General features: G+C 68.7%; 50 protein-coding genes and 1 pseudogene (2 of these 51 cut by a window edge). 27 read left to right on the top strand and 24 right to left on the bottom strand.

Going from position 1 to position 56,971, the window contains the following annotated elements; translation table 11 throughout:
- The 3 genes from DFR50_RS00545 to paaI all read right to left on the bottom strand — a co-directional run.
- Positions 1–872, bottom strand: partial view of a tyrosine-type recombinase/integrase gene (locus tag DFR50_RS00545; RefSeq protein WP_113887237.1) — the 5' portion only. 337 nt of this gene lie to the left of the window's left edge; the window shows 872 of its 1,209 coding nt (coding positions 1–872); its start codon is at positions 870–872; its stop codon lies beyond the left edge, outside the window.
- Positions 873–1,462: 590 nt separating this feature from the next.
- A complete protein-coding gene (locus tag DFR50_RS00550; protein WP_113887238.1) occupies positions 1,463–2,824 on the bottom strand; it encodes a phenylacetate--CoA ligase family protein in 1,362 nt (453 codons plus the stop codon).
- Positions 2,825–2,850: 26 nt separating this feature from the next.
- Positions 2,851–3,333: a hydroxyphenylacetyl-CoA thioesterase PaaI gene (gene paaI / locus DFR50_RS00555; protein WP_113887239.1), complete on the bottom strand. Its 483-nt coding sequence runs from the start codon at positions 3,331–3,333 to the stop codon at positions 2,851–2,853.
- Between the two features lie 114 nt (positions 3,334–3,447).
- Here paaI and DFR50_RS00560 point away from each other — a divergent pair, with 114 nt between their 5' ends.
- The 9 genes from DFR50_RS00560 to DFR50_RS00600 all read left to right on the top strand — a co-directional run bounded on the left by DFR50_RS00560 (position 3,448) and on the right by DFR50_RS00600 (position 14,258).
- Complete coding sequence (locus tag DFR50_RS00560; protein WP_170152980.1) at positions 3,448–4,026, top strand: TetR/AcrR family transcriptional regulator; 579 nt, start codon at positions 3,448–3,450, stop codon at positions 4,024–4,026.
- Positions 4,026–4,478, top strand: coding sequence for a cobalamin B12-binding domain-containing protein (locus DFR50_RS00565; RefSeq protein WP_113887457.1), 453 nt, complete (start codon positions 4,026–4,028; stop codon positions 4,476–4,478). The genes DFR50_RS00560 and DFR50_RS00565 overlap by 1 nt, the downstream gene beginning before the upstream one ends.
- Positions 4,475–6,157 carry an acyl-CoA mutase large subunit family protein gene (locus DFR50_RS00570; RefSeq protein WP_113887241.1) on the top strand — a complete coding sequence of 561 codons (1,683 nt, stop codon included), beginning with the start codon at positions 4,475–4,477 and terminating at the stop codon, positions 6,155–6,157. Before DFR50_RS00565 ends, DFR50_RS00570 begins: the two co-directional genes overlap by 4 nt.
- Positions 6,132–7,211 (top strand): methylmalonyl Co-A mutase-associated GTPase MeaB, encoded by a 1,080-nt coding sequence (gene meaB, locus DFR50_RS00575; protein WP_245427222.1) that lies wholly within the window; start codon positions 6,132–6,134, stop codon positions 7,209–7,211. Before DFR50_RS00570 ends, meaB begins: the two co-directional genes overlap by 26 nt.
- Before the next feature lie 60 nt (positions 7,212–7,271).
- Entirely contained in the window at positions 7,272–8,774 is a 1,503-nt protein-coding gene (locus DFR50_RS00580) for an aldehyde dehydrogenase (protein ID WP_113887459.1), read from the top strand.
- A 162-nt stretch (positions 8,775–8,936) separates the two neighbouring features.
- Positions 8,937–9,926 carry a LysR substrate-binding domain-containing protein gene (locus DFR50_RS00585; protein ID WP_170152981.1) on the top strand — a complete coding sequence of 330 codons (990 nt, stop codon included), beginning with the start codon at positions 8,937–8,939 and terminating at the stop codon, positions 9,924–9,926.
- 108 nt (positions 9,927–10,034) lie between these two features.
- Positions 10,035–11,582 carry a trimethylamine methyltransferase family protein gene (locus DFR50_RS00590; protein ID WP_113887243.1) on the top strand — a complete coding sequence of 516 codons (1,548 nt, stop codon included), beginning with the start codon at positions 10,035–10,037 and terminating at the stop codon, positions 11,580–11,582.
- Between the two features lie 11 nt (positions 11,583–11,593).
- Complete coding sequence (locus DFR50_RS00595; RefSeq protein WP_113887244.1) at positions 11,594–12,760, top strand: MFS transporter; 1,167 nt, start codon at positions 11,594–11,596, stop codon at positions 12,758–12,760.
- A gap of 82 nt (positions 12,761–12,842) precedes the next feature.
- Positions 12,843–14,258: a mannose-1-phosphate guanylyltransferase/mannose-6-phosphate isomerase gene (locus DFR50_RS00600; protein ID WP_113887245.1), complete on the top strand. Its 1,416-nt coding sequence runs from the start codon at positions 12,843–12,845 to the stop codon at positions 14,256–14,258.
- A gap of 60 nt (positions 14,259–14,318) precedes the next feature.
- Here DFR50_RS00600 and DFR50_RS00605 read toward each other — a convergent pair whose 3' ends face one another.
- Positions 14,319–14,489, bottom strand: a complete 171-nt coding sequence (locus tag DFR50_RS00605; protein WP_113887246.1) for a DUF1127 domain-containing protein — start codon at positions 14,487–14,489, stop codon at positions 14,319–14,321.
- Positions 14,490–14,983: 494 nt separating this feature from the next.
- Here DFR50_RS00605 and rpsD point away from each other — a divergent pair, with 494 nt between their 5' ends.
- Complete coding sequence (gene rpsD / locus DFR50_RS00610; RefSeq protein ID WP_113887247.1) at positions 14,984–15,601, top strand: 30S ribosomal protein S4; 618 nt, start codon at positions 14,984–14,986, stop codon at positions 15,599–15,601.
- A gap of 80 nt (positions 15,602–15,681) precedes the next feature.
- Here the strand turns inward: rpsD and DFR50_RS00615 are convergent, their stop codons facing one another.
- Together DFR50_RS00615 and DFR50_RS00620 are read right to left on the bottom strand one after the other, a co-directional pair.
- Positions 15,682–17,265: a DHA2 family efflux MFS transporter permease subunit gene (locus DFR50_RS00615; RefSeq protein WP_245427224.1), complete on the bottom strand. Its 1,584-nt coding sequence runs from the start codon at positions 17,263–17,265 to the stop codon at positions 15,682–15,684.
- Positions 17,262–18,323, bottom strand: coding sequence for an HlyD family secretion protein (locus DFR50_RS00620; protein ID WP_210208771.1), 1,062 nt, complete (start codon positions 18,321–18,323; stop codon positions 17,262–17,264). Before DFR50_RS00620 ends, DFR50_RS00615 begins: the two co-directional genes overlap by 4 nt.
- Positions 18,324–18,985: 662 nt before the next feature.
- Between DFR50_RS00620 and DFR50_RS00625 the strand changes: the two genes are divergently transcribed.
- The 3 genes and pseudogenes from DFR50_RS00625 to DFR50_RS00630 all read left to right on the top strand — a co-directional run bounded on the left by DFR50_RS00625 (position 18,986) and on the right by DFR50_RS00630 (position 21,814).
- Entirely contained in the window at positions 18,986–19,864 is an 879-nt protein-coding gene (locus DFR50_RS00625) for a DMT family transporter (RefSeq protein ID WP_113887248.1), read from the top strand.
- A 222-nt stretch (positions 19,865–20,086) separates the two neighbouring features.
- Positions 20,087–20,410 (top strand): annotated as a pseudogene (locus tag DFR50_RS32730) (CoA-binding protein); the annotation flags it as partial.
- 102 nt (positions 20,411–20,512) lie between these two features.
- Complete coding sequence (locus DFR50_RS00630) at positions 20,513–21,814, top strand: O-acetylhomoserine aminocarboxypropyltransferase (RefSeq protein WP_245427246.1); 1,302 nt, start codon at positions 20,513–20,515, stop codon at positions 21,812–21,814.
- Between the two features lie 108 nt (positions 21,815–21,922).
- On the opposite strand, the gene DFR50_RS00635 is transcribed toward DFR50_RS00630, so the two are convergent.
- The 4 genes from DFR50_RS00635 to argE form a co-directional block, all read right to left on the bottom strand.
- Positions 21,923–22,183, bottom strand: coding sequence for a hypothetical protein (locus tag DFR50_RS00635; protein ID WP_147262620.1), 261 nt, complete (start codon positions 22,181–22,183; stop codon positions 21,923–21,925).
- 140 nt (positions 22,184–22,323) lie between these two features.
- Positions 22,324–22,737, bottom strand: a complete 414-nt coding sequence (locus DFR50_RS00640) for a hypothetical protein (protein ID WP_113887250.1) — start codon at positions 22,735–22,737, stop codon at positions 22,324–22,326.
- Between the two features lie 84 nt (positions 22,738–22,821).
- The gene (gene cynS / locus DFR50_RS00645; RefSeq protein ID WP_113887251.1) at positions 22,822–23,304 is read right to left on the bottom strand and encodes a cyanase; all 483 of its coding nucleotides are present in this window, start codon (positions 23,302–23,304) and stop codon (positions 22,822–22,824) included.
- 467 nt (positions 23,305–23,771) lie between these two features.
- The gene (gene argE, locus DFR50_RS00650) at positions 23,772–24,935 is read right to left on the bottom strand and encodes an acetylornithine deacetylase (RefSeq protein ID WP_113887252.1); all 1,164 of its coding nucleotides are present in this window, start codon (positions 24,933–24,935) and stop codon (positions 23,772–23,774) included.
- 92 nt (positions 24,936–25,027) lie between these two features.
- On the opposite strand from argE, the gene apaG reads away from it, so the two are divergent.
- Complete coding sequence (gene apaG / locus DFR50_RS00655) at positions 25,028–25,420, top strand: Co2+/Mg2+ efflux protein ApaG (protein ID WP_113887253.1); 393 nt, start codon at positions 25,028–25,030, stop codon at positions 25,418–25,420.
- A 244-nt stretch (positions 25,421–25,664) separates the two neighbouring features.
- Positions 25,665–26,687: a zinc-dependent alcohol dehydrogenase gene (locus tag DFR50_RS00660; protein ID WP_113887254.1), complete on the top strand. Its 1,023-nt coding sequence runs from the start codon at positions 25,665–25,667 to the stop codon at positions 26,685–26,687.
- Between the two features lie 32 nt (positions 26,688–26,719).
- Here the strand turns inward: DFR50_RS00660 and DFR50_RS00665 are convergent, their stop codons facing one another.
- From DFR50_RS00665 to DFR50_RS00675, 3 genes are all read right to left on the bottom strand, one after another.
- Complete coding sequence (locus DFR50_RS00665; RefSeq protein ID WP_113887255.1) at positions 26,720–27,511, bottom strand: SDR family NAD(P)-dependent oxidoreductase; 792 nt, start codon at positions 27,509–27,511, stop codon at positions 26,720–26,722.
- Between the two features lie 96 nt (positions 27,512–27,607).
- On the bottom strand, positions 27,608–28,447 hold the full coding sequence (locus tag DFR50_RS00670; RefSeq protein ID WP_113887256.1) for a GNAT family N-acetyltransferase: 840 nt from the start codon (positions 28,445–28,447) through the stop codon (positions 27,608–27,610).
- Between the two features lie 26 nt (positions 28,448–28,473).
- The gene (locus DFR50_RS00675) at positions 28,474–29,286 is read right to left on the bottom strand and encodes an LssY C-terminal domain-containing protein (RefSeq protein WP_245427226.1); all 813 of its coding nucleotides are present in this window, start codon (positions 29,284–29,286) and stop codon (positions 28,474–28,476) included.
- 93 nt (positions 29,287–29,379) lie between these two features.
- Between DFR50_RS00675 and DFR50_RS00680 the strand changes: the two genes are divergently transcribed.
- On the top strand, positions 29,380–29,907 hold the full coding sequence (locus tag DFR50_RS00680) for a GNAT family N-acetyltransferase (protein WP_113887464.1): 528 nt from the start codon (positions 29,380–29,382) through the stop codon (positions 29,905–29,907).
- A gap of 49 nt (positions 29,908–29,956) precedes the next feature.
- A complete protein-coding gene (locus DFR50_RS00685) occupies positions 29,957–32,281 on the top strand; it encodes a tetratricopeptide repeat protein (RefSeq protein WP_342634520.1) in 2,325 nt (774 codons plus the stop codon).
- A 70-nt stretch (positions 32,282–32,351) separates the two neighbouring features.
- On the opposite strand, the gene DFR50_RS00690 is transcribed toward DFR50_RS00685, so the two are convergent.
- The 8 genes from DFR50_RS00690 to DFR50_RS00725 all read right to left on the bottom strand — a co-directional run bounded on the left by DFR50_RS00690 (position 32,352) and on the right by DFR50_RS00725 (position 43,265).
- A complete protein-coding gene (locus tag DFR50_RS00690) occupies positions 32,352–34,118 on the bottom strand; it encodes a chloride channel protein (RefSeq protein WP_113887258.1) in 1,767 nt (588 codons plus the stop codon).
- A gap of 93 nt (positions 34,119–34,211) precedes the next feature.
- Positions 34,212–35,111, bottom strand: coding sequence for a hydroxymethylglutaryl-CoA lyase (locus tag DFR50_RS00695; protein ID WP_113887259.1), 900 nt, complete (start codon positions 35,109–35,111; stop codon positions 34,212–34,214).
- Positions 35,112–35,167: 56 nt separating this feature from the next.
- The gene (locus DFR50_RS00700) at positions 35,168–36,667 is read right to left on the bottom strand and encodes a sugar ABC transporter ATP-binding protein (protein WP_113887260.1); all 1,500 of its coding nucleotides are present in this window, start codon (positions 36,665–36,667) and stop codon (positions 35,168–35,170) included.
- Positions 36,660–37,763: an NHL repeat-containing protein gene (locus DFR50_RS00705; RefSeq protein ID WP_113887261.1), complete on the bottom strand. Its 1,104-nt coding sequence runs from the start codon at positions 37,761–37,763 to the stop codon at positions 36,660–36,662. Before DFR50_RS00705 ends, DFR50_RS00700 begins: the two co-directional genes overlap by 8 nt.
- Positions 37,763–39,868: an ABC transporter permease gene (locus DFR50_RS00710; RefSeq protein WP_113887262.1), complete on the bottom strand. Its 2,106-nt coding sequence runs from the start codon at positions 39,866–39,868 to the stop codon at positions 37,763–37,765. The genes DFR50_RS00705 and DFR50_RS00710 overlap by 1 nt, the downstream gene beginning before the upstream one ends.
- Positions 39,869–39,880: 12 nt before the next feature.
- Complete coding sequence (locus DFR50_RS00715) at positions 39,881–40,897, bottom strand: sugar ABC transporter substrate-binding protein (protein ID WP_113887263.1); 1,017 nt, start codon at positions 40,895–40,897, stop codon at positions 39,881–39,883.
- A gap of 37 nt (positions 40,898–40,934) precedes the next feature.
- Positions 40,935–41,936: an ABC transporter permease gene (locus tag DFR50_RS00720; protein WP_113887264.1), complete on the bottom strand. Its 1,002-nt coding sequence runs from the start codon at positions 41,934–41,936 to the stop codon at positions 40,935–40,937.
- Between the two features lie 12 nt (positions 41,937–41,948).
- Entirely contained in the window at positions 41,949–43,265 is a 1,317-nt protein-coding gene (locus tag DFR50_RS00725) for a hydroxymethylglutaryl-CoA reductase, degradative (RefSeq protein WP_113887265.1), read from the bottom strand.
- A 138-nt stretch (positions 43,266–43,403) separates the two neighbouring features.
- On the opposite strand from DFR50_RS00725, the gene DFR50_RS00730 reads away from it, so the two are divergent.
- From DFR50_RS00730 to DFR50_RS00740, 3 genes are all read left to right on the top strand, one after another.
- Positions 43,404–44,774: an aminotransferase-like domain-containing protein gene (locus tag DFR50_RS00730; RefSeq protein ID WP_113887266.1), complete on the top strand. Its 1,371-nt coding sequence runs from the start codon at positions 43,404–43,406 to the stop codon at positions 44,772–44,774.
- Positions 44,775–44,904: 130 nt separating this feature from the next.
- Positions 44,905–45,165, top strand: a complete 261-nt coding sequence (locus DFR50_RS00735) for a type II toxin-antitoxin system Phd/YefM family antitoxin (RefSeq protein ID WP_113887267.1) — start codon at positions 44,905–44,907, stop codon at positions 45,163–45,165.
- Positions 45,162–45,608 (top strand): PIN domain-containing protein, encoded by a 447-nt coding sequence (locus tag DFR50_RS00740; RefSeq protein ID WP_170152983.1) that lies wholly within the window; start codon positions 45,162–45,164, stop codon positions 45,606–45,608. The genes DFR50_RS00735 and DFR50_RS00740 overlap by 4 nt, the downstream gene beginning before the upstream one ends.
- A 121-nt stretch (positions 45,609–45,729) precedes the next feature.
- Here DFR50_RS00740 and proB read toward each other — a convergent pair whose 3' ends face one another.
- Entirely contained in the window at positions 45,730–46,857 is a 1,128-nt protein-coding gene (gene proB, locus DFR50_RS00745; protein WP_113887269.1) for a glutamate 5-kinase, read from the bottom strand.
- Between the two features lie 272 nt (positions 46,858–47,129).
- Between proB and mbfA the strand changes: the two genes are divergently transcribed.
- Positions 47,130–48,137: an iron exporter MbfA gene (gene mbfA, locus DFR50_RS00750; RefSeq protein ID WP_425376058.1), complete on the top strand. Its 1,008-nt coding sequence runs from the start codon at positions 47,130–47,132 to the stop codon at positions 48,135–48,137.
- 405 nt (positions 48,138–48,542) lie between these two features.
- Here the strand turns inward: mbfA and DFR50_RS00755 are convergent, their stop codons facing one another.
- Positions 48,543–49,079, bottom strand: coding sequence for a helix-turn-helix domain-containing protein (locus DFR50_RS00755; RefSeq protein ID WP_113887271.1), 537 nt, complete (start codon positions 49,077–49,079; stop codon positions 48,543–48,545).
- A gap of 693 nt (positions 49,080–49,772) precedes the next feature.
- Between DFR50_RS00755 and DFR50_RS31155 the strand changes: the two genes are divergently transcribed.
- A complete protein-coding gene (locus DFR50_RS31155; protein ID WP_147262621.1) occupies positions 49,773–50,951 on the top strand; it encodes a DUF3800 domain-containing protein in 1,179 nt (392 codons plus the stop codon).
- Here the strand turns inward: DFR50_RS31155 and DFR50_RS33260 are convergent.
- Positions 50,941–51,075, bottom strand: a complete 135-nt coding sequence (locus DFR50_RS33260; protein WP_281015833.1) for a hypothetical protein — start codon at positions 51,073–51,075, stop codon at positions 50,941–50,943. The genes DFR50_RS31155 and DFR50_RS33260 overlap by 11 nt on opposite strands.
- A 464-nt stretch (positions 51,076–51,539) precedes the next feature.
- Between DFR50_RS33260 and DFR50_RS00775 the strand changes: the two genes are divergently transcribed.
- The 5 genes from DFR50_RS00775 to lpxC form a co-directional block, all read left to right on the top strand.
- Positions 51,540–52,460: a D-alanine--D-alanine ligase gene (locus tag DFR50_RS00775; RefSeq protein ID WP_113887273.1), complete on the top strand. Its 921-nt coding sequence runs from the start codon at positions 51,540–51,542 to the stop codon at positions 52,458–52,460.
- On the top strand, positions 52,448–53,365 hold the full coding sequence (locus DFR50_RS00780) for a cell division protein FtsQ/DivIB (RefSeq protein WP_113887274.1): 918 nt from the start codon (positions 52,448–52,450) through the stop codon (positions 53,363–53,365). Before DFR50_RS00775 ends, DFR50_RS00780 begins: the two co-directional genes overlap by 13 nt.
- A complete protein-coding gene (ftsA, locus tag DFR50_RS00785; RefSeq protein WP_113887275.1) occupies positions 53,362–54,678 on the top strand; it encodes a cell division protein FtsA in 1,317 nt (438 codons plus the stop codon). The genes DFR50_RS00780 and ftsA overlap by 4 nt, the downstream gene beginning before the upstream one ends.
- 92 nt (positions 54,679–54,770) lie before the next feature.
- The gene (ftsZ, locus tag DFR50_RS00790; protein ID WP_113887276.1) at positions 54,771–56,399 is read left to right on the top strand and encodes a cell division protein FtsZ; all 1,629 of its coding nucleotides are present in this window, start codon (positions 54,771–54,773) and stop codon (positions 56,397–56,399) included.
- A 334-nt stretch (positions 56,400–56,733) separates the two neighbouring features.
- On the top strand, positions 56,734–56,971 hold the 5' end (the start) of the coding sequence (gene lpxC, locus DFR50_RS00795) for a UDP-3-O-acyl-N-acetylglucosamine deacetylase (protein WP_113887277.1). 704 nt of this gene lie beyond the right edge of the window; the window shows 238 of its 942 coding nt (coding positions 1–238); it begins with the start codon at positions 56,734–56,736; the stop codon falls past the right edge of the window.

Genomic DNA, 56,971 nt, shown 5'->3' on the forward strand with positions numbered 1-56,971 from the left:
GCCAGTGGACGAAGCATTTCCACCATCTGCTTCGGCAACTGGATGACATGATCCGCCGGCGCGTTTTTCGAGCGACGCCCCCGAGTGTTTTTTCTCCTGGCGCCGGGGATGGTCCAAGTGCCGGTGTTGAGTTCGAACTCACGCCAGGTCGCGCCGGCGATCTCTTCGCGTCGCGCCGCCGTCCAGAGCATCGCCTGGGCAGCGATGTCGTGCGGACGGTCGGACAGAGCCCGCAGGAACTTCTCGGTCTCCTCGACACTGAGCCGGCGCTGCTCTATGTCCTTGTCACGCTCAGGCGCTTCGATCCCGCTGAACCCGTCCCCGATCAGTTCCCGTTTCCGCGCCCATCGGAACAACTTGCGAGCATAGGCGACGGCATGCCTTGCGGACGACCGCGACGGCCAAGCGTCGATGGCGAGTTGCAAGTCGCGAACCTTGAGGTCCAGCGCCGGATGGGTCAGACAGGGCTTAAAGACGCGTTGCAAATGCTCTTTCTGGGACGTTCCGGACTTGAGCCCGCGGCCGTCGCCGATACTGAAATAGAGCTCGATTACCGAGTCCAGCGTTCCGACGCCGTCCAGCGCGTCCTGTTTCCTGATGCGCCGTGCGCGTCGTTCTGCGGTGGGGTCGTGACCCTCACCAACCGACTTCGCCGTTGTCTTTGCCTTTGCTCGCGCCTGAGCGAGCGTCAGGTCGTCCCCGAGCGTGAATCGTCTTTTCACGCCATCGACACGCGTTTGCATTGACCACGATCTGACGCCGGAACTTGACAATCGGACCTTTAATCCAGGGGTCAGGCCGTCGGACTTTTCCTGTCGCGAGTTCGTCGGCTTCCAGTTGCGGAGTTCAAGGTCGGTCAGCGGCTTTGGCATTTTAGAGGTCCGTTCAAGACCCCTCCGGGGGTCCGCTGGGGGTCCACGTCTCGTTCGCTTGAGATAGACCCTCGTGGACCGTGATGGAAGCAATTTATTGAAAATGCTCGCTTAATATGGAGACTGTGGACCGGCGTGGCCCACCGTAGACAGGCTTATTTCAGATTGTAGATCTAGAGGTCCCCCGTTCGAGCCGGGGTGGCGGTACCAATCGAAACAATCCTCGACCGGCGACGCCGCTCGGTTAGCCGCGCCAGCGCCGGCCGCGAGCGCGACGCGCATCCCCCGACCTCGCCCGAGCCTGTTCCCGCAGGCGGCGACACGCGCCCGAGCCTCGTTCGACAGGCTCGGGACGAGCTCGGGGAAGCCGGACCGGCTCCGGCGGTCGGCGAAAGGCCGACGCCGGCCGGCGTCCCGCAGAATCCCGAAGGCTTCTGATCTTCGGCCGGCGTCGCAACCGGATCATTCGCCGCCGTCGCACGATCGGCAAGAGGCGGACTCCGCCCACGCGGCGGTTCGCCGCAGCGCTCGGGTCGCGTCTTTTTCGTCTGAAGCGCCGTCCGGACGCTGCGTCCGGCGGTTCTGCGCGCTCAGTGCCCCCCCGGCCGGTACTTCGGCCTGCGGTCGTCGACGCGCTTGGCCTTCGACAGCGCGCGTTCGAGCGTGTTCGGCGGCAAAATGTCCACCTCGAAATTCACCGCCGTGTCGTTCTTGAGCTTGTGGCGGACGCGCTCTCTCAAGTCGGCGGCGAAGTGATCGATGTCGGCCGGGGTCGCGGCGGGGTCGCGCTCCACGAGCACGGTCGCGTGGTCGAGCGCGCCTTTCTTCTCCAGCACGATCTTGAACTCGACGCCCGTGCCGGGGACCTCGAGCAGGGACCGCTGCACCTGGCTCGGATAGACGTTCGCCCCGCGGATCAGCAGCATGTCGTCGAGCCGGCCGTAGACGCCGGCCGGAAGGCGAGGGTAGGTGCGGCCGCAGGAACAGGGTTCGTAGACCATGTGCGACTCGTCGCCGGCGTAGAAGCGGATCATCGGCTGCGACCGGCGCTTGAGATGGGTGTAGACGATCGCGCCGCTCTCGCCATCCGGCAGGAGGCGGCTCGAATCGTCCTTGGCGACGATCTCGGTCCAGACTTCGTCCTGCATCACGTGCGGCCCCGCGGCCGCCTCGCATTCGGCGTTGGTGGACCACGGCGTCATTTCCGAGGTGGTGGCCATGTCGCGCACCTTGATGCCCCAGCCCTGCTCGAGCGCCTGGCGCGTGCCGGGGATCGAGGAGCCGGGCTCGCCGATGAAGATGCCGAGTCTGAGCGGCGACTTCGCGGCGTCGTAGCCGAGGGCGCGCGCCGTCTCCAGCATGTGCAGCGCGTAGGTCGGCGTGGTGATCAGCACCGTCGCGCCGATGCGGTACATCAGGTCGAGCTGACGCTCGGTCTCCCCCGCGCCGAGCGGAAAGGCGGTCGCGCCGAGGCGTTCGACGCCGAGCAGCGAGCCCCAGCCCCCCATGAACAGGCTGAACACGGTCGCGAGTTGCACGATGTCGCCGGGACGGACGCCGCAGGTGTAGAGCCCCTGCGCCATGACGTCGGCGATGTAGTCCCAGTCGCCGCGCGAGAAGGCGTAGAGGGTCGGCTTGCCGCTGGTGCCCGACGACCCGTGCACGCGGATGATGTCGGCCGCCTCGCAGCCGAGATAGCGGCCGAACGGCGGCGCCGCAGCCTGATCGTCGCGCAGCATCGGCTTGGTGACGATCGGAACGCGTTTCGAGAAATCGTCGAGCGATTTCACCTGATCCGGGTGAAATCCATGGGCGTCGTAGTGGCTCCGATAAAAGGGCAGCGCGTCGTAGACGAAGCGGAGCTGGCTTTGCAGATTGGCCAGCACCTCCGCTTCGCGCGCCTCGCGCGAGCGCGTTTCCTTCTCGCGATCCCAGTAGACGCCGTCGGCCATTATGCTCCTCCCGCTTGTCGGCTGGATCATGCACGGAAGGGCGCTTGGGCGCCATCATCCCGTCCGATCCCCCCTTCGATCACCGCGCCGCCGATGCGGCGGGCGTGCCCGAGAAATTCGGCGACGACCGCGCCCGAGGAATCGGTCACCGTCACGTCGTAGAGCCCGACCCGCCCGGCCCGCGACCGTTCGACGGCGCGCGCGGTCAGCCGCGCGCCGGGCTCGCCGGGCCTGAGGTAGATCATCGAGCAGTGGTGGGCGACGAAGCGCTCGTTGCGGCTGTTGCAGGCGCAGGACAGCGCGGTGTCGGCGAGCGTGTACAGGACCCCGCCGTGGCATGTGCCGAAACCGTTGAGCATGTCGTCGCGGACCGTCATCGAAAGCGCCGCGTGTCCCTCGCCGGCGGAAACGAGCGCGATCCCGAGACTGCGGCTCACGCGGTCGCCCGCCAGCATGCGCCGGGCGCAGGCGGCGGCGGTCGCGGCGGCCTGTTCGCCCTCGTCAGGCATTCGAACTCTCCCCTGAAGGCGCCGGGCCGCTGTAGGGCCGCTGTCGATCCGCTTGATTATGCACAAGTCAGCGTGCTAAACAATCGCTTGGTTAGCTCATGCGAGGTTGAAGTCTTGGCGGCGACCGAAGCAAAACGGCAGGCCAACCGCTGGCCGGCCCTGCTCGATGCGGCGGCGGCGAAATTCGCCGGGCAGGGCTACCACGCCACCACCATTCGCGAGCTCGCCGCCGCGAGCGCGATGACGCCCGGCGCGGTCTATTTCCACGTTCCCAACAAGCAGGCGCTGCTGCTCGCGGTCTACGAGGAGGGGGTGCAGCGCATCCTCGACCGGGTCGAGACCGCCGCCGCGGGGGCCGAGACGGCGTGGGACCGGCTGACCGCCGCGGTCGAAGCGCACCTCGAGGCGATCCTCGACGCCAGCGCCTATGCCCGGGTGGTCATCCGCATCGTTCCCGACGACGCGCCCGACATCGCCGCCGATCTCATCCGCCTGCGCGACCGCTACGAAGAGCGGTTCCGCGCCCTGTTCGCGCAGGTCGAGCTGCCCGAAGGCATGTCGCCCGGCCTCGCCCGGCTGTTCCTGCTCGGCGCGCTCAACTGGACGCCGGTGTGGCGCCGGCCGGGCGGCGCGCCGATCGCCGAGATCGCGCGCCAGATGCTCGCGCCGCTGCGCGCGGCGGGCGCGCGCTGATGACGACGGCGCCCCGCCTCGATCCGCCCGCCCGCGTCCTCGTCACCAAGATCGGGCTCGACGGCCACGACCGCGGCAGCCGCATCGTGGCGGCCTTCCTGCGCGACGCCGGCATGGACGTGATCTACACGCCGCCGTGGCAGTCGATCGCCGCCGTGGTCAAGCTCGCCACCGAAGAGGACGTGGATGCGATCGGCGTCAGTTCGCTCGCGACCGACCACCTGATCGTGCCGCAACTCGTGGCGGCGTTGCGGGAAGCGGGCCTCGCTCATGTCGGCGTCGTCGTTGGCGGCATCGTGCCCGCCGACGAACAGCCGGCGCTGGTCGCCGCCGGGGTCGGCGCGATCTTCGGCCCCGGCGCTTCGCGCGACGCCATCGTCGCGGGCGTCGCGGCGCTGGCCGCGGACGCGCGCGCGGCGCGCGACGCCGAATTGCGGGAGCAAACGCCATGAGCCGCGAAGCCGTCCAACTCTCCCTGCCCGGCTTCGATCGCGATTTCGCCGAGTGGCGCGCGGCTTATGCAGGGCAGATCGGCGCCGAGCGGCCGGTCGTCAACCGGTCGGGCGTCGAGATCAAGCCGCTCTACACGCCGCGCGACTGGGACGGCTCGGCCTACGACGCGGATCTCGGCTTTCCCGGCCAGTATCCCTTCACCCGGGGAATCTACCCGACCATGCACCGCGGCCGCACCTGGTCGCAGCGCCAGTTGGTCGGGCTCGGAACGCCCGCCGACTACAACGCCCGGGTGCGCAAGCTGCTGGCGGCGGGCGCGACCGCGATCAGCTTTCTGCCGTGCAATTCCGGTTTCCGCGGGCTCGATTGCGACGAGGTCGATCCGCTGCTGCTCGGCACCTGCGGCACCGTTTCCAACACGGTCGACGACATGGACGCCGCGCTCGACGGCGTGCCCTTGGGCCGCATCTCGACCGCGATGAACGATCCCTCGCCGTTCACGCTGCTCGCCTTCACGCTCGGCGTCGCCCGACGCCGTGGAATCCCCTGGGAGCGGGTGTCCGGCACGTCCAACCAGAGCGACTACCTCTCCCATTTCGTCGCCAACCACATGTTCTATCGATTGTCGCTGCCGGGCTCGCGCCGCGTCCTGACCGATCATGTCGCTTTCTGCCTGGAGCGCCTGCCGAACTGGAATCCGGTCTCGGTCGTCGGGCAGCACATGCAGCAGGCGGGCGCGACGCCGGCCGAGACGGTCGGCCTCACCTTCTCGACCGCCCTGCAATATGCGCAGGATTGCGTCGCGCGTGGAATCGACATCGACGTCCTGCTCCGCCGCTTCACCTTCTTCTTCGACATCTCGATCAGCTTCTTCGAGGAGATCGCAAAGTTCCGCGCGGCGCGGCGCGTCTGGGCGCGGCTGGCGCGCGAGCGTCTCGGGGCGAAGAACCCGAATTCCTGGCGCTTCAAGTTCCACGGCCAGACGTCCGGCGTCGATCTCACCCGCCAGCAGCCGCTCAACAACATCGCGCGGGTGGCGACGCAGGCGATCGCCGGAATTTTCAGCGGCCTGCAGTCGATGCACACCGACGCCTATGACGAGGCCGCCGCGACGCCGACGGAGGAGAGCGCGCGCATCGCGGTCGCGACCCAGACCATCTTGCGCGAAGAGGCGCACCTTTGCGACGTGATCGATCCGCTCGCCGGGTCCTGGTACGTCGAGACGCTCACCGACCAGATGGAGGCCGAGATCCTTTCGGTCATTGCGCGCATCGACGCCGCCGGCGGCATGTACAAGGCGGCCGAAAGCGGCCTCGTGCAGGGCATGATCGGCGAGTCCGCGCTGCGTTGGCAGGAGCGGATCGAGCGCGGCGAGGAGAAGGTGGTCGGCGTCAATTGCCACCAGGCCGAGGACGAGGAAGGGCAGGGCAAATCGACCGAACGGCCCGACCTCGACCGCATGAGGGCGCATGTCGCGCGCTTCCGGGCGTTCAAGGAGAGCCGCAGCCGCACGGCGGTCGAGGGCGCGCTCGCGGCGCTCGCCCGCGCGGCCGACGACGAGGACGACAACGTGTTCGCGCGGGTGGTCGAGGCGGCGGAGGCCGGCGTCACCCACGGCGAGATCGTGACCTGCCTGCGGAAAGAGCTGGGATTTGGACGCCCGCTGGTCGTCGCCTGACATTCCGCCCGCCCTCGTCGCGCTCGTCGACCGGCTGCGGCGGGGCGAGGCGGCGGCGCTCGCCCGCTGCCTGTCGCTGGTCGAGCAAGGCGGCGCGCATGCCGACGCGATCGGGCGGCTCATCGGCGCAGCGAGCGGCCGCGCGATCGTCGTCGGCTTCACCGGCCCCCCCGGGGCGGGGAAGTCGACGCTGATCGACGCCTTTGTCGGGCATGTGCGCGCCGGCGGCCGGACGGTCGCCGTCGCGGCGGTCGATCCGTCGAGCCCGATCTCCGGCGGCTCCGTGCTCGGCGATCGAATCCGCATGCAGCGCCACACCGAGGATCCCGGCGTGTTCATTCGCTCGATCGCCTCGCGCGGGCACGTGGGCGGGCTGACCGAGACCATTCACCGGGTCCTCGACCTGATGGGGGCCTCGGGCCGCGACCTGATCGTCCTCGAAACGGTCGGCGCTGGCCAATCGGAAGTCGAGATCGCCGAGGCGGCGGACGTCTGTGTCGTCGTCAACGCGCCCGGCCTCGGCGACGAGGTTCAGGCGCTCAAGGCCGGCATCCTCGAGATCGCCGACATCCTCGTGGTCAACAAGGCCGATCTGCCGTCGGCGCGCCGCACGGCGGACCAGCTGCGCGCCATGCTGACGCTGCGCGCGGACGCGCGCGACACGCCCGTGATCGAGACGATCGCGACCTCGGGGGCCGGCGTCGCCGCCCTCGCCGCCGCGGTCGAGGCGCGAGCCGAACTGCCGGCGGAGCAGAAGCGGGCGCGCCGCCTGCGTCGCGTCCGCCGCCTGATCGCGCAGGCGGCCGGCCGCGCGATCCGCGACCGGATCCTGGGGCTCGACGATCCGCGCAGCGACGCGGCGCTCGAGGCCGCCCTCGAAGGGCGTTGCGGCGTCGCCGAGGCGGCCGAGCGCGTCCTGCGTCTGCTCGCCTACCCGGCGCCGCCCGCCCCGGCCGGCGCCCCGTCGCCCGTGACGGGGCGCCCGGATGCGCCGCCGGGCGAGCGTTCGCCGCCTCCGTCATGCCCGTCGGTTATCCCGCCATACGGAAAATAAGGTTTCCTTCGGGTCGGGCCCATGGTCCGGTCGCCGACCGTTTTCCGAACCGAGGCGCCGATGCTCGACCGACCCCCGACCCGCGAAGGCTGGATCGCCCGCGCCGCCGCGCTGACGATCGAGGGCCGCGCCTTCATCGGCGGCGCCTACGTCGACGCGCTCGACGGCGCCACGTTTGCGCGGGTGTCGCCGATCGACGGCAAGGTCTTCGCTCATGTCGCCGACTGCGGCGAGGCCGACGTCGACCGGGCGGTGAGGGCGGCGCGGGCGGCGTTCGACAGCGGCGTCTGGCGCGACGCCGATCCGCAACGCAAGAAGGCTGTCCTCCTGCGCTTCGCCAGTCTCATTCGCGAGAACGCGGAAGAGCTCGCGCTGCTGGAAACGCTCGACGTCGGCAAAGTGATCGCCAACACGCTCGATGTCGACGTTCCCTTCTGCGCCAACTGCATCCAGTACTACGGCGAACTCGCCGACAAGCTCACCGACGAGATCGCCCCGCTGGGGCGCGAGGACGTCGCCATGGTGCGCCGGGAGCCGCTCGGCGTCGTCGGCGCGATCGTGCCGTGGAATTACCCGCTGATCATCGCCGCGTGGAAGATCGGGCCGGCGCTGGTCGCGGGCAACTCGGTGGTGCTGAAGCCGGCCGAGCAGTCGCCGCTCGCCTCGCTCGTGCTCGGCCGGCTGGCCAGGCAGGCGGGCCTGCCCGACGGCGTGCTGAACATCGTCCCGGGCTTCGGCGAGAAGGCGGGAAAACCGCTCGCCCTGCACCCCGACGTCGACATGATCGCCTTCACCGGCTCAACCGAGGTCGGCAAGCTGATGATGGTCTACGCCGGCTCGAGCAACATGAAGCGCGTGGCGCTCGAGTGCGGCGGCAAGTCGCCGCACGTGGTGATGGCGGACGCCGACCTCGACGCCGCTGCAGAAGCGATCGCCTGGGGCATCTACTACAATCAGGGCGAGACCTGTCACGCGGGCTCGCGCGTCCTGGCGCACGCTTCGATCCGGGCGGCGCTGGTCGAGAAGATCGCCGCCGCGCAGCGGGCGCAAATCCCGCTCGGCCATCCTTTCGATCGGGAAGCGCAACTCGGCGCGATGGTCGACGAGCGGCAGATGCAGCGCGTGCTCGGCTATATCGAGCTCGGCGTGAAGGAGGGCGCCCGAATCGCGCACGGCGGCGCCCGCGCGCTCGCGGAGACCGGCGGCTTCTATATCGAGCCGACGATTCTCGACGGCGCCGTGAACAGCATGCGGATCGCCCAGGAGGAGATCTTCGGACCGGTCGTCGTGATCGTTCCGTTCGAGACGGAGGCCGAGGCGGTCGGGCTCGCCAACGATACGATCTACGGCCTCGCCGCCGCGGTCTGGACGCGCGACATGAACGCAGCGCACAGGCTCACGCGCGCGATCCGGGCCGGCACCGTCTGGGTCAACACCTACGACCGCTCCTCGCTCGCGACGCCGTTCGGCGGCTTCAAGCAATCGGGCTTCGGCCGTGACCGCTCGCCCCACGCGATCGACAAGTACATGGACTTCAAGACGATCTGGACGAGTTATCGCTGAGCTTCGGCTGCGGCGGAACGGTCGACATTCTCATCCGGAGGCTGGTCGCGGGCGCTCGCGTCTTGTGAAAACGCGGCGTCATGGGTTATGACGAGGCCTTCATCGCGCTCGCAGGGCGATCCATCCGGCGACGCCGGGACGATCCAGGCGCGGGGAGGACGGATGGATCGCAAATGGTTGCCGCTCAACGCGCTGAGAGCGTTCGAAGCGGCCGGGCAGCATCTGAGCTTCACGGCTGCGGCCAATAGCCTGACAGTTGCGCAAAGCGCAGTGAGCCGGCACGTGATCGTCCTCGAGAGTTTCCTCGGCGTGACCCTGTTCGAGCGGCGGCCGCAGCAGCTCGTGCTGACCGAAGCGGGACGGCACATCCTGCCTGTGGTGACGAAGTCGTTCGACCGGATCGACCAGGCGCTCGGCGAGGTCATCAACGAGAAGGGAAGGCCGAAGCGGGTTCTGAAGGTCGCGCTGCCGACGTCGTTCGCGCACCGGCTGGCGATCCCGATTCTGCGCGACTTCCGCGCCGAGAACGCCGGCATCACGCTCGAGATCGTGTCGAAGCCGAGCACCGGCCCAGACGTCGACGGCGACGTCGACATCGCGATCGTCTATTCCGAGCCGAGCGTGACCGACGCGATTCACGACCTGCTCTGGATGGTGCGCGCGACCCCGATGTGCAGCCCGAAACTGCTCGAATCGATCGACGCGAGCGACCCGGCGCGGTTCATCGCCGCCAACGACCTGCTCCACACCAGAATCGACGGCCGCCCGCGCCATTTCTTCTGGGAGATGTTCGTGCGCTCGATCGGGCGGCCCGACATCGCCGTCGACCGCGGCCTCGTGTTCGACGCCCAGCAGCTCGCGGCGCAATACGCCATGAGCGGCGACGGAATCGCCCTCATCGACCCGCGGCTGTTCCACGAGGAGATCAAGGCGGGACGGCTGGCGCAACCGTTCGACGACCTCTGGCTCGAGGAGGGCTACGGCTACTACCTGACGACTCATCCGGAGGATCTCAGCAACGAAGCGGTCGCGTTGTTCCGCACCTGGCTGATCGCGCGCTTCGCGGCGCGCAGGATCGCCGAATCCGAGCCGGCCCAGGGAGAGGCGCCCGCGGCCCAGGCGGAGGCGCCGAAGCTGCGCGCTGCGAAATAGCCCGTTCAAATCGGCATGTCGCGATGCCATTTTGGCGCGAGGCCGAGGCCTGGTCAGCCGCTAGCGTGACCTCGAACGCCGCTACGACGAGAGCTCCGGGAATGGCCGATGTCCGCTGAAGACCAGCCTCAGGATTCCGGGCGCCGGCGCCGCCGCGAGCGCGCCGCCGCGCCTGCGGCGCCGTCGCCGCTGGCGCAGCCCGTGTCGCCGTTTCCGCCGCTCGAGCTCGTGTCGAGGGACGAACTCGAATCCATCCATCGGACCGCCCTGACCGTGCTGGAGGAGATCGGGATCGACTTCCTCCACGACGGCGCGCGCGCGCTCCTGAAAGCGGCCGGGGCGGATGTCGATCCGGCCTCGACGCGCGTTCGTTTCGACCCTGCGCTGGTCGAGGCCCAGATCGGGCTCGCGCCGCGCGAGTTCATCCTGCACGCGCGCAACCCCGCGCGCCATCTCGCGATCGGCGGACGGCGGATCGCCTTCGGCTCGGTCGCCAGCGCGCCGAACGCTTTCGATCGCGCCGGGGGGCGCAGGTCGGGAACGATCGCCGACTACCGCAACTTTCTCCGCCTCGGCCAGACGCTCGACTCGATCCACTTCTGGGGCGGCTACCCGGTCGAGCCGGTCGACGTGCATCCGTCCGTGCGCCACCTCGATGCGCTGTCCGACATGCTCACGCTTTCGGACAAGCCGATCCACGCCTACAGCCTCGGCCGCGAGCGCAATCTCGACGCGATCGAAATGGTCAAAATCGCGCGTGGAATCGACGACGACACGCTCGAGCGCGAGCCCTCGCTGTTCACGGTGATCAATTCGTCTTCGCCGCTCAGGCTCGATACGCCGATGCTGGAAGGGATCATCCAGATGGCGCGGCGCAATCAGGTCGTGGTGCTGACGCCCTTCACCCTCGCCGGCGCAATGGCGCCGGTGACGCTCGCCGGCGCGCTGGCCGAGCAGCATGCCGAAGCGCTCGCCGGGCTCGTCCTTGCGCAGGTCGTGCGTCCCGGCTCGCCCTTCGTGTATGGCGGCTTCACCTCAAACGTGGACATGAAGTCGGGCGCGCCGGCGTTCGGCACCCCGGAATACATGAAGACCGCGATCGTCGGCGGGCAGCTCGCGCGTCGGCTCTCGCTGCCCTACCGCTCTTCCAACGCCAACGCCGCCAATTCGCTCGACGCTCAGGCGGCGTACGAGAGCGTGTTCTCGCTGTGGGGCGCGATCATGGGCGGCGTCAATTTCCTGATGCACGGGGCGGGCTGGATGGAGGGCGGCCTGCACGCCTCGTTCGAGAAGATGGCGCTCGATGCGGACCTGCTCGCCATGGTGGCGGACTTCCTCAAGCCCCTGCGCGTCGATGACGCCGAGCTCGCGCTCGAGGCGATGCGCGAAGTGGGCCCCGGCGGGCATTTCTTCGGCGCCGAGCATACCCAGTCGCGCTACCGGACCGCCTTTTTCGCGCCCATGATTTCCGACTGGCGCAACTACGAGACTTGGCGCGAGGCCGGATCGCCGACCGCCGCCGACGCCGCCGGGCGCGTTGTCGCCGAACGGCTCGCGGCTTACGCGCCGCCCGCCTTCGAGCCCGAACGGCGCGAGGCGCTCGAAGCGTTCGTCGCGCGCCGGAAGGCCGAGGGCGGCGCGCCGACGGACTACTGAGCGCTCGCCGCATGCTGCAACGAGACAAGGTCCACGCCGCCGTCGGCGGCGTATTTTTCGCTTTCGGCCTCGGGGTCGGGCTGTGGAGCGGAGCGTCCGGCGCCATTTTGACCCGTGCCGGCGTCGACTCGGCGTCGCTCGGGATCATTCTGACCGCCTATACCGGCGTCTATCTCGTCGCGATGACGGCCGGCGGAAGTCTCGCCCATCGGTTCGGAATCCGGCCGACGCTCGTCGGCGCCGCCGTCCTGTTCGCCGCCGCGCTGTTGGGGCTGCTGAACGCGCAGAGCGTGGCGAGCGTCGCGTCGCTCCTCGTCGTGTCGGGCTTCCTCGGCGGCCTCCTCGACGTGGCCATGAATTCGGAAGGCGCGCGCATCGAGCGCAGCCGGGGGAAGCCGATTCTGGCGCGCCTGCACGCGGCCGCCTCGGCGGGGGTTGCGGCGGGGGCCATTCTCGGAAGCCTGATCGCGGCGAGCGCGGCCCCGGGGGCCGCCGGTTTCATCGCGGCGGGCGGACTGGCGGCGGCCGCCGCCGTCTATGAGCGGACGGCTCGCAGCGAGGCCCCTCGAACTCCGCCGAGATCGCCGACCGCGCGCGGCCTCTCCTTCTCCCCTGCGCTGATCGTGCTCGGCCTGGTCCTCGGGGCGTCGATCGCGGCGGAAACGGCGGCGCTGTTGTGGTCGGCGCTGCTGCTGCGCGCGGAAGCGCCCGGTTACGCCGCGTTCGCCGGACTGGGCGCGGCCTTTTTCGCCCTCTGTCAGGCGACGTTGCGTTTCAACGCCGACGGCGTCCGGCTCATGACGAGCGACCGAAAAATCATCGTCGCGTCGTTCGCAGTGACGGCGGCAGGGTTCGCGGTGACCGCCTTCGACGCCGGCTTCGCCGCGAGCGTCGCCGGTTTTGCCCTCATCGGCTTGGGCACCGGCGCGATCGTGCCGTGCGGTTTCGCCCTCGCGGCCCGGCAGACGCCGGGACGCCCCGCCGTCGGCCTCTCCTCGGCTTCCCTGTTCAGCGCGCTGACCCGGCTGCCGGCGCCGCTGGCGACAGGAGCGATCGCCCAGGCATTCTCCCTTCCGATGGCGTTCGGCGCGATCGCGGCCGCCGCAGTGGCGGCGGGCGTCGGAATGGCGCTGTTCGGGCCCGCCGGAGGGAACGACTCGATCGCCGGGAAGGACTAAGAAACAGATTGTCTTGCACGCGACCTTGTCGCAAGAACGCTCTCGGTCGGCGCTGCGGCGCACCATACGCGCAGAGGATGTGATGGCCAAGATTCTGCCGGTGATCATGTGCGGCGGCTCGGGCACGCGGGTCTGGCCCGAATCCCGTGAGAGCCTGCCAAAGCAGTTCATTCCGCTGATCGGCGATCGGTCGACCTTCCAGTCGATCGTGGGCGTGGTGAGCGACGAGGCCGTGTTCGAGAGGCCGGTCGTCATCACCAACTTCGACTACCGGTTTCGGGTCGCCGAGCAGCTCGAGGACATTGGCGCGAAGGCGACCATTCTGCTCGAGCCCGAGCGGCGCGACAGCGCGGCTGCGGTCGGCGCGGCGGCGGCCTGGGCGGCCGCTCGCGACCCGAAGACGATCGTCGCAATCCTCGCCGCCGACCACGTGTTCAAGAACGAGAAGGAGTTCGTTCGTCTGTGCGGCGAGGCGGCCGCGGCCGCGGAGGCGGGCGCAATCGTGACCTTCGGCGTGAAGCCGGACCATCCCGCGACCGGCTACGGGTATATTCATCCCGCCGAGGCGCTCTCCGTCGACCCGAAGGTCCGTCGCGTCGAACGCTTTGTCGAGAAGCCGAACGAGGATCTGGCAAAAACCTTTATCGAGAACGGTTATCTGTGGAATTCCGGGAACTTTATCTTCCGGGCCGACGTCATGATCGAGGAGCTCGCGCAGTTCGAGCCGAAGATCGCCTCCGCGGCCGCCGCCGCGGTCGCCCTCGCCAAGGAGGATCTCGGCTTCCTCGTCCTCGATCGCGACGCTTTCGTCCAGGCGCCGCGCATCTCGATCGACTATGCGGTGATGGAGCGCACCCACCGGGCGGCGGTGCTGGAGGCGGACGTCGGCTGGTCGGACGTGGGACAATGGTCGACCGTCTGGCGGCTGAGCCCGAAGGACGCGGACGGCAACAGCCTGCGCGGGCGCGCCGTGGCGATCGACTCGTCGAACGTGCTCGTCCGCTCGGACGAGCATCTGGCGGCGGTGATCGGCCTTGACAACGTGATCGTGGTTGCGACCGGCGACGCCATCCTGGTCGCCGCCCAAGGGCACTCCGACAAGGTCAAGCAGCTGGTCGAGAAGCTCAAGGCGGACAAGCATCCCGAAGCGACCCAACATCGCCGCAACTATCGGCCGTGGGGCTACTATCAGAGCATCGATCACGGAGCGCGCTATCAGGTCAAGCGGATCGTCGTCAGGCCAGCCGGCCGGTTGTCGCTCCAGAAGCACTTCCATCGCGCCGAGCACTGGATCGTGGTGCGGGGGGCCGCCGAGGTGACGCTGAACGGCGCCGTGCATCTGGTGCACGAAAACGAATCGATCTACCTGCCGATCGGCTCGGATCACCGCCTGTGCAATCCCGGCAAGATCGACCTCGAGCTGATCGAGGTGCAGACCGGAAGCTATCTCGGCGAGGACGACATCGTCCGGATCGAGGACGTCTACAATCGCCGCTGAGGTCTGGCGGCGCCCGCTCGGGCGCCGCCGCCAGACGGCATATCGCTTCCTGCTTCCCGATCACGCCGGCGTCCGGTCTTCCCGGGCGGCGAGGCGCGCGATGTCGCGGATGTCGACGCGGTCGATGCCGATGTCGTGCAGCTCGCGGTCGGTATATTGGGACAGCTCCTGGACGACGTTCCAGTAGGTGCGGCGTTGGCGCAGGAAGCGCAAGAGATTGAAGGTCAACATGGCGGTCTCCTTTGGCTGACCGCCCTCCTGCCCAGCTTCGAACCCTCGAAGCCGTCGTCGCTTCATCCCTTAGACATGAACATTTGTATTCAGCTCGGACGCAAATGTCAAGATCGTAGACTCTGCGTGCATGCGAAATTTGCGCGACAAATTGTCCAACTGCAAAAGAACGACGCCTGAATCGGTCGTTAATGATACGGTAGGTATCAAATCCTACGGAAGTGGCGACCGTAGACATGCGTTGAATGCATAGAAGGCCCTCGCGAACCGGGCGCGTCCCGGCTGACAGACCGCCGCCGAAGCGCGTTGACAGGATGCGCCCTTTCCCCTATGCGGACCGCGGCGAGCGCGCTCTCGGTCCGAGAGGGCGCGCTTTCCGTTTGACGCACCCATGGTCAAGGCCTCGCTCGGCCCGGACCTGTCGGCGCCTCCGAGAGGCGCAGAGGAGGGCGCGTTCCTCACCTGAAACTGTCGGAACATAAAGAGGAACCGCGATGACGAAGCGCGCAGAAGCGAAGTACAAGATCGATCGCCGCATGGGCGAGAACATCTGGGGCCGTCCCCGGAGCCCGTTCAACAAGCGCGAGTACGGTCCGGGCCAGCACGGCCAGCGCCGCAAGGGCAAGGCGACCGACTTCGGCACCCAGCTCAAGGCCAAGCAGAAGGTCAAGGGCTACTACGGCAACATTTCCGAGCGGCAGTTCCATAAATATTACGTCGAGGCGCTGCGGATGAAGGGCGACTCGAGCGCCAATCTGATCGGCCTCCTGGAGCGCCGGCTCGACGCGGTCATCTACCGCGCCAAGTTCGTGCCGACCGTGTTCGCCGCCCGCCAGTTCATCAATCACGGGCACATCAAGGTCAACGGCCGCCGGGTCAACATCGCCTCCTACCAGGTCAAGGTCGGCGACCTGATCGAGGTCAAGGAGGCCTCCAAGCAACTCGCCCTGGTGCTGGAAGCCCAGGCCCTCGCCGAGCGCGACGTGCCCGATTACGTCGAGGTCGACCCGTCCAAGGCCACGGCCAAGCTCACCCGCATTCCGAACCTGACCGAGGTTCCCTACCCGACCCACATGGAGCCGAACCTCGTCATCGAGTTCTACTCGCGCTGACATTCAAAGAACGTGTCTTCCTTCCGGCCGCATCGAAAGGTGCGGCCGTTGCGCGTCCAGCCCAGCCTCGAGTCGCGGTCTCAGTGCGCGGCCGGCGCTGCGCCGCCGAGCTTGACGTTGCGCAGGGTCAAGGCGAGCGGCACGGTCAGGAGCGCAAGGATCATAAGGACCCAGAAGACGTCCATGTAAGCCAGGAACGACGCCTGCAGCGCCACCTCCCGGCCGATCCAGGCGATGGCGCGTTGCTGCGCCTCGCTCGCTGGACCGCCCTGCGCCTGGAAAAACTTCGTCGCCTGTTGCAGCGCGTCCCGGTACTGCGCGCTCGCGGGGATCGCGTTCTCGGCCAGCCGGGCCTGATGAAATTGCTCACGATGCGCCACCACGTTCGAGGCGATCGAGACGCCGATCGAACCCCCCGTGTTGCGCGCCGCATTGATCAGGGCTGACGCCATGTCGATCCGGTCGGGCGGGACGCCATCGTAGGACGCGGCGATGATGGGGATGAAGATCAGCGGCAATCCGATGCCGAGATAGATTCTCGAGCGAGCGAAGAACCAGAAGTTCAAGTCTCCGTATACGTCTGTCAACTCGTACATCGAGGCCGCGATGACGAGGGCGCCGATCATGATCAGGTACTTGGGCTGCACCTTGTTCGAGATGGAGCCGATCAAGAACATCATGAACATCGTGACGATCCCGCCGGGCGAGAGCGCGAGCCCGGCCCAGGTGGCCGTGTAGCCGTAGTCGGTCTGCAACAGCAGCGGCAGGAACTGGGTGGTCGCATAGAGGATCGCGCCGGTCGCGCCCATCACGAGGAACGCGGCGCCGAACTGACGCGAGGCCACCATGCGCACGTCGATCATGGGGTCTTTCCTGCGCGTCTCCCATGGGATCAAGAGCGCCAAAGCGGCCGCCGTGACCACTGTCATGGAACGGATGAAGGACGAGCCGAACCAGTCGTCCTCGAGGCCCCGGTCGAGCACGACCTCGAGCGCTCCGAGGAACGTGGCGATCAGCAGGAAGCCGATGGCGTCGAAGCGAGCGGCCGACCGCGCTTCCGCGGCGTCCGCCGGCAAAACGGCGGCGATCGCCGCCATCGTGGCGAGGCCGACGGGAAAGTTGATCAGGAAGCACCAGCGCCACGAGACGTTGTCGGCCAGCCAACCGCCGAGCGTCGGCCCGACCACCGGCCCCACCACCACCGCAATTCCGAAGAGCGCGAACGCCTGGCCGCGCTTGGCGGGCGGGAAAGCGTCGGCGAGAATCGACTGCGAGACCGGCACCATGCCGCCTCCCGCCAGGCCCTGCATGATCCGGAACAGGAGCAGGGCGTCGAGATTCCAGGCTTGTGCGCAAAGCAGGGAACTCAGCGTGAACAGTCCGAGGCAGGCGATGAAGAAGGTCTTGCGCCCGAGCCGCCGGGCCAGGAACGGGCTCGCCGTCAGGCTCACGGCGTTGGCGACCAGATAGGTCGTCACGACCCAGGACGCCTCGTCCGTGCTGACCCCCATGCCGCCGGCGATATAGGGCAGGACCACGTTGGCGACGGTGGTGTCGAGCACCTCCATGAAGGCGGCGAGCGCGACCAGGAAGGCGATCAACCACGGGCTGGCCTGCGCAGGGTTCGCCGAGGCGGCCGGGCGGGTTTCCGCCGCCGCGCTCACCCCCCGCCTCCGATCCAGCCGGGAAGGCGGGCCCTGAGCTTTTCCCACAGGGACGGCGCGGCGTTGGTCCGCACGGTCGGCGTGACCGACATGCCGGGGCCGAGCGTCATGTCGGCTGGCGGATTGTCCATGACGATCTTGACCGGCACGCGTTGGACGATCTTGACGTAATTGCCCGTCGCGTTCTCGGCGGGCAGCAGCGAGAACGCGACGCCCGACCCCGGCTGGACGCTCGCGACATGGCCGCGGACAGTCCGCTCCGGATAGGCGTCGATGTGCATCGTGACGGGCTGCCCCGGCCGCATGGCGTCGAGCTGCGTCTCCTTGAAGTTCGCGGTGACCCAGATGTCGTCGGGGACGAACATCGTGAGGGCCGTTCCGGTGGTCGCGTATTCGCCGACCGACGCGGAGAGGTTGGCGATCTTTCCCGCCTGGGCCGCCGTGACGATCGTGTAGGAGAGATTGAGCGCGGCCTGGTCTCGCTGGGCTTCCGCCTCCGAGAGGTTGGCCTCGGCGCTCTTGCGCTGCGCCCTGAGCGCGCCGACCTGCCGTTGGGCCGCGGCGAGCGACGCCTTGGCCGTCAAGACGGCAGCCTGCTGCTGGCGAAGCCCCGAGCTGTACTGCTGGGCGTTCTGCACCGTGCCCGAGCCGGTCCGAACCAGATCCTGGTAGCGGGCGGCCTGCTCCTGCGCGAACACCAGCGCCGCCTGGGCCGACTCGACCTGCGCATTGGCCTCGCCGACCTGCGCCTCCTGCACCGCGATCTGCGCGTCGATATTGCTGATATTGTCGTTGGCCGCGGCGACCTGCGCGTCCGCCAGCTCCAGCGCGACCCGATAATTGCGCTCGTCGATGCGCGCGATGACGCCGCCCCGGTCGACGTGCTGGTTGTCGGTTACCGCTACGGCCGTGACGTAGCCCGCGACTTGCGGCGCGACCGCGAACTGCCGCGCGGCGATGAAGGCGTCGTCGGTCGATTCGAAGTGGGACGTGTGGTCCCAATAGAGGTACCCGGCGGGCGCGCCGACGATCAGGACGAGCGCTCCCGCCGTCAGCATCAGGCGCCGGCGAGACCGAGGCTTGCCGGACGAGGCGTCCCCGTCTCCGTTCCGCTTCTCTCCCTCCCTCCGAGGGCGCTCGCCCTCGCCCGCCGGACGCGCTCCGTCCCGTCGCGGCGCATTCTCGGCGGGCCTCTCCGGGGGGACGGCCGTCCGCTCGCCGGCAGGCTGCGGTATCCGGGGCGGCGCGTCGGACGAACCGCCGCTCTGCCGCGCCCGGCCGGGCCCCTCCGTCACCGCCGAGTCCGAATCCGTTCGCCTGTCGTCCAGCACGCCGCTAGCCCCGATTTCCGCTCTTGAGCCTGATCATCCGACCCTCCGCGCGCCGACCCGCGGACGCACTCGAAAAAGGTTGTCGGCTGCGCGTTCCGGGGACTTCGCAGTGCAAGACGAAGAGCCGTTTGCCCGGCCAGCCTCCCGAGTCCCGAAATCGTCACGGCGAGTGAACTTGCCAACGGCGATCCGGTTCCAGCCCGACATTCCGATTTCGCGACCGAACGAAATTTTCGGGTCGGCATTTGTCTGTCCGCGTCGCATGATGCGCGCCGATTCGGGGTCGCAGCGGAGCCGCCTCACGCCTGCGAGCGGCGTGACGCACGCCGGAATCGACGCCGCTGGCGTTTTTCCTGGATTGTTTCCCCGCCGTGCCTGCCGAGACCTGCATGTCCGCTTCCCGTCCCGCGAGCGCAGGCGTGGTCCTCTACCTGACCGGCGTGTTCCTGTTCGCGCTCAACGACGCGCTCGGCAAATGGCTGGTCACGGACTACGGCGTCGGGCAACTGATGTTCGTCCGCTCGATCGGCGCGGCTTTCGTGCTCGCGCCGATGGCGTTGGCGCTGAAGCCCGCGCTCGTGGCCGTCGAAAACCCGACGCTGCAGAGCCTGCGCGTGCTGGCGATGGCCGCCGACACCTTCGCCTTCTACTGGGCGACGCGATCCATGCCGCTCGCCGACGTGATGACCTTCTACATGGCGGCGCCCCTGATCATGACGGCGCTGTCGGCGCCGCTGCTCGGCGAGCGGGTCGAGCGGTTCCGCTGGATTGCGGTCATGATCGGTTTCGTCGGCGTCGTAATCGCGCTGAGGCCCACTGCGCAGCTGTTCTCGTGGGCGTCGCCGATCGCGCTCATGGGCGCGACCACCTACGCGCTCTGCCAGACCCTGACCCGAAAGCTGCGCCGCGCCCACTGGCTGCAGTTGACGATCTGGCAGTTCGCCGGCGGCGGCCTGATCGGGGCGGCGACGCTGCCCTTCGCCTGGACGACCCCGACGCCGTTCGACCTCGTCCTGATGGCGGCGGTCGGAATCGTGTCCATGCTGTGCTTCATCCTGATCGCCCGCGCGCTCGCCCTCACCCGCGCCGCGGCGCTCGCGCCGCTGCAATATTCCGCGATCCTGTGGGCGGCGCTGATGGGCTGGATCGTCTGGCGCGACGTCCCGACCTGGCCGATCGTCGTCGGCAACGCGGTCATCATCGCCGGCGGCCTCTATCTGGCGATCGCCGCGAACGGGGTGAACGCCCGGGCGGCGCCGCCGGACTGACGGGGCGGCGACGGGAGTGGCGCAAGCCGCCGCGATCGCATGAGCAGGCGATCGAACAAGGGTTTCGCGGGCGCGGCGCCGACGGCGCTCCGGTGGAAATCGCGCCGCGTTCCGGTAAGGATGGCGCCGTCCTTCCGCGAGCGCATCATGGCCGATCTCGAACCGATTCCCTATCCGGACGCAAAGCTCCGCTCGATCCTCGAGCGGGTGAAGACGATCGCCATGGTCGGCGCCTCGCCGAACTGGAACCGGCCGAGCTACTTCGTGATGAAGTATCTCCAGGGCAAGGGTTATCGCGTCATCCCCGTCAATCCGGCGATCGCCGGCGAAAGGCTGCTCGGCGAGACCGTCTACCGGTCGCTACGCGACATCCCGGACGCAATCGACATGGTCGACATGTTCCGCGCCGCGCCGGAGGCGCCGGGCGTGGCCGCGGAGGCGATCGCGATCGGCGCCAAGGTCCTCTGGATGCAGCTCGGCGTGCGCAACGACGAGGCGGCGACAGTCGCCGAGGCGGCGGGGATCGAGGTGATCATGAACCGCTGCCCGAAAATCGAGTTCGGGCGGCTCGGCGGCGAATTGTCGTGGAGCGGCGTCAACAGCGGCATCATCCGCAACCGCGCGCCCGCGCCGCCGCTGCCGCGGCGGATCAAGACCCGCGCCGCGCCGGCGGCCAACCTCGCCTACGGCTTCGAGACCCGCGCCATCCACGCCGGCGCCGCCCCGGACCCGACCACCGGGGCGCGGGCGACGCCGATCTACCAGACGACGGCCTATGTGTTCGACGACGTCGACCACGCCGCCTCGCTGTTCAACCTGCACGATTTCGGCTACATCTACGCGCGCCTGACCAACCCGACGGTGGCGGTGCTCGAGGAGCGGATCGCGAGCCTCGAGGGCGGGCGGGCGGCGGTCGCGGCCGCCTCCGGCCACGCGGCGCAGTTTTTGACCTTCTTTACCCTGATGGGGCCGGGCGACGAATTCCTGGCCTCGCGCGCCCTCTACGGCGGCTCGCTCACCCAGTTCGGCGTCTCGTTCGCGAAACTCGGCTGGACCTGCCATTTCGTCGACCCGGCCGACCCCGAGAATTTCGCCCGGGCGCTGACGCCCAAGTGCAAGGCGATCTTCATCGAGAGCCTCGCCAATCCGGGCGGCGTGGTGGTCGACATCGAACGGGTCGCGCGCATCGCGCATGCCGCCGGCCTGCCGCTGATCGTCGACAACACGCTCGCGACTCCGTACCTCTGCCGGCCGATCGAGCACGGCGCCGACATCGTCGTGCATTCGACGACCAAGTTTCTCTCCGGCCACGGCAACGCGCTCGGCGGCGTGGTGGTCGAGTCCGGCAAATTCGACTGGGCGCAGGACGGCCGCTTCCCGTCGCTGACCGATCCGGAGCCCGCCTACCACGGCCTCAAGTTCTTCGAGAATTTCGGCGACTTCGCCTTCACCATGAAGGCGCGGGCGGTGGGCCTGCGCGACTTCGGCCCGGCGCTCGCGCCGATGAACGCCTTCCTGACCATCACCGGCGTCGAGACCCTGCACGTGCGGATGGAGCGGCACGTCGCCAACGCCCGAAGGGTCGCGGCGTTTCTCGCCGCGCATCCGAAGGTCGCCTGGGTCAGCTACGCCGGACTGCCGGCGAGCCCGTATTTCGAGCTGGCCCAGAAATACCTGCCCAAGGGAGCGGGCGCGGTGTTCACCTTCGGCGTCGAGGGCGGCTACGAAGCGGGAATCAAGGTGGTCGAGAGCGTCCGGCTGTTCTCGCACCTCGCCAACATCGGCGACACCCGCAGCTTGATCCTGCACCCGGCCTCGACCACCCACCGCCAGCTCACCGAGGCGCAACGCAAGGCCGCCGGCGCCGGCGACGACGTCATCCGCCTGTCGATCGGGCTGGAGACGGCCGACGATCTGATCCGCGACCTCGACCAGGCGCTCGGAACGTAGGGTTCGCGCACGGCCCGCCATTCGCGCCCGGTTCCGAACGTCTCCAATTGCTTCCGGCGCCCTTTCGTCGGCGCCGCCGTTGGCCGGCCCCGAAGGACATGGCGGCTCTCACCGGCTGTTGACGTCCACGCAGCCCCAGCGCGCGCAATCGTCCGGATTGCGGCTCAGCCCGTCGGTCTCGTGGATGTTGTAGGGGTAGGCCAGCCGGGGGTCGGGATCGCGGAACAAGATCGGCTTCTGGCCCGACGGCAGCGCCTCCCATTGCGTGACCGACATCACGGGCATGGATTTCTGTTCCGTCTGGCAGCCGGCGGCCGCGGCCGCCAGCCCGAACGCCAGCGCAAGGCGAATTCCGACGTCCCTGTTCATCCCGCGCCTGTCCGAAAAGAGGTTCGAGACGTCCTTTACGCCGCACACCAATCGGCGTCCCGATTTCGCGGACTAAAATTTCCCTTATCCAGCGCGGAAGCCTTGGCCGGTCGCTGTCGCGGCGCCGCTGTCGCACACAGTCAGCCGAAGCGCGCCAGCGCCGTCCCGACCACGATCAGCACGATCGCGGCCACGGTCGGGACGACCGGCGTTTTGGCCTCGGGCCGGACGGACCGGAGTTTCAGCGACACGTACAGCGCCGGGCCGAGCCCGGCGGCGGCCGTCGTCAGGATCGCCCAGGGCGCCCAAGCCGCGCCCTGCGCCAGCGCGAGCGTCAGCCAGCCGATCGCGACGCCGAGGGCGAGAAAACCGCCGGCGACCACCCGCAGCATGCCCAGAACGATCGCCTGCATGAGCGGATCGATCTCCGCCCACGTCTTGCCGACGACCGCAGCATGGTAGGGCATGAAGGCGGGGGTCGTCAGATACTTCATCCCCATCGCCACGCCGAGCAGCGCCGCCACCGCCAGCGCCATCAAACCCATCGCAGCCATGCGCCCCTCCGCCCCCGCCTGATCTTGCCGGCGCGCGGGCGCGAGCGCAAGGCGGCGCCCGCGCCGTCGCCGGTCGCTCGCCCGTCAATCCTCCTTGAGGCCGCCCTCCGGAACGCCCGGCTCGTTCCCGTAATATCTGTAGGGCAGAAACTTGCCGGAGAGCACGATCTTCACCCGGTCGCCCTTCGGGTGCGCCAGGCGGTCGAGCGTCATGTCGAAGTCGATCGCAGACATGATGCCGTCGCCGAACTCCTCCTCGATCAGCGCCTTCAGGGCTGGCCCGTTGATCATCACCATCTCGAAGAACCGGTAGAGCAGCGGGTCGGTCGGCGGCATCGCCGTTCCGCGCGTCGGGACCTCGCTCAGCATCAGCGTTTCGACGTCCGAGAGGCCGAACAGCTCGCCCGCCTTCGCGGCGAGCGCCTTCGGCAGCCGCATCTGGCCGAGCAGCGCCCCGACGACCAGGATCGGCGACATGCCGCCGATCTGCTGCGCCACCTCCTTCCAGCTCCAGCGCCGATCGCGCTTGATGTCCAGGATTTTTTCGACGAGTTGCTCGCGCGTCATGGGCGGTCCTGTCCGAATGGGTCACGCGGCCGAACGTTCGCCGCGCCGCCATTGAAGGGCGCGGCTGTCGACAAGGCAATGCGTGGACCGAAAGCAACGGACCATTCCCGCCGATTGAGGCGCGGCGCCGTCCCGGCGCGCGAAGCGGCCTCGTCGGCGAACACGACGTCGGTCCGGCGCTGCCGGCGATCGCCGCGAGACCATGGGACGCGAGCGGGTTGGGCCGCCGCCGCGAGATGCGGCCCGCCAACCGCCGTCCTCGAATCCGCCAGCCCGGTGAAGGCGGTCGCGGAAAAAAGCCGATGAAGACTTGATTCGGCAAGGGGCCGGTTCCGTGTCCGGCGGGCGCCGCCCCGCCTCCGCCGGGCGCCGCCATCGCCGTCGCAAGACGGGCGTCTTTCGACGCGCTGCGGGATTGGGGCTCCGGCGCCGCAGAGGGGGAAGGGCCCGTCGTCCTCGGGAATCGTCTATCGCGACAGTTCGCCGGCAAGGGCGTCGAGAAAGTCGAGACAGGCCGCGAGTTGCGTCTCCTCGACATATTCGTCCGGCTTGTGCGCCTGATCGATCGAGCCCGGCCCGCACACCACCGTGGGGATGCCCGCGGCCTGAAAGTGGCCGGACTCGGTGGCGAAGGACACGGCGATCGTCCGGTTGGACCGGGTCAGCCTCAGCGCCATCGTTTCGGCGGGCGAACCGGGCCTCGCGGCGAGCGCCGGGGCGATCGCCTCGATCTCTGTCGCGATCGTCGGGCCGCTCACGAAGCGGGTGAGGCGCGGCAGGGCGACCGCATCGACGAAGGCCTGAACCTCGGCCACCGGCCGGTCGGGCGAAATCCCGGGCAGGCCGCGGAACTCCCAGTCGAAGGCGCATTCGCGCGCGAGAATGTTGCGCGCCGTCCCGCCGTGGATCATCCCGACGTGGAGCGTCGAATACGGAGGCGCGAAACGGCTGTCGAGCGGACCCTTCTCGTATTCGCGCGCGAGGCGCCCGATCTCGCTGACGACGTCGGCGGCGGCGGCGACCGCGTTGGCGCCGAGCGCGGGCAGGGCGGAGTGCGCTTCGCAGCCTTTGACGACGGTTCGGATCGTCGCCACGCTCTTGTGGGCGTCGGCGACCTCCATCATGGTCGGCTCGCCCACCACGACCGCAGCGGGCTGCGGCTCGTCCCTGCCGAACCAGGCGATGACGTCGGTCGAGCCGAGGCAGGTCGTCTCCTCGTCGTAGCTCAGCACGATGTGGATCGGCCGCTTCAGCCCCGCCGCCTGGAAGGTCGGAACCATCGCCAGCACGCAGGCCGCGAACCCCTTCATGTCGCAGGCGCCGCGGCCGTAGAGCCGGCCCTCGGCCTCCCGCATGACGAACGGCGGACTGGTCCACGCCTGCCCCTCGACCGGCACGACGTCGGTGTGGCCGCTGAGCGCGACCCCGCCGTCGACCCGCGGCCCGACGGTGGCGAGCAGCGCGCTCTTGTCTCCGAACCGGTTCGGCGCGTGGCGGGAGGCCACGCCGAGCGCCGCCAGATAGCTCTCGACGAAGGCGATCAGCGGCAGGTTCGACCGGTCGCTGACGCTCTCGAACGCGATCAGGCGCGCGAGCAGCGCCTTGGCCTCGGCGAGACGGTCTTCGCTCATGGTCTTCCCCGTCCGGTCGCAGTGAACACGCGTCGAGAAAAACCGCGCGCGCCAGTAGACGCGCCGGTTCGCGCCGCTAGAATAGCCTTCTCATGTACATGTCGGTCACACATCAGGTCAAAGTCACCGTTGAGCCGACCTTCGAGCCGGATCGCTCCGATCCGGCCGAGGGCCGCTATTTCTGGCGCTACGACATCGAGATCGCCAACCTCGGCGACAGCCCTGTGACGATTCTCGAGCGGCATTGGCAGATCACCGACGGCGAGGGGCGCCAGCAGGAGGTTCGCGGTCCCGGCGTCGTCGGCGAGCAGCCCACGATCCAGCCCGGCGAATCGTTCCGCTACGCCTCGGGCTGCCCGCTGCCGACCTCGAGCGGCATGATGGTCGGGGAATACGGCATGCTCGGCGCGAACGGCGAGCGATTCCAGGTCGCCATTCCCGCCTTCTCGCTCGATTCGCCTCACGTCAGGCGGACGCTGAACTAGCGGCCCCGGCAGCTTCGTCGACCGGGGCGAAAGTCCGGGCGTCGGCGGTCACGCTCGGCTCGAGCGGGGCCGCGCGGCGAGCGCGCCTGCGACGATGTCCAGCGATCCGCTCCGGCTCCTCCGGAGACTTCGCGCGCGGACAATCCCGGGTCGTCGCCGCGCATCGGGATCGGCGGCTCTTTACCCGCGCGGCGAGACGGTCTAGGCGGCGGGCGCCGGGCTCAGTCCGGCAAAGGAGCGCCGCATGAACCAAGCCGTCTTTTTCCGGGGCGTCCGGGACGTCCGCGTCGGGCCGTACAATCTGCGCGAGGGCCGGCCGGGCGAGACCCTGATCGAGGTCGCGGCGGTCGGGATCTGCGGCAGCGACCTGCATTATTACAAGGACGGCGGCATCGGCGCCGCCCAGGTCGGCGACGCCTTCGTGCCCGGGCACGAATTCGGCGGCTATCTCGCCGAGGACGTCCCCGAGCGCGGCCTTCGCCGCGGCGCGCTGGTCGCCGTCGACCCCAACGGCTCCTGCGGAACGTGCGAATGGTGCCGCGAGGGCTTCGGCAATCTCTGCCCGACCGTCGAGTTCATCGGCGCGCCGCCGTTCGACGGCGCGATGGCGTCGAAGATCTGGGTTCCGGCGAAGCAGATCGTTCCCCTGCCGGAGACGTTCACGCCGCTCGACGCGGTCATGCTCGAGCCGCTGGGCGTCGCGATCCACGCCGTCGACCTCGCCCGGCCCCGTCTGCTCGAGCCGGTCGCCCTGCTCGGCGCCGGCCCGATCGGGCTCCTGATCCTGCAACTCCTGAAGGTCGCGGGCGCAGGCGCGGTCGACGTGGTCGAACCGCTCGCGCATCGGCGCGACGCCGCGCTGGCTTTGGGCGCGCGCGCCGCGTTCGCCTCCGTCGCCGACCTCGCCACGGGCGGGGGCGTCAACGGCCGGCCGCTCGTGGTCGAGGCCACCAACAGCCCGCACGGATTCCGCGACGCCGTGCTGGCGGCGAAGATCGGCGGCCGGGTCGTGCTGACTGGCATCCCGGACGGCGACTCCTACACGCTGCCGGCGGCCGACCCGCGCCGGCGCGGGCTCGGGATCAAGTTCGTCCGTCGCATGGGCGACGATTATCCGCGCGCGATCGAGCTCGTCGCCTCGGGGCGGGTCGACGTGCGCGCCGTGGTCACCCACCAGGCGCCGCTGGCCGCCGCCCCCGACCTGTTCGCGGCGCTGGCGGACAACCGTCCGGGCTATCTGAAGGCGCTGCTCCTGCCGAACGGGTAGGCGAGGCGCCGACCCCTCTCGGATCCCCCCCGTCAGAACGCGCTCTTGACCACGCCGCCGTCGACTCTCAGCGCCGCGCCAGTGGTGGCGGAAGCCAGCGGGCTCGCGACATAGGTCACGAGCGCCGCCACCTCTTCGGGCGTGGCGAAGCGCTTGATCAGCGACGTCGGGCGCACGGTTGCGAAGAACTCGGTCTGGAACTCCTCGAAGCTCTTGCCCGAGTCCTTCGACAGAGCCGCGACGAAATCGACCACGCCGCGCGAGCGGGTCGGGCCCGGCAGCACGCTGTTGACGGTGATTCCCGTCCCGGCGACCGCTTCGGCAAGTCCGCGCGCGAGTGAAATCTGCGCGGACTTGGTGACGCCGTAGTGGATCATTTCGGCCGGGATCTGGAGCCCGCTCTCGCTCGAGATGAAGATGATGCGGCCCCAGTTGGCGCGTCGCATCGCCGGCAGATAGACCCGGGCGAGCCGCGCGCCGCTGAGCACGTTGACCTCGAAGAAGCGCAGCCAGTCGGCGTCGGGAATATCCTCGAACGGCTTCGGCTCGAAGATGCCGAGGTTGTTGACGAGCACATCCACCTCGGGATGGGCGGCGACCAGCGCCTCCGCCGCCTCCGCCTGGCCGAGATCGCCGGCGAAGCCGACGACGTCGCCCGCCGTTTCGGCCCTCAGTTTGGCGACCGCCTTGGCGACGCCGTCCTGCGTGCGGCCGTTGACGATGACGCGCGCGCCCTCCCGGGCGAGCCCGGCCGCGATGGCGTAGCCGATGCCGGCGGTGCTGCCGGTGACGAGCGCGCGCTTTCCGTCCAGTTGCAGGTCCATGACATGCCTTTCCCGTTGCGGGCGCCGCCGTTTTCGCGCCCCTCGACGACGCTTGAAGCGCCGTTGTCGGCCAAACTCAAGAGCGGCGCGGCCGGTTCAGCCGAGTTCGAACGTCGTGACGCCGAAGCAGCGGTCGAGCTTAATTGGCGGCGGTTCACCGGTGTACATGCGCGCGGTCTCGAACACGGGCGTCATGCCGTGGCGTTTCGCCAGCGCCACGGCGTCCGGGTTGACTTCAGGCGTGTCGAGAAACAGCGGCGCGCCGGCGGCGCGCGCGGCGAGGCCGCGAAACAGGCGCTCGGCGACGTCCGGCCTGTCGGCGATGAGCGGGCCGATCTTGAAGCCGCGCCGGCAGGCGCGCAGGACGCCGTAGCCGCGCAAGGCGCCCGCCTCCACTGCGGCGAGCGCCGCGCCCTGCGGCGGGCGGATCCAGCGCTCGAGGAAGCGCCGGCGCTCGGCCGGGAAGATCGTCCGGTCGCAGGCCTCGACGGCGTCGAACGGGACCGACGCGAGGTCGGCGAGCCCTTCCGGCGGCCGTCCCCCGCCGACGCCTTCATGACGGATGTTGCGCCAGGCGAGCCGGAAGCCGGACTCTATGTAGTTGTCCTGCTGCGCCAGGACCCCGTCGAGACCGACGACGCGGCCGGCGAGACGATCCATCGCCGCGCGCCACAGCGCGAGGCCGTATCCCCGCCCGCGGAAGGGGGGCTTCACGATGTAGAAGCCGAGGAAGCCGAAATCGCCGTAGCGCACCGCGGAGACGCAGCCAACCGGCTCGCCGCCGATTTCGCCCACGAGAAAGCCGCCCGGGTCGGCGGCGTAGAAGCTCGCGGCGTCGGCGAGGCCCGGATTCCACCCCTCCTCGGCCGCCCAGTCGAGGGCGAGGCCGAGCTCGTCCTGCGCCATGACGCGGATCGAGAGGTCGGATGCGGTCATTGTCGGATCTCTCCCGGGTTGCGCCGTCAGGCGAGCCGCGCGACCGCGATCTCGCCGTCGGCGACATAGTGGTTGACCTTGCCGAGCGCCAGTCTCTCGCCCTCGCGACGCCAGACCGGCTCGCCGATGACGTTGGCCGCCTTCAGGTCGGCAAGGAGGGTATCGCGCTCCGCGTTGGTGTCGTCGTCAGTGGCGTGGGTGAACTGGAAGGTGAATTTGGTGAACGACAGGCCGGTGTCGCGCGTGCCGGCGCCGACCCAGAGCGCCGGCTGATCGAGCGGCGGGCGGTCGGCGTTCATCCAGAATTGCGGCGTGTCCGCTTCCGACGCCCGGTCGAGGCTCAGCGCCCAGAAGCGGACGTGATGGCGCTTGCGCGGGCTGCCGTCGATCGCCTTCTCGAAGCCGACGTCCTGCTTGCGGCCGAACAGATAGAGCGAGCTGAACGGCGCGGACGGATAGGGGCGATCGAAGACGAACGAGACGGCCATGCCCCAGGAACTCTTCAGGCTCAGCGGATCGGCCTCGACCCAGCCGGCGCGGGCGAAGGCCTGGCGAAGCTCGGCCAACGTGCCGATCAGCGCGAGATTGACCGGGTCGCCGGGGAAGCCGTCGCCGGTGAGGGTGAAGCTCGGCACGGCGCCGCGCTTCAGGAGCTTGAGGCTCATGAGCACGATCCAGGGCAGGATGAGGTAGGCGGCGACCGCCCAGGTCGCGGCGAGCGCCACGAGGGTCGGCAGCCGGTGGTCGGTCAGCCGGAAGACATAGGCGATCAGCCAGACGGCGAGAACGCCGAGCAGCGCGACGGCGAGCCTGCGCAGCGCGAGAACGACCAGCCTCAAATCCCTGCCCCTTTCCCTTGGCCAACCCCTCGCCGACCGGCGTCGGGGCGCCGGCCCTTGACGACGGCGCCAGTATGGGGTGAACGATCTTCGATGTCTCCCTGGCTGCACATTCGACCCGCGACGGTCGCCGACCGCCCGAACCTTCGGCGCGCCGTCGTCGAACTCCAGGACCATGAGAGCCGCCTGCATGATTCGCGCCTACCCGGGGAGCAGGTCGCCGACGCCTATCTCGCCCGGATCGAGACCCGGGCGGCGCGCGACGGGGTCATGCTGGTGGCCGAATCGGCGGGGGCGTTCGTCGGCTTCGTCGCCGGCTGGATCGAGCAGTCGGATGCGATCATCGAGACGCCGGACTCGGACCGCTTCGCCTTCGTCTCCGACATTTTCGTCGCGCCGGCGTTTCGCGGCCGTCGGGTCGCCGCCGAGCTCCTCGCCGCCATCGAGCGCCGGTTGGCGCGACCCGGGATTACACGCCTGCGGCTTTGCGCGCTCGCCGCCAACGACGCCGCCACGCGCGCCTATCTGGGCGACGGCTTTTCGCCCTACGAAGTCGTCTACGAGCGGCCCGTCGCGCGCCGGACGGAAACCTCCGACGACCGCCCCGAGCCGGCGCCATAAGGCGCCATGATCGGCGGGCGCGCGCCCGCATGCCGGAGGGATGCCGATCGTGAGCGTGCGCCGTCTGATTCTCGCGCTCGCGGCCCTCGCGGCGCTGTTCGCGCCGGCCCCGGGCGCAGCGGTCCGCGCCGCCGACGCCGCTCCGCCGCCCGACGCCGTCGGCAGCGCGACCTGCGCCTCCTGTCATCCCGACCAGGCGAAGCTGTGGGCCGGTTCGCATCACAAGGCGGCGATGGACCACGCGACCGAGGCGTCCGTCCTCGGGGATTTTTCCAATGCGACCTTCGAACAATTCGGCGTGACCTCGCGCTTCTTCCGGCGCGACGGCAAGTTCATGGTCGAGACCGACGGGCCGGACGGCAAACTGGCCGAATTCGAGATCGCCTACACTTTCGGCGTCTATCCGCTGCAGCAATATCTGATCGCGTTCCCCGACGGGCGGTTGCAGGCGCTCGGGATCGCCTGGGACAGCCGGCCGAAGGACAAGGGCGGGCAGCGCTGGTTCAGCCTCTATCCGCACGAGCCGATCCCGCACGACGACCCGCTGCACTGGACGAAGCTCAACCAGAACTGGAACTTCATGTGCGCCGAGTGCCATTCGACCGGCGTGCGCAAGAATTACGACGCCCGGGCCGACAGGTTCGCCACCACCTGGGCCGAGATCAGCGTCGGCTGCGAGAGCTGCCACGGCAAGGGTTCGGCTCACGTCGCGTGGGCGAAGACGCACGCAGGCTCGAGCGCCCCAGCCGGCGACGACGACTCGAAGGGGCTCGTGGTGCGCTTCGACGAGCGGGCGAACAGGCCGTGGGCGATCGATCCCGCGTCCGGCAACGCGCGCCCGGGCGCCGACCCGGCCCCCTTGCGCAAGGAAGTCGAGACCTGCGGCCTGTGCCATGCCCGCCGCGGGCAGATCAACGAGGACTGGGTTCCCGGCCGCTGGCTCAGCGACACCCACGTCGTCCCGCCGCTCTCCCGCGGTCTTTATTTCGCCGACGGGCAGATGGAGGACGAAGTCTACAATTACGGCGCGTTCAAACAGAGCAAGATGTTTTCCAGGGGCGTCACCTGCAGCGACTGCCACGACCCGCACAGCGCCGGGCTGAGGCTTCCCGGCGACGGCGTGTGCCTGCAATGCCATGCGCCGACCACCTATGCAGCGGCGGCGCACGGGCGCCACGAGGGGGTCGATCCCCCGGTCGGCTGCGTCCAGTGTCACATGCCGACGCGCACCTACATGGTCGTCCACACGCGCCATGATCACAGCTTCCGCATTCCCCGACCGGACCTGTCGGCGCAGACAGGCGCGCCGAACGCCTGTAACGCCTGCCACGCCGACAAATCCCCGCAATGGGCGGCGGACGCCGTTCGAGACTGGCATGGGCCGGACCGGAACGGTTTTCAGCATTATGCGCCGGCCTTCCACGCCGCCTGGTCCGGTTCGGCCGACGCGGAGGCGCTGCTCGCGCACGTCGCCGCCGACCGCCAGACGCCCGGATTCGCCCGCGCCGGCGCGCTCGCCGAGCTTCAGCCGTTCCTCTCGGGCAAGACCGTCGACATCGCGAAGGCGGGCCTGACCGACCCCGATCCGATGGTGCGGATCGGCGCGCTCGACATGCTCGCCGCCGCGCCGGCCGAGGCGCTCTGGCCGATCGTCGCGCCGTTGCTCGCCGACCCGGTGCGCGGCGTGCACATCCGCGCCGTCGATCTCCTCGCCGCCATGCCGGCGGCCGCCCGGCCGGAAGCCGATCGCGCCGCGTTCGATCGCGCCGCCGCCGAGTTCGTCGCGGCGCAAAGGCTCAACGCCGACCGTCCCGAAGCGCGGCTGACGCTCGGCGGCTTTTACGCCCGCGAAGGGCTACTCGCGGACGCGGAGGCGGAATACCGGGCGGCGCTGAAGCTGTCGCCGCTTTTCGCCCCCGCGGCGGTCAACCTCGCCGACCTCTATCGGGAAACCGGCCGCGATGCGGAGGGCGAGGCGGTTCTGCGCGCGGCTATCGCCTTCACGCCGGGGGACGCCGGTCTGCACCACGCGCTGGGGCTGGCGCTGGTCCGGATGAGGCGCAACGCCGACGCCCTCGTCGAGTTCCAGCAGGCGACGGCGTTGGCGCCGGACGACCCGCACAACGCCTATGTCTACGCGGTCGCGCTGAACTCGGCCGGCCGCGCGGGCGACGCCCTGAAGACGCTGGCCGCGGCGCTCAGCCGCCGCCCGGACGACAGCGGCCTCCTGACCCTCATGGTCGAGATCGAGCAGCAGGAGGGCGACCTCGCCGGCGCGCTTCGTGACGCCGAGCGGCTGCTGGCGCTCCAGCCGGACGATCCGGACCTGAAGCTTTATGTCGAGGCGCTGCGGGGGCGGACGAAGGCGAGGTGATTTTCACCACCAAGGACACGAAGTCTTTGTGCGCCTTCGTGTCCTTGGCGGTGAATTTCGAGGCCCTGCCTCACCCGCCCCCGAGCACGCCCTTCATCGCGCCGTCGGTCTCCTGCGCGTAGCGGCGCGCCGCGAAGGCCTCGCCGAGGGTTCCCAGAACATGGTCCGTGTCGCGCTCGGTGACGGCGAGGGTGTCGGCATGGACGGCGCCGAACAGGTCGAGCGCCATCCGGATGTCGTCGTCGGGATGCAGCGTCGTCGCCGGAAGATGGACGAGAAGGCCCACGGCTCCGCCGTCGTCGTCGTCCGCCAGCGTCGCGGCGTGCGCTTCGGCGACATGGACGAGGCCGCAGTAGCGACCATCCTCGTCGACCGCCACCACGACGTTGGCGCTGCCGAGCGGATAGGCCTCGCGGAAGGCGCGCACGCTCCCGGCGGCGAGGAAGATCGCCGGCGACGGGATCATCATCTTGGCCACGGTCAGGTCGCGCAGCCACCCCACGTCCTGCCCGCCGCGGATCGTCTCGCCGCGCAGGTGCAGGCGCCAGGTGGTGAACGAATAGCCGAACGTCGTGCGGACCGCGAGCGAGGCGGCGATCGAGGCGGCGAGCACGCCGCCGGCGATGCCGAGATTGCCGGTGCTCTCGAGCACGAGGAAGGTCATGGTCAGCGGGCCGCCGACGATCGCGGTGCTGAGCGCGCCCATGCCGACGAGCACGCAGGCGACCATGTCCAGCCCGAGGCCGGGAAAGGCGAAAGCGATCGCGATCGCATAGAGCTTGCCGAGCAGCGAGCCGACGAACAGCGAGGCGAAGAACAGGCCGCCGCGAAAGCCGGAGGCGAGCGAGGCCATGCTGGCGAAAAGCTTCAGCGCGATGAGAATGACGAGTTCGCGCACGCCGAGCGGCCAGTAGAAGTCGAGCCCGAGCGCGCCGTGGCCGGCGCCCAGCACCTGCGGCGTGTAGAGCGCCATGCAGCCGAGGAGAAATCCGCCCGCGACCGGACGCAGGAGCCGCGAGGGAACGAAGAAGCGGAACGCCCGCTCGATCCAGGCGGCCGCCTGCATCGCCCCGACGCCGAGCGCGGCCGCCACCAGCCCGAGCCCGATCAGAGCAACGTAATGCTCGATTGCCAGCGTGGGCGCGTCCGGGACCGAGATCACGTAGGGCGCGCCGACGATCGCCTTGGTGGTCAGCGTGGCGGTGAGCGTGGCGGCGAACACCGGACCGGCGATGGCGAGCGAATAGACGCCGATGATCAGCTCGAAGGCGTAGAAGGCGCCCGTGATCGGCGCGCCGAAGGCCGCCGCGATGGCGCCGCCGGCGCCGCAGCCGACCAGCATGCGCAGATCCTGCCGGCGAAGGCGGCCGTTCAGCCCGATGCGCGAGGCGAGCCCGCCGCCGATCTGGGCGTATCCGGCCTCGAGGCCGACCGACGCCCCGCAGCCGTTCGACATCACCGTCTGCGCCGCCACCAGCAGGCTGTCGCTGAGCGACATGCGCCCGCCCCTGAGCGCGTTGGCCTCGACCGGATCGACCCCCGGCGACAGTTTTCGACGCGCCCGGAAAACGTCGATCGCGCCGAGGGCGAGGCCGGCGAGCATGGGCGCGGCGAAAGCGGCCACCAACGGAACGCGCTCGGCGGCGCTGAGGCGGACGTCGAAGGGAATGCCGTAGATCACGACATGGGCGAAATCGACGATCAGGGTCATGGCGCTGACCGCGACCCCCGAGAGCGCGCCGACAGCGATCGCCAGCACGACCAGCCCGAACTCGCCGCCGCGCAGCGACCCGCGTAGCCGCGCCAGGAGGAGGAGCGCCGGGCGCGCTATTCTCATCCGCGAGGCCCGTCCGGTCGATCGAGGTTCATCGGCATGGGCGGATTTATGCGTGGCGCGACGCGCGAAGCCAAGGCCGCGTCGTGCGCGAATTCAGCCGGCTGTGCGGGCCATCGCGAGATGCGAACGCGGAGCGCGGCCGAGGGCGCGCGCGATGAACAGGGAGGTCTCGATCAGCCTGTCCAGTGAGACGCCGGTTTCGACGCCCATCCCCTGCAGCATGTAGACGACGTCTTCGGTCGCAACATTGCCGGTGGCGCCCTTGGCGTAGGGGCAACCCCCGAGGCCGCCGATCGAGGAATCGACGACGGATACGCCCCGCTCGAGGCAGGCGAAGATGTTGGCGAGCGCCTGTCCATAGGTGTCGTGGAAATGAACCGCGACGTGCTGGAGCGGGATGCTGGCGGACACCGCATCGACCAAGCGGCGCGCGGCGAGCGGCGTGCCGACGCCGATGGTGTCGCCCAGCGAGATCTCGTAGCATCCCATTGCGGTCAGTTCGCCGGCGACGCGCACGACGTCCGCCACGGCGACGTCCCCCTGATAAGGGCAGCCGAGCACGCAGGAGACGTAGCCGCGCACGCGGATCCCGTTCGCCAGCGCCCGTTCCAGGACGGGCGCGAAACGGGCGAGGCTTTCCTCGACGCTGCAATTGATGTTCTTGCGCGAGAAGGCCTGCGAGGCCGCCGCGAACACGGCGATCTCGTCCGCGCCGGCGGCGAGCGCCGCGTCGAGGCCCTTCTCATTGGGCACGAGCACCGGATAGGCGACGCCCGGACGCCGCTTCAGCCGTCGGACGAGGTCGGCCGTGTCGGTCATCTGGGGAACCCATCGGGGCGACACGAAGCTGCCCGCCTCGATCGTCCGCAGGCCCGCCTCGCCGAGCCGGTCGATCAGCTCGAGCCGGATCCCGGTCGGGACCTGAGCCGCCTCGTTCTGCAGGCCGTCGCGCGGACCGACCTCGACGATCCGGACTCGGGATGGAAACGCCATGGCTCGGCTCTCGGGATGGTCGGGGAGACGACAACGCGGGGTCGGCGACCTCCGAATCAGTGCACCGCCGCGTACATGATCTTTTCCTCGGTCGCTTCGTCGACCGTCATTTCCTCGACGATGCGCCCTTGCCGCGCCACCAGAATGCGATCCGAGAGGCTGAGGATCTCCGGCAGGTACGAGGAGATCACCACCACCGCCGCCCCCGCGTCGGCGAGGCTCTGAATCATGTGATGGATCTCGGCGATCGCGCCGACGTCGACCCCGCGCGTCGGCTCGTCGAAAATGATCAGCGAGGGGTTCTGAATAAGCGACTTGGCGACGACGATCTTCTGCTGGTTGCCGCCCGACAGCTCGATCACCTTGGCGTTCTTGTCGATCGCGCGGACATTCAACGCGTCCAGCCAGCGCTCCGACTGCCGTCGCGCCTCGGCCATGGTGACGTAAGCCACCGGATTGGCCCCCATCGCCAGCCTGCCGAGGAAGACGTTCTGAGCCATTCGCATGCTTTCGAAGAGACCGTCGAGTTTGCGGTCCTCGGTCACGTAGGCCACGCCGCGCTCGACCGCCTGGCGCGGAACCCGAAATCGAACCGGCTCGCCGCGCAGCTTGATCCGGCCGCCATGCCAGAAGTCCCGTTTCAGCACTCCGGCGGCGATCTTCATCATTTCGGTGCGTCCGGCCCCGACGAGGCCGAACATCCCGGTGATCTGGCCGGCGTAGACCGACAGGGTCGCGCCCCGCACCGCCTTCCCCATCGTGACGTTTTCGAGCGCGAGCACCTTTTCGCCGCGCTTGCGCACCCGTCTGCGCGCGGTCTCCCCGCCGTACAGCTGGGCGGTGAGCTGTCGTCCGACCATCGCCTGAACGATCCGTTCGCGGGTGAAGTTTTTGGCGTCGTCGGCCACGATCAGCTGCCCGTCGCGCAGCACGGCGATGCGGTCGGCGATCGTGAGCGCCTCTTCGAGCGCGTGGGAGATGAAGATGATCGAGGCGTCCTGCTTCTTCAGGGTCCCGATGAGCGCGAAGAAATGCTGCTTCTCTTCCGGCGTCAGCGTGGCGGTCGGCTCGTCGAAGATGAAGATCCGCGCCTTGTGGTGCACGGCGCGGGCGATCTCGACCATCTGCTTTTTCGCGGCGCCGAGGCTCGACACCAGCGCGGTCGGTTCGACGGGAAAGTTCAAGCTCTGCAGGTGCTGCTGAGCCGCGATGTTGACGCCGCGTAGCCGGTTGAAGAAATTCTCGGCGCCGAGGAAGATGTTCTGCGCCACCGTCATCGACGGAATGAGGTTCGTCTCCTGAAACACCATCGCGACGCCGCAGCGCAGCGCCTCGGCGGGCGAAGCGAACTGGACCGGCGCGCCTTCGAGCCGGAGTTCGCCCGAGGTCAACCGATAGAGTCCGGCGAGGACCTTGGTCAGCGTCGACTTGCCGGCGCCGTTCTCGCCGACCAGCGCGAGCACCTCGCCCTTTCGCAACGTGAGATTGACGTTCCGGAACGCCGGATTGCCGCGGAACGCCTTGGTCGCATCCCTGAATTCGACGACGTCAGTCATGGGCGGCCTCGAACGAAGCGACGCGCGCGACGACGCCCGCGCCGCGCGACGCAATCAGAAGGTCCTGGTTCCATTCGGCGATCGAGGCGACGCCGTGCAGCGAGCCGTCGGCCCGGCTGTGCAGGCTGCCGATCGGCGCGCCGTCCGCGTCGCACCGCGCCACGAGCCCGTAGGATCGCGACGGCGCCCAGGGCTTGACGATCCCCATCTGACGAACGGACCCCTGCTGCAAGGGTTGGTCGGGCGCATCGGAGGAGCGATAATCGGGACCGATCCAGTCGTCCTCGTCGATCGTGGCGATCATGTCGCGACGAAAATCGTGCTCGACGAGCAGGAATTCGAACAATTGCCGGCGGGGCGCGAACAGGGCCAGCCAGAATCCGCCGTCCGACGCCGCCGCCATGCGCGCCGGGTAGGCCGGCAGGTCGTCGAGGAGCGTCTCAGGCGCGCGGTCCGTCGAGATTCGCAAGCGAAGGATCCGGTGGCGCCAGCTCTCCGAGACGAGGACCGTCCCGTTCCGCTGGACGAGCGCGCCGTAGGGAAACGCCAGATCCGCGGCGATCGTCCTGACGGCGCCTTTGCCGAGCTCGACGACGACGACGGCTCCGGAGGCGCCGTTCTCCATGAGATCGCGCTTCCAGTCGACGGCTCGATTGCGGGTGGACCCGACGCAGACGAGCACGCGCTCGTCATCGAGCGCCGCGCCCGCGGTCATGCAGGACGACAAGGGGGTCGGAACCGGAACGAAGCTCCAGGCGCTGTCCGCCGTCCGCACATGCAGCCCTTCGGACTCGACCCCGACGATCAGGCGGCCGTTCGGGGCGCCCGCGAGAAAGGCGACCCGCGATCCGAACCGGCGCGCCTCGACGGCGACGAAGGCGCCGCCCCGGTGTTCGATGCGATGGAGGCAGCGACCGGCGGAGCAATAGGCTGCCCCGCCGGCCGTCACGACGGAGTCGACATCCGGGAGGATGAACAGTCGCTCCGCCTGTTCGAGAAGGGCGTTCGGCTTGAATGGGCCGTCCATCGGCGGAACCGAGACGAATGTGTCGCGGCCGATCAGGGCGCGTCCGGCGGCTCTGAGCATGGCGAACATCAGCGTCGCCCCCCGTCGTCATGGGCCGTGGTCCAGGTCGGATCGGCGCCGTCGATCCTCACCCGCCCGACCCGGTTGTTGGAGACCCCGCCGAGGTAGAGCCAGCCCTTGTGCTCGCAGGTCGAGGTGATCGAGGCGTGTTTCTCGCCGCGCCGATCCCACAGCACGTCCAGGATCTCGCCCTGTTCGGAGACGCGGACGACGCAGCCGCGGTTGATGTTGGGAAACAGCCACTCGTCCGGCGCCAGCCGCTTGGCGACCCGCCTGCGGAAGCCGGGCTTGCGCATCGCCAGATCGAAGGTCTTGGTGCGCATGCCGAGCAGCGCGATCCAGAAGGTCCCGTCCGAGCCGCGGTTGAGGTTGTCGGGATAGCCCGGCAGGCCGTCGATGAAGACCTCGCGGACGCCCGCCTTCGGCCCGTCGAACCAGTAGCGGTTGATGCGGCAGGCCCAGGTCTCCGCGAACAGGAGCGACTGCCCGTCGCGACACATCGCGATCCCGTTGGGAAACTTGAGGCCGCGCAACACCGTTCGCGTCCGCCCGGTCTTCGGATCGTGACAGATCAGGCGTCCGTTCCCGCGCCCCTCGAGCCCGTCCACCGCCCATTCCGACATTTCGTAGCGGATGGTCGCCTCGCTGAAGAAAATGCGGCCATCGGGCGCAATATCGAGGTCGTCGGGAAGACGGAGGCGCGAGTCGTCGATGATCGAGAACCAGCTCCGGTTGGTCTCGTCGGTGACCCTGGCGACCTCGCCGTTCGGGCTGACCTTGTAGACGCCCATGCCGCCGACGCAGGTGTAGAGATCGCCGTCGGGCGCGAACACGAGCCCGAGCGGATGGCCGCCGATCCGGGCGAACACTTCGCTGCGGCGATAGTCCGGCGCGAAGAACTTGACGATCGTACCGTGCCGTGTCCCGGTGTAGAGATTGTCCTGCCCGTCGAGGACGACGTCTTCCGGTCCCTCGACTTCGCCCAGGCCGATCGGCTCGGCCGCGCCGAGGCGGTCGTTCATCGCGAAACGCTCGGGCGCCGCCGTGCGCTCGGGCAAGCCGAGGTAGGTCGGCGACACGTAGACCTTCGCCAGCACCTTGCCGCGGTTCTTGATCCATTTCGCATTGAAGAGCGTGGCCGCGACCAGGATCACGCCGAGAATGAGCTGGTTCAGCGAGCCGGGCAGCCCGAGCCGGATCAGCCCGCTGGTCAGGATCAGCACGAACAGCGAACCGATGATCGCGTTTCCGACCGAGCCGCGCCCGCCGCCCAAGGTCACGCCGCCGAGCAGAACGGCGGTCAGAATGGCGATCTCGAGTCCGATTCCGGTGTCGGCGCCGGTGCTCCCGAGGCGCGCCGAAAACAGGAAGGCCGCCGTCGCGACCAGAAGGCCGGACGCGACATAGGCGAAGAAGACGGTCAGCTTGACGTTGATGCCGGCGTTGTAGGCCGACCGACGCGCGCCTCCGACCGCCCTGAGCCGCCAGCCCGGCTTCAGCCGCGACAGGCCGATGTGGATGACGATGGCGAGCACGGCGAAAATGACGAAGGAAACCGGAACGCCGACGACATCGCCGAATCCGATCGTGTCCCAGAGCGGCGACTGAGGCGAACTTCCCACGATCCCGCTCGCGAGCCGCGGAAACACGATGTCGTAGAGGGCGCGAAAGATCACCAGCGTAACGAGCGTCGTGATGAACGCGCGCAGGCGCAAATAGCCGACCAGCGCGCCGTTGAGGGCGCCGCACGCCAGGCCCGTCGCCGCGGTCGCTGCGGCCGCGACGCCGATCGGCAGTCCGAGGACGTTCATCGACGTCAGCGCCGCGAGCACGCACAGCGCAAACATCGAACCGACCGAAAGGTCGATGCCGCCGGACAGCATCACGATCGTCATTGCGATCGCGACGAGACCGAACTCCGCGACCTGCCGCGACAGGTCCGAGAGACTCCCGGCGGAGAAATAGCCGGGAATCGCGATTTGCATGGAGACGACGACCAGGACGAGCGCCAGCGCCGGGATGGCGCTGTCGATCCAGCTCTTGGACAGGATCTCGCCGACGATGCGATCCGGAACCAGCCGGTATCGCAGACGTATGAACGCGTCGGAGGTCATCGTCTCACGCCGTCACTTGATGTCGTCGAGGGTCCAGCAATTGCGCTGGTTCACGTTGTCTTTGGTAATCAGCGTCAGCGGGTTGAAGTACATGGTCTTCGTTTCGCCGGCTTTCGACTTCGACAGGAGCAGGCGCGCGATCTCCTGATTGAGGAGGTCGCCCTGCAGAGGGACGTTGTAGCTGATGTAGAGGCTGAAGTTGCCGTTGGTGACGTTCTCGCAGCCGACGCGGTTGCCGCCGCCGCTGGTGACGAGGAAGACCTGGTCGCTCTTGCCCGCCGCCTTGATCGCGGAGGCGGTGCCGGTGTCCTGGTTGTCCCAGATGCCGATGCCGGCGCACAGATCGGGGTGCTGCTGAAGCACCGTCTCCATGATCGAGCGCGCCTTTTCGGCGTTGTACTCGGTGGCCTGCTGCGACACGACCTGAATCTCCGGATGCTTCTTCAGAACCCGGTAGATTCCGTCGAGCTGGAAGACGTCCGAGGCCGCCGTCGGGACGCCGGTGTCGATGGCGACCTTGGTCGACTTGCCCTTGCCCGCGCCGCACTTGTCGACGACGGCGAGGGCGGCCTGTTCGCCGATCTCGGTCCAGTCGGCGCCGACGTAGGAATCGGTCTGGGTGTTGGATTCGAGATTGATCTGCACCACCTTGATGCCGGCCGCCTGGGCCTGCGCGAGCAGACGCGCATAGGACTGGATGTCCGGGTTGTGCGCCACGATCAGGTCCGGCTTCTCGGAGATGAGCGACTGCAGCGCGCGCGTTCCGGCGTCGGTGCTCCAGGCCGGGTCGCGGATCTGGAAATCGTAGTTCAGGCGCTTGGCCTGATTGCGCATGCGGGCCGCCCAGCCTTCCGTCAGGTCGAAGCCCATCGACAGGGGCAGGAAGACGACCTTCTTGCCTTCGAGACCGGAATGGAACGCCGCGCTGCGCGGGTTCTCCAGGCCCTTGTCCTGAGCCGACGCGCCGGTCAGCCCGACCGCCATCGCCAGGGCGGTCGCCGCCGCGAGCGCCAATTGACCGAGTTTCATGACTATCCTCCCTTGTGTGGATTCCTGGTCCGCGCGCCTAAAGGTCGCCTTGCTGCGACGTTTGCTCGTCGCGCGGATTGACGAGCGAATCGAAAACGATGGCGAGAAGCAGAACCACGCCCTTGACCAGGTTCTGAATGGTGAAGGGCACGTCGAGAATCGTCATGCCGTTGAGGAGAATGCCGACGAAGATCGTGCCGAGGACGACGTTGCGGATGCGCCCGGCGCCGCCGTTGAGCCCGATTCCGCCGAGCACGATCACGAGCAGGATGTCGTAGATCATGGTCGAATTGTAGAGCCGGGCGTTGATGGCCGAGGCGGAGGAAGCGAGGATCAGACCGGCGACGTAGGCGACGAGGGCGCTCAGCGCGTAGTGCGCGATGACCATCGCGCGCATCGGTACGCCGGTGGTGCGCGCCGTGTTCGGGTTGCTGCCCATGGCGTAGGTCTGCCAGCCGAAGCGCGTCGAGGTGAGCGCGAAATGCGCCAGGGCGCACAGGACTGCGAAGGCGATCACGGTGACGGGAACGCCGAGGACGCGCGACTTTCCGATGAAATCGAACCAGTCGTTTCCCGGCGGAACGTTCTGCATCTCGAGGGTGAAGAAGAACGTGCGGCCGAGCCCGTAGATGATCGACCCCGCCGCCAGCGTGGCGAAGATCGGCGGAACGTCGCCATAGGCGATCAGGGCGCCGATCAGAATGCCGGCGACGAGGGCGAACGCGCCGCCGATGACCAGCGCTTCCGCCAGCGGATAGCCGGTCCGCGCGATCACGAAGGCCCAGGAGACCGACACCACCATGGTGGCGATCATGGCGACGTCGATGCCGCGTCCGATGACCACGATGGCCATGCCGAGCGCCAGGATGCCGAGGACCGAGACGCTTCGAACCAGCGAAACCAGATTGCCGGGCGTGGCGAACCCGGGCAGCGCCAGCGCGAAAACGACGAAGGCCGTCGCCGCGAGGACGAAGACGATCCCCTCCTGGCTGCCGAGCAGGCGGCTGGCGAGACGGCGCGATCGCGGCGTGTTCGTCATGACGGAGCCTCGTCAGTTCACGAGTTGCGCCAGAACGGCTTTCGCGCGGTCGACGCTCACGTCGCGCGCGTCGGCCATTTCCCTGGCGACGACCTCGATCTGATCGCCGACGGCGCCGGCCACAATGGCGATGTTGCGCGCGTGCAGCGCCATATGGCCACGCTGAATGCCTTCGGTCGCGAGCGCTCTCAGCGCCGCCATGTTCTGGGCGAGACCGACGGCGACGGCGATCTCGGCGAGCTCGCTGGCGCTGCGAACGCCGAGCAGCGCGAGCGCGGCGCGCGCCGCCGGATGCGTCTTGGTCGCGCCGCCGACGAGACCGAGCGGCATCGGCATTTCCAGGGTGCCGACGAGACGGCCCTCGCCATCGAGCTCCCAGCGCGACAGCGACGAATAGCGGCCCGAACGGCAGGCCCAGGCATGGGCGCCGGCCTCGACGGCCCGCCAGTCGTTGCCGGTCGCAACCACCAGAGGGTCGACGCCGTTCATGATCCCCTTGTTGTGGGTCGCGGCCCGATACGGATCCACGAGCGCCAGCGCGCACGCTTCGACGATACCCGACGCCATGCGCTCTCCGGAGAATTCGCTGGTCTTGAGCGAGTCGGGCGTGAGCCTGACGGTCGCGCGCGCCAGGCGAAGGTCGGCCAGATTGGAGAGGATGCGCAATCGCACCGTCCCGCCGGTAATGGCCTCGATCGTCGGCGCGATCGTCTCCGCCATCGTGTTGACCGTATTGGCCCCCATCGCGTCGCGGACGTCGACGAGCAGGTGCAGCACCACCATCGGACCGACGGCGGTGTCTTCGAAGACGTGGACCTCGATGTCCTTGCAGCCGCCGCCGAGGCCGATCAGCACCTTGTCCTTCGCGTTCGCCTCCTCCAGGATCTGCGCCTTGTGGGCGAGCAGCCTGGCGCGCGCGCCGAACGGGTCGCGGGTCGACAGGACCTGCACCTGCGCGCGCATGATCGGCGCGCTGCTCGACGTCTCGAAGCCTCCGCAGGTCCGCGCGATCCGCGCCATGTAGGAGGCGCCGGCGACGATCGACGGCTCTTCGACGGCCATCGGAATCAGATAGTCGCGGCCGTTGACGGTGAAGTTCGTGGCGACGCCGAGCGGCAGGTCGAACCGTCCGATGACGTTCTCGATCATGCCGTTGGCGAGGCGCAGCGGAAGCGAGCCGGCCCCTCTGAGCGCTGCGCGCGCCGCCTGGTCGAGCCCGGCGGCGGCGGCGACCTGTTCGAGCCGCGCCTCCGGTTCGAGATCGCGGAATCCCTCCAGTCGCGACGAATAGGGTTGACCGGGCGCTGGGCGCTTGGTGTCGGGCGACAGGGCGACCTCCCTTGGGCTTTGGAATGGCTTGTGAGCGATTCAATCCTATGACAGTGTCCCTTCATCAAGGTACGGATCAAGGAAACAGTTATATATCGTACCCTGGTTTTCCTGGGTACAGATGGCGGGAGATGTCGGTTGGGGACCCGGACGGATGCGGTGGTCGACGGTCTGCGGAAACGGATCGAGGCCGGCGCGATCAAGGTCGGCGCCAAGGCGCCGTCGATACGCCAGGCGGCGGCGGACTTCGGCGTCTCGAAAAACACCGTCATCGAAGCCTACGACCGACTGGTCGCCGCCGGCCTCCTGAGCGCGCGTCAGGGCTCGGGCTTCGTCGTCACCGAGCCGCCGAGCGACGTGCAGTCGGCGCGGCCGAGCCACGTTGCGGAAGCGGTCGACATCGCGACGCTGCTGCGCGCCCAGCTCGAAGAGAGTTTCTCGGTCCGTGTCGGCGACGGCCGGCCGCCGCCGTCGTGGACGGAAGAACCCGAAGTGCGCAGGCGGCTGGGCGTCTACAGTTCGAGCCGCTCCGCCAGCGAAGACGGCTATGGCTCGGCGATGGGACTCCCCGAGCTGCGCGACAAGATCGCCCGCTCGTTCCTGGCGCGCGAGGTTCGCAGCGGCCCGCAGAACGTGCTGCTGACGTTCGGCGGCAATCATGCGCTCGACCTGATCATCCGCCACTTCCTGTCGCCGGGCGACACGGCGTTCGTCGACGACCCGGGCTATTACCCGCTGTTCGCCAAGCTCACGCTGGCGCAGGCGCGCATCGTCGGCGTTCCGCGCCGGGAGTACGGCCCCGACCTCGAGGTTCTGGCGCGCAAGCTCGACGAGGAGCGCCCCAAGATCTTCTTCACCCAGTCGATCTCGCAAAATCCGACCGCGAGCTCCACGTCGCTCGCCACCGCCCACGCCCTCCTGAACGTCGTTTCGAGACGGCAGATCCTGCTGGTTCAGGACGAGCCCTTCATCGACCTGCCGAACTGCAAGGGGGTCGATCTCGCGACGCTCGACCAGCTTCAGAACGTCGTCACCGTCGGCACCTTCGCCAAGACGCTGTCGGCGAACCTGCGCTGCGGCTACGTCCTTGGGCGGGCCGACCTCATCGCCTCCCTGGCGGAGCTGAAGATGCTCACCACCGTCAACAGTTCCGGCCACATCGAGCGGATGGTGCACGGCCTGCTGGACGACGGGCGCTATCGCAAGCACCTGAACCGCCTGGCGCAGCGCATCGAACGGGCGACGGACAACGTCATGCAGAACTTCAGCCGGCGCAGGCTCGAGGTGTTCGCCCAGCCGACCGGCGGCTACTATCTGTTCCTCAAGTTTCCCAGCGGCGTCGACGACATCGCATACGCGCGAACGGCCGCGCGCGACGGCCTGTTCATCGCGCCGGGCAGCGTGTTCAGCGTCGACAGAGCCAGCACCGCGGCGGGCATGCGGGTGAACGTCGCGCGCGCCGACGATCCGCGCTTCTACGACTATCTCAGCCGCACCCTCCGGGCGTGACCGCCCACTGCCGGTGACCCTACGCCGATCGCGTGGCGATCGTGGAGGGAGGGTCCGCGAAAGCCATCAGGCCTCGCCACTTGCGCGATCGGCGCCCGTGTCGCAACGTGGAACGAAACGGGAGAGGCTCATGCGCGAGATGAGCGTTCGAGAGGTCGACCAGAATCTGTCACAGACCATCGCCGCCGCCGAGCAGGGCGAGACGATCGTCGTGACCAGGGACGGCAGACCCGTGGCCAGGATCACGCCGCAGCCCCGGGACCGCGCCGACGATCCCGAGTGGCGGACGAATTTCGCGGCGCTGACGGAAAGCCTGCGAGCCAAGCGCGGATCGGGCCGTCGTGTCGGGACGATCCGCGAGGACGACCTGTATGGCGACGACCGGCGGTGACCCGCGTCCCGCTCGACAGCAACATCCTGATCTACGCGGAGATCGAGCCCGACTCGGAAAAGGGGATTCGGTCCGCCGATCTGATCCTGCGGGTCGCCCGGGACGGCGTCCTGCCGGTTCAAGTCCTCGGAGAGTTTCTTCGTTTCGTCCAGCGGCGCTTCCCAAACGCCCTCGACGAAGCGATCCGGCAGGCGCGACTCTACCAGTCCGTGTTCATCACGCCACCGACGACCGAAGCCATCATCAACAGGGCGTCCGGGCTGGCCCGCGCGCATCATCTGCAATTCTGGGATTGCGTCGTCTGCGCGTCGTCCGCCGGGGCTGGCGCGACGGCGCTGCTGACCGAAGACATGCAGGACGGCCGAACCCTCGACGGGTTGCGCTTGATCAATCCTTTCGATGCGGCGAACACGAAGTCGATCGACGATTTGCTGGTCGGTTGAAGGGACTGTTCGGGTAAGGTCTTCTGCGGCGGCGCCGTCGTTCTCCACGGGAGGCAGGTACGACCGAGTTGCGCGCGTTTGCGATCGGGCTCTGTGGTGCGGTCTCGACACCCCCGCCCCCTTACCGCCCGGCGAGCGTCATGTCGTCGCGATGGATCATCTCGGCCCGCCCCGTCGCGCCGAGGAGGGTCGCGATGTCGCGGGAATTGCGGCCGCGGATCTTTTCGGCGTGCAGCGCGTCGAAGGCGATCAGCCCGCGGCCGATCTCCGCCCCGCGCTCGTCGACGATGGCCACGCAATCGCCGCGCGAAAAGGCGCCCTCGACCCGGACGACGCCGGCCGGCAGCAGGCTTTTTCCGCGCTGAAGCGCTGCGGCGGCGCCCGCATCCACAGTGACCGCCCCTTTCAGTTCCAGCGACCCGCCGATCCAGATCTTTCGCGCCGCGACGGGATTGGACGGGGTGAGGAACCAGGTGCAGCGGCCGCCCCCGGCCACGCGCTGGATCGGGTGGGCGACGCGGCCGTCGGCGATGATCATGTGTGTGCCCGCCGACGTCGCGATGCGCGCCGCCTCGATCTTGGTGCGCATGCCGCCACGTGACAATTCCGAGGCCGCGCCGCCCGCCATCGCCTCGATCTCCGCCGTCACCTTCTCGACCACCGGCAAAAACTTCGCCTGGGCGTTGTCGCCCGGCGGGGAATCGTAGAGGCCGGCGACGTCGGACAGCAGAACCAGCAGATCGGCGCTCGCCATGGTGGCGACGCGGGCGGCGAGCCGGTCGTTGTCGCCGTAGCGGATCTCGCTGGTGGCGACGGTGTCGTTCTCGTTGATGATCGGCACCGCCCGCATCGCCATCAGCCGCGCCAGCGTCTCGCGCGCGTTGAGGTAGCGGCGCCGCTCCTCGGTGTCCTGGAGCGTCACCAGCACCTGTCCGGCGACGATCCCATGGCGGTGCAGCGCCTGCGACCAGGCGCTCGCGAGCGCGATCTGGCCGATGGCGGCGGAGGCCTGGCTGTCCTCGAGCTTGAGCCTGCCCTTCGGCAGGCGGGCGACGGTGCGCCCGAGCGCGATCGCCCCCGACGAGACGACCGTCACGTTGGCGCCGCGCGCATGGAGCGCTGCGATGTCCTCGACCAGCGCGTCGAGCCAGGTCTGCCGGATCGCCCCGCGCGCCGAGTCGACCAGCAGGGACGAGCCGACCTTGACGACGACGTGCTGGAATTGGTCGAGAGAGGGAACCTGAGCCACAGCGGAAGGCTTGCGAGACAAAGCGCCCGAATGCGCGGGAAAATCCGGGCGAGCGCCGGGGTCGGCCCCCCTCTAGCGCCGGCCGGCCGGGATGGCAAGGCGCGGATCGGATCGCCGTCGCGAGGCGGGCCGGCCGGGCGCGAGCATGATCCGAACCGCTGCGACGGCCGTTTTCTCTCGGCGTTGACCGCGATGAGGCCTCCGATTACGCTTCGCCGACACGCTCCGGTTCCTGCCGATCGCGGCGCGCCGCCCGCGGGCCCGACGCAAATATCCACAAACATTTCGCGCGGGACGAGCGCAACAAGCCGAAGGACGCGACGATGCGGAATTTCGACGACTTGAGCGAACGCGAGATGCTGGCGCTGGCGATCGCCAACGAGGAGGAGGACAGCCGCATCTACGCCGACTTCGCCGACGGCCTCGTCGCCGACTATCCGGCGAGCGCCCAGGTCTTTACCGAAATGGCCGCCGAGGAGAACGGCCACCGGCGCCAGCTGATCGACCTGTTCGTGAAAAAATTCGGCGAGCACATTCCGCTGATCCGCCGCCAGGACATCCGCGGCTACATCCCGCAGACCCCGGTGTGGCAGGTCCGCCCGCTCAACCTCGAGGCGGTGCGCGCTCACGCCAGCAAGATGGAGAAGGGCGCGGCGCGCTTCTACCGCGAGGCGATCGGCCGCACCAGCGACGCCGCGATCCGAAAGCTGCTCGGCGATCTCGCCGCGGTCGAGGACCAGCACGACAACCGCGTCTCGGTGCTGGAACGGGAGCTCCTGACCGACAGCGCCCGCGACACCGAGGCGGAGCACGAGCGGCGCCGGTTCATTCTGCAGATCATCCAGCCGGGCCTCGTCGGCCTGATGGACGGGTCGGTGTCGACGCTCGCGCCGGTGTTCGCGGCCGCCTTCGCCACCCGCGATCCCTGGAACGCCTTCCTCGTCGGCCTCGCCGCTTCCGTCGGCGCCGGCATCTCGATGGGTTTCGCCGAAGCGCTGGCGGACGATGGAAAACTGTCGGGACGCGGCGCGCCGCTGCTGCGCGGCCTCGTCTGCGGCCTGATGACCACGGCGGGCGGCATCGGCCACACGCTGCCCTTCCTCCTTCCCGATTTCTATTGGGCGACCCTGATCGCCATCTGCGTCGTGGTGATCGAACTGATCGCCATCTCCTTCATCCAGTGGCGCTACATGCAGACGCCGCCGCTGGCGGCGGCGGCCAAGGTGATGATCGGCGGCGCGCTGGTGTTCGCCGCCGGCGTGCTGATCGGGGTGAGCTGAAGGCGCCGAGTGGGCTCCCGAATCGAGGCTTTTCAGCGTCTTGCGGCGGATTCGCCGGCCCGGGGCGACTCCCAAGGCGGGGGCTCGCTTCAAAGCCGTCATCGCGAGGAGCGAAGCGACGCGGCGATCCAGGAGTCCGGGACGCCGATGCCTGCCGCCAGTGGAGTCCAGCGCTTCGGCAGCCGGCAGCGCAGACGGCTCCTGGATCGCCGCGTCGCCCTTCGGGCTCCTCGCGATGACGAAGTGTAACGACCCCACCTTGGGAGTTACGACCGGGGCGCCGCTCGAGCGGCCGCGCTCTCCCTCGTGGAGAGGGATTGCCGGGCGAAGCCCGGCAGCCCCGGACTCGTATGGGACTCGTATGGGGGGAGGGCCCGGAACGCCGACGGTCGGCGTGGCGGGCCCTCACCTGGCCGCTTCGCGGCCTGTCCTCTCCCGGAGGGAGAGGGATCGCCTCCTGACTCGCGGCGGCTCGGGCGTTGCGGCCCGCGCGCCGGCGCTCTCGTAGCCGCGCTCGGCGAGCGCGCCCACAGCGACGCTCCGCTCTCCGTCCCCGCCGCCGCGCCTGCGGCCAGGGGCGGCGAAGCCGTGATGAAGGTCGAGTTCGCGAACGATCGCCACCACCCGGTCGACCGCCGCGAGATCGCCGCCCGACATCGCGTCGAACGATTGCCGCAGCGCCTCGTGCAGGCGGTTCGCCTGCACGGCGGCGTACCGGGCCGGCGCCTGCGGTTCGCGACGGGCGATGAGCCCGCGCAGGGATTTGCGAAAACCGCGCTCGGTCACCCCCTCCCGCCGCGCGATCTCGGCCACTGACAGGCCGGCGGCGAGCAGACCGACCACCCGCGCCTCCCGCTCTGCCTTCTTCCGCCGCGCCGCCTCGCGCGCGGCGGGCGACCGGTCGCGGCGGGCGTCGGCGGAGGGGCTTTTGGGGGCGGACACGAGGCGGTCTCCGTTGCGACTGGGAACAAAGATAGAACGGTTTTGCGCGCTCGCCAAGGATTTGTAGGGTCCGTCCGCGCGATGGCCTCGTTCACTCCGCGGGCGGCTCGGGCCGACGGCGGGCGGGGTTGCGTCGTGAAACCGATGGCGGGCCTCGCGCCGGCTTGCCGTTCGGACTTGCGATCTGCGACGTCCCCTCACGTCGTCTCCGGCGTTCGCAACGCGGCCAGCGCTCGCCCTCACGCCAGCCAGTTCTCCACGGCAAGGCCCTCGACGCGGCGAAATTCCGCCGCGTTGGCGGTGACGACGATGGCCCGGAGGCTCGGGCGTGGGCGGCGATCAGCAGATTGTTGAGGCCGGTCGGCGTGCCGGCCGCCTCCAGTTTGACGCGGATGTGCGGACGTCGAAGGGCAGGACCGCCAGCGTTTCCAAGACGCAACGTGCCGGCGAGGCCGCCCCAGCGGTAGGCGCTGGGCAGGGCGCGGTCCACATCGCCATGTAGCTCGCGCAGGTGGCGTATCGGTTCACCGCGTTCGTCGACGTCGTGAAAGCGGTTGTAGGTCTTGGTCGTGCCGCGACCTGCGGCGCTGCGCGGCGGTCGTGATATGTCTGGCCCGCCGTATGCGCCCGGCGTCGGATTCAGAGCGGGGCGGGAAGCGGAAGATCTCGAAGCTTTGGAGCAGAAGTATTTCGATGTGGGCTTATATTGACGAAAGCGGTAATACGGGAAACCGCATTTTTGACGAAAACCAGCCGGTGTTCATGGCCGCTGCCATGGCTACGAAAGCGAATTTTGATTTGGTGTATGGCCATGATGTCACAAGAGTCGCCAAAATGGCCGGAGTGGCCGCTTTGCACGCCAACGAACTCGGTGTCGGTCGGGTTGAGCCGATCGCGCGCGATCTTCGTAGGATTCTTCGAGCCGCGGGCGCAAAGTTCGCCTTTTCGAGAATAGAAAAGAAGTACTTGGCGGCCACCAAAGTCTTTGACACGTATTTTGATCAAGGAGAAAATCTGGCGGTTCCTTGGAACGTATACTGGCTCAAGCCAATGAAGCTCGTGATGACGTTTAAACTCGCTTCGTTCGTCATCACCGAGGAAATTGCGAAGACAGTCTGGGAATGCTTAACAGCAAAGAGTGAATTTACGTCCAAGAAGAAATTTGTTGAAGCGGCCTCAGCAATGTTAGAGAGGGTTCACTTACTTCCTGACGCAAGGTCAAGAGTAATAGTTTCGGGGGCGTTGCAGTGGGCCATTGAGAACCCAGAGAACTTCACAACGCATATGAAGGGTAAGACACACCGTCAAGGTCATTCACCTAATTTCGTTGCGTTCAATCACATCATGGACGGCTTGGAGCGTTTCTCCAAATCATGGAATCGACCGATCCGAGAGATTATTCATGATGAACAGGAGGAATTTCAGCGGACATTACAGGAATGGCACGCTATATGGTCGAAGCCGGAGCTAAAGGGTGTTCAACCGATCATCTATCCGGGCGATGAACCATTCTCTGTGAGCCGAGGACCAGGCAGTGTTTTCCGGATGTCCACCGAGAATGGGAGCGCTGGCCTGCAAGTGATCGACGTGGTCCTTTGGCTCTTCCGGCGCGCGCTGGACGGTAAGGAAATAGGGTCTGATTGTGCAGCGCTCTTGCAGTTCGCTTTCAAGAGAGGTCTTCAGAACGATTTCTCGTTTGAGGGGGTCGGCGCCTTCATGGATGAAAAGTTTGGGCCGGTTTTTTCGACGCCCCTCACAGCCGAGCAACAGGCCAAAGCCGAGGAGAAGACTGCGGAGTTCGAGACCCACAGGCAAAAGCAGATGCAAGAATATGCAGAACGGAAGACGGCTTCCCTCGCTTCTAAGAAATGACAATTCCCTTAATCGCAAGGCGCGCCTGGAAACCGCGCCGGGGCATGGGCTTGACGCCCTTGGCCTCGGCGAACCAGGCGATGACGCCGGCGTGGATGCGGTCAGTCTTCTCAAGCCAGCTCATGGCCTGGGCGAAGTTCCGAACTGCACACGGCTCGACCGCGCTACACCGTCTCCGACCCGCGCACCCCGCCCGCCGCTCGCCCTCACGCCAGCCAATTCTCCACGGCGAGCCCCTCGACGCGGCGAAATTCGGCCGCGTTGGCGGTGACGAGGAGGGTCCCGAGGCTGCGGGCGTGGGCGGCGATCAGGAGATCGTTGGGGCCGATCGGCGTCCCGGCCGCCTCCAGTTCGACGCGGATGCGCGCACAGTCAGTGTCGGCGGGGCGTCGAAGGGCAGGACCGCCAGCGTTTCCGGAACGGCGTCGAACCGGAACAAGAGGCGGGCCGAGGCTCTTCCCCCGCCCCGAGTCCCGCTTTCGGACAGATTCTCGCGCCGGTGGGCCCCGGTTAACGCGCCGTTAAGTCCCCCGCCTTAAGCCTGCCTTAACTGTGCCGTTTGGCGAAGCGTTAGGGAATTGTCGCGTCATGAAACACGTCGCGGTCCTGATGGGCGGCTGGTCGGCCGAGCGCCCGGTGTCGCTGAACTCCGGGCGGCAATGCGCCGACGCGCTCGAAGGGCTCGGCTACCGCGTCACCCGCGTCGACGTCGACCGCGCCATCGCCGACACGCTCGCCCGGCTGAAACCCGACGCCGCCTTCAACGCCTTGCACGGGGTCGGCGGTGAGGACGGCACGATCCAGGGCCTGCTCGAGATCCTGCGCATCCCCTACACCCATTCCGGCGTGCTGTCGTCGGCGCTCGCGATGCAGAAGGACCTCGCCAAGACGGTGCTGGCCGCAGCCGGCGTGCCGGTCGCGCACGGGCTGGTCATCGACCGCCACGAGGCCGCCCGCCGCCATGCGCTCGAGCCGCCCTACGTGCTCAAGCCCGTCGCCGAGGGATCGTCGTTCGGCGTCGTCATCGTCAAGGCGGATCGCGCCGACCCGCCGCAGGAGGTGGGGCGCGAGGACTGGCCCTACGGCGACGCGCTGCTGGCGGAGACATTCGTCGCCGGCCAGGAGCTGACCTGCGCGGTGATGGGCGAGCGGGTGTTCGACATCATCGAGATCGAGTCGATTTCGGAAAGTTTCTACGGCTACGACGCAAAGTACGCCAAGGGCGGATCGCGGCACATCCTTCCGGCGCGCCTTAAACCGAATATTTACCATAAGGTCCAACAGTTGACGCTCACAGCGCATCGGGCGCTGGGGTGCCGGGGCGTGAGTCGCGCCGATTTCCGGTTCGACGAAACGAAAGGCGAAGAGGGCGAACTCGTGTGTCTCGAGGTCAACACGCAGCCGGGAATGACGGAGACCTCGCTGGTGCCGGATATGGCGGCCTACGCGGGCCTGTCGTTCGCCGAGCTCGTCGCCTGGATGGTGGAGGACGCCTCGTGCGATCGCTGAGCCTCGCGACCCACCCCCAGGCCTCCGCGGCCGACGGGCCGCCCAAGGTGCTGCTGCGCGGCGAGCGGGCGGCGCGCGGATCGTTCCGCCTGCGCCTGCCGCTCGACCGTCCGCCCCCGTTCGGCCTCGAGATCGCGCTGACGCTCGCCGTCCTCTTCGGCGCCGCCGGATACGGATCGATTCGCGGCGGGCAGTTCCAGGATTTCGTCGCCCGTCACGGCAGCGTCGGCGACGTGGCCGCGCGCGCCCTCGGCTTCGGGGTCGACATGGTCACCGTGTCCGGCGCGGCGCACATGAGCGAAGCCCGCCTCCTGACCATCGCCGGCGTCACCGCGACCGACTCGCTTCCCTTCTTCGACGTCGCCGCCGCCAAGGCCCGGCTCGAGGCGGACCCGCTCGTCAAGCAGGCGAGCGTGCGCAAGCTCTACCCCGACCAGCTCGTCATCGACATCGTCGAGCGCACGCCCTACGCGCTGTGGCAGAAGGACGGTCAGGTGAAGGCGATCGGCGCCGACGGCGGCGCGATCGACGACGTCAGCGACGGCCGCTACGCCGGGCTGCCGTTCGTCGTCGGCGAGGGCGCGAACCTGCGCGCCCGGGAATTCACCGCGCTTCTCGACGCGATGGAGGAACTGCGGACCCGGGTCGAGGCCGGCATTCTCATCGATCAGCGCCGCTGGAACCTCCGGCTCAAGTCCGGACTCGACATCAAGCTGCCGGAGGACGACCCGCAGGCGGCGATCGCCACGCTCGTGAAGCTCGAGCGCGAGCAGCGGATTCTCGACAAGGACGTGCTGGCGCTCGATTTCCGCGCGCCCGACCGGGTGTTCGTGCGCCTGACGCGGGAATCGGCCGAAGCCTGGGCGGAAGCGCACGCGCCCAAGAAAAAAGACGCGCAGCCATGACGTTCCGGCCGCTCCCCCCGCGCATGCGCCAGATTCCGGCGCGCAAGCAGGCGATCCTGTCGATCCTCGACGTCGGCGCCTCGAAGATCGTCTGCCTGGTCGCGCGGCTGACGCCGATGGAGGCGTCGACGTCGCTGCGCGGGCGAACCCATCGCTGCAAGATCCTCGGCATCGGACATCAGCGCTCGAACGGGGTGAAGGGCGGCGCGATCGTCGATCTGCTGTCGGCCGAGCACGCCGCGCGCCTCGCCATCGACGCGGCCGAGCGGATGGCCGGCGTCGAGGTCGGCGGGGTCATCGTCAACATGTCCGGCGGACTGCTGGCTTCGCAGCGCTTCAACGCCAAGGTCGCGCTGCGCGGCAAGACGGTGTCGGAAAACGACGTCCACCGGGTGCTCGAGGCCGCGTCCGCGGCGAGCGCGCAGCCCGGCCGCACGGTCCTGCACGGACTGCCGACCGCCTTCTCGCTCGACGCCACCCGCGACGTCCACGACCCCAACGGCATGATCGGCGAGGACCTGGGCGTCGACCTGCACGTCGCCTCGTGCGAGCTGGCGGCCGCGCGCAATCTGATGCTGGTGGTCGAACGCTGCCACCTGCGAGTCGAGGCGATGGTCGCCACCCCCTACGCCGCCGGCCTCTCGACCCTGGTCGACGACGAGGCCGACCTCGGCGCGGCGGTCATCGACTTCGGCGGCGGCACGACGACGGTCGGGGTGTTCTCCGGCGGGCGGCTGATCCATGTCGACGCGGTCGCGGTCGGCGGCATTCACGTCACCCGCGACATCGCCCGCGGCCTGAACGTGTCGATGACCGACGCCGAGCGGCTGAAGACGCTCTACGGCGCCTGCATCGCCTCGCCGTCCGACGACCGCGAATCGATCGCGGTGCATCGGCTCGGCGACGACATGGATCATCCGACCCACCTGCCGAAATCCGAGCTGATCCGGATCATCCGCCCGCGGGTCGAGGAAATCCTCGAGCTCGTGCGCGATCGCCTGACCGCTTCCGGCCACGCAGCCCATGTCGGCCGCCGGCTGGTGATGACCGGGGGGGCCTGTCAGCTGACGGGACTGCCGGAACTCGTGCGCTCGGTCATCTCGAGCCAGGCCCGCATCGGGCGGCCGCTCGGAATCGAGGGTCTGCCGGAATCGGGCAAGAGCCCGTCGTTCGCGGCGGCGGTCGGCCTGATGATTTATCCGCAGATGGCAGGCCTCGAATATTTCGAACCTTCTCGCCACGCCTCGCGGCAGGCCTACGAGGGGGAGGGCTACGCGTCCCGCGTCGGACGCTGGCTCAAGGAGAGTTTCTAACCAGTTTCGGGTCCCGCCGCCGGGGGCCCGGAAGCGCGCAAAACGTCAGATACACCGGCGTCTGCGGGCGCCCAACGGGATGAGGTGGTGTCATGTCTATCAACTTGAAGGCGCCCGAACTGCGGGAATTGAAGCCCCGCATCATGGTCTGCGGCGTGGGCGGCGCGGGCGGCAACGCGGTCAACAACATGATCGTGTCGGGCCTCTCGGGCGTCGATTTCGTCGTCGCCAACACCGACGCGCAGGCCCTCACCTCATCGCGCGCCGAACGCATCATCCAGATGGGTCTTCAGGTCACGGAAGGGCTCGGCGCCGGCTCGAAGCCCGAGGTCGGCAAGGCCGCGGCCGAGGAGGCGCTCGAGGAGATCCGCGATCACCTCGCCGGCGCCCACATGGTGTTCGTCACCGCCGGCATGGGCGGCGGCACCGGCACGGGCGCCGCCCCGGTGATCGCCCGCGCGGCGCGCGAGATGGGCATCCTCACCGTTGGCGTCGTCACCAAGCCTTTCCACTTCGAGGGCGGCCGGCGAATGAAGGTCGCCGAGCAGGGCATCACCGACCTGCAGAAGGCGGTCGACACGCTGATCATCATCCCGAATCAGAACCTGTTCCGCGTCGCCAACGAGAAGACGACCTTCGCCGACGCCTTCTCGATGGCCGACCAGGTGCTCTACTCCGGCGTCGCCTGCATCACCGACCTGATGGTCAAGGAAGGCCTGATCAACCTCGACTTCGCCGACGTCCGCTCGATCATGAGCGAGATGGGCAAGGCGATGATGGGCACGGGCGAGGCGACCGGCGAGCGCCGGGCCGTGCTCGCCGCCGAGGCCGCGATCGCCAACCCGCTGCTCGACGAGACCTCGATGAAGGGCGCCCGCGGGCTGCTCATCTCGATCACCGGCGGCAACGACCTCACGCTCTACGAGGTCGACGAAGCGGCGAGCCGCATTCGCCAGGAGGTCGACGAGGAGGCCAACATCATCCTCGGCGCGACGTTCGACTCCGCGCTCGACGGGGTGGTGCGCGTGTCCGTGGTCGCCACCGGCATCGACCAGGTCGCGATCTCGCAGATCGAGCCGGTCCAGCTCCGGGCGGAGCCGATGTCGCGGCCGCGCTCGGCGGCTCCGTCGCACGCGCCGGCCCGCACGGCGCCCGCCCCGGTCGAGGCCTATCCGGCCGCCGCGATGGTCAACGACGTCGAGATCCAGGCGGTGGCTCCGGTCGCGGTCGCGTTCCCCGACCCGATCGAAGGCCGGCGCGAGGCGCAGGAGGAGGAAACCCTGCCCTTCATCCCGCCCGCGCCCGAGCAGCCGATGGTGCGCGCGCCGCGCATGCCCCAGATCGAGGACCTGCCGCAGCACACGCAGAATCAGCTGCGGGCCATGCGCGACGCCCAGGGCGCGACGGCCGCGACGCCCGAGACCCGCCGCAAGTCGCTGCTGGAGAAGCTGGCCGCCTTCGGCATCACCCGGCACGACGACGAGCCCGCCCCGAGACCGGCGGCGCCCGTTCCGGCCGCGCCGCCGGTCGCTCAGCCGCGGGCCTACACCACGCCGGTCGCGCCGGACTACCCCCGCGCCCAGCCGCGTCCGCTGCCGGCGCGCGCCCCCGCCGCGCCTGCGGGCGGGCTCGACCCGCACGGCCGGCCGACCCACAGGCCGCCCGTCACCGAGGACGACCACCTGGACATCCCGGCGTTTCTGCGGCGGCAGCAGCACTGACGCAGCAGCGCTGATTCTGTCCGATCCTGCCCAGCGGCGGCCGCGACGTTTGGTCGCGGCCGGTCGCGTTCGCGCCGGCCGAATCGGCGATGATCGCGTCCAAACTTTTGAAAAGAAACAATGAATGGAATGTTTCCGATTTGTAACTTTTGGTCACCAAAGGTGATTTGTCTCGGTCCGGCGCGGCCCGGTATCTCTGGTCCGGACAAACCGGGTCCGGCTCGCTGCGGCGGGCGGTTGCGACCGCGTAAGGTTTCTCGCCTCTGGCCAATCCGGCCGGCGCGCGCAGAAAGCCTCAAATCGGGACCGGGCGAACGCCCGGAGGCAATCGACGATGAAGGCTGCTTACCAGACGACCCTGCGCCGCCGCGTATCGATCGGCGGAGTCGGCGTGCACTCCGCAGCGCCCGCGCAGCTGGTTCTGCATCCGGCGGAGCCCGATTCGGGCGTCGCCTTCCTGCGCACCGGCCTGGCCGGCGGCAGCGAGCGCCATCTGAAGGCGCGCCGCGCCAACGTCACCCACACGGCCTTGTGCACCATCCTCGGCGACGCGTCGGGAGCGAGCGTCAGCA

Origin of the sequence: Roseiarcus fermentans, from assembly GCF_003315135.1 — a bacterium.
In the GTDB taxonomy this organism is placed as follows: domain Bacteria; phylum Pseudomonadota; class Alphaproteobacteria; order Rhizobiales; family Beijerinckiaceae; genus Roseiarcus; species Roseiarcus fermentans.

What these genes read in the sequence shown, in the direction of transcription:
- DFR50_RS00775 (WP_113887273.1), top strand. Translation starts at nt 51,540, where the DNA reads ATGAAACACGTCGCGGTCCTGATGGGCGGCTGGTCGGCCGAGCGCCCG.
- ftsZ (WP_113887276.1), top strand. Translation starts at nt 54,771, where the DNA reads ATGTCTATCAACTTGAAGGCGCCCGAACTGCGGGAATTGAAGCCCCGC.
- DFR50_RS00620 (WP_210208771.1), bottom strand. Translation starts at nt 18,323, where the DNA reads ATGCTGACGGCGGGAGCGCTCGTCCTGATCGTCGGCGCGCCCGCCGGG.
- DFR50_RS00580 (WP_113887459.1), top strand. Translation starts at nt 7,272, where the DNA reads ATGCTCGACCGACCCCCGACCCGCGAAGGCTGGATCGCCCGCGCCGCC.
- apaG (WP_113887253.1), top strand. Translation starts at nt 25,028, where the DNA reads ATGTACATGTCGGTCACACATCAGGTCAAAGTCACCGTTGAGCCGACC.
- DFR50_RS00710 (WP_113887262.1), bottom strand. Translation starts at nt 39,868, where the DNA reads ATGACCTCCGACGCGTTCATACGTCTGCGATACCGGCTGGTTCCGGAT.
- DFR50_RS00595 (WP_113887244.1), top strand. Translation starts at nt 11,594, where the DNA reads ATGCTGCAACGAGACAAGGTCCACGCCGCCGTCGGCGGCGTATTTTTC.
- DFR50_RS00635 (WP_147262620.1), bottom strand. Translation starts at nt 22,183, where the DNA reads ATGAACAGGGACGTCGGAATTCGCCTTGCGCTGGCGTTCGGGCTGGCG.
- DFR50_RS00605 (WP_113887246.1), bottom strand. Translation starts at nt 14,489, where the DNA reads ATGTTGACCTTCAATCTCTTGCGCTTCCTGCGCCAACGCCGCACCTAC.
- DFR50_RS00720 (WP_113887264.1), bottom strand. Translation starts at nt 41,936, where the DNA reads ATGACGAACACGCCGCGATCGCGCCGTCTCGCCAGCCGCCTGCTCGGC.
- DFR50_RS00695 (WP_113887259.1), bottom strand. Translation starts at nt 35,111, where the DNA reads ATGGCGTTTCCATCCCGAGTCCGGATCGTCGAGGTCGGTCCGCGCGAC.
- argE (WP_113887252.1), bottom strand. Translation starts at nt 24,935, where the DNA reads ATGAGCGAAGACCGTCTCGCCGAGGCCAAGGCGCTGCTCGCGCGCCTG.
- paaI (WP_113887239.1), bottom strand. Translation starts at nt 3,333, where the DNA reads ATGCCTGACGAGGGCGAACAGGCCGCCGCGACCGCCGCCGCCTGCGCC.
- DFR50_RS00700 (WP_113887260.1), bottom strand. Translation starts at nt 36,667, where the DNA reads ATGACTGACGTCGTCGAATTCAGGGATGCGACCAAGGCGTTCCGCGGC.
- DFR50_RS00690 (WP_113887258.1), bottom strand. Translation starts at nt 34,118, where the DNA reads ATGAGAATAGCGCGCCCGGCGCTCCTCCTCCTGGCGCGGCTACGCGGG.
- ftsA (WP_113887275.1), top strand. Translation starts at nt 53,362, where the DNA reads ATGACGTTCCGGCCGCTCCCCCCGCGCATGCGCCAGATTCCGGCGCGC.
- DFR50_RS00665 (WP_113887255.1), bottom strand. Translation starts at nt 27,511, where the DNA reads ATGGACCTGCAACTGGACGGAAAGCGCGCGCTCGTCACCGGCAGCACC.
- DFR50_RS00735 (WP_113887267.1), top strand. Translation starts at nt 44,905, where the DNA reads ATGCGCGAGATGAGCGTTCGAGAGGTCGACCAGAATCTGTCACAGACC.
- DFR50_RS31155 (WP_147262621.1), top strand. Translation starts at nt 49,773, where the DNA reads ATGTGGGCTTATATTGACGAAAGCGGTAATACGGGAAACCGCATTTTT.
- DFR50_RS00705 (WP_113887261.1), bottom strand. Translation starts at nt 37,763, where the DNA reads ATGTTCGCCATGCTCAGAGCCGCCGGACGCGCCCTGATCGGCCGCGAC.
- DFR50_RS00590 (WP_113887243.1), top strand. Translation starts at nt 10,035, where the DNA reads ATGTCCGCTGAAGACCAGCCTCAGGATTCCGGGCGCCGGCGCCGCCGC.
- DFR50_RS00680 (WP_113887464.1), top strand. Translation starts at nt 29,380, where the DNA reads ATGTCTCCCTGGCTGCACATTCGACCCGCGACGGTCGCCGACCGCCCG.
- DFR50_RS00565 (WP_113887457.1), top strand. Translation starts at nt 4,026, where the DNA reads ATGACGACGGCGCCCCGCCTCGATCCGCCCGCCCGCGTCCTCGTCACC.
- DFR50_RS00585 (WP_170152981.1), top strand. Translation starts at nt 8,937, where the DNA reads ATGGATCGCAAATGGTTGCCGCTCAACGCGCTGAGAGCGTTCGAAGCG.
- DFR50_RS00660 (WP_113887254.1), top strand. Translation starts at nt 25,665, where the DNA reads ATGAACCAAGCCGTCTTTTTCCGGGGCGTCCGGGACGTCCGCGTCGGG.
- DFR50_RS00715 (WP_113887263.1), bottom strand. Translation starts at nt 40,897, where the DNA reads ATGAAACTCGGTCAATTGGCGCTCGCGGCGGCGACCGCCCTGGCGATG.
- DFR50_RS00640 (WP_113887250.1), bottom strand. Translation starts at nt 22,737, where the DNA reads ATGGCTGCGATGGGTTTGATGGCGCTGGCGGTGGCGGCGCTGCTCGGC.
- DFR50_RS33260 (WP_281015833.1), bottom strand. Translation starts at nt 51,075, where the DNA reads ATGAGCTGGCTTGAGAAGACTGACCGCATCCACGCCGGCGTCATCGCC.
- rpsD (WP_113887247.1), top strand. Translation starts at nt 14,984, where the DNA reads ATGACGAAGCGCGCAGAAGCGAAGTACAAGATCGATCGCCGCATGGGC.
- cynS (WP_113887251.1), bottom strand. Translation starts at nt 23,304, where the DNA reads ATGACGCGCGAGCAACTCGTCGAAAAAATCCTGGACATCAAGCGCGAT.
- DFR50_RS00570 (WP_113887241.1), top strand. Translation starts at nt 4,475, where the DNA reads ATGAGCCGCGAAGCCGTCCAACTCTCCCTGCCCGGCTTCGATCGCGAT.
- DFR50_RS00670 (WP_113887256.1), bottom strand. Translation starts at nt 28,447, where the DNA reads ATGACCGCATCCGACCTCTCGATCCGCGTCATGGCGCAGGACGAGCTC.
- DFR50_RS00550 (WP_113887238.1), bottom strand. Translation starts at nt 2,824, where the DNA reads ATGGCCGACGGCGTCTACTGGGATCGCGAGAAGGAAACGCGCTCGCGC.
- DFR50_RS00625 (WP_113887248.1), top strand. Translation starts at nt 18,986, where the DNA reads ATGTCCGCTTCCCGTCCCGCGAGCGCAGGCGTGGTCCTCTACCTGACC.
- DFR50_RS00600 (WP_113887245.1), top strand. Translation starts at nt 12,843, where the DNA reads ATGGCCAAGATTCTGCCGGTGATCATGTGCGGCGGCTCGGGCACGCGG.